Source organism: Paenibacillus sp. DMB5, from assembly GCF_001517085.1.
GTDB lineage: Bacteria > Bacillota > Bacilli > Paenibacillales > Paenibacillaceae > Paenibacillus_AQ.
Map to the genome: position 1 here is coordinate 56,703 of NZ_LRAC01000100.1, position 57,671 is coordinate 114,373.

General features: G+C 51.8%; 44 protein-coding genes, 1 tRNA gene and 2 riboswitches (2 of these 47 cut by a window edge). Of the genes, 31 read left to right on the top strand and 14 right to left on the bottom strand.

Translation table 11 applies throughout. From position 1 onward, the window contains the following. A protein-coding gene (locus AWJ19_RS34730) for an HNH endonuclease (RefSeq protein WP_128083571.1) crosses the window boundary here: on the bottom strand, nucleotides 1-681 show its 5' portion. Its footprint begins 225 nt before the window's first position; 681 of the gene's 906 nt are visible here — the first part of the coding sequence; the start codon lies at nucleotides 679-681; its stop codon lies off the left edge, out of view. A 208-nt stretch (nucleotides 682-889) separates the two neighbouring features. On the opposite strand from AWJ19_RS34730, the gene AWJ19_RS11035 reads away from it, so the two are divergent. The 12 genes from AWJ19_RS11035 to AWJ19_RS11090 all read left to right on the top strand — a co-directional run bounded on the left by AWJ19_RS11035 (nucleotide 890) and on the right by AWJ19_RS11090 (nucleotide 17,220). Next, on the top strand, nucleotides 890-1,372 hold the full coding sequence (locus AWJ19_RS11035) for a hypothetical protein (RefSeq protein WP_068723692.1): 483 nt from the start codon (nucleotides 890-892) through the stop codon (nucleotides 1,370-1,372). Between the two features lie 51 nt (nucleotides 1,373-1,423). Continuing rightward, entirely contained in the window at nucleotides 1,424-2,440 is a 1,017-nt protein-coding gene (locus AWJ19_RS11040) for a LacI family DNA-binding transcriptional regulator (protein ID WP_068723694.1), read from the top strand. A gap of 98 nt (nucleotides 2,441-2,538) precedes the next feature. Continuing rightward, the gene (locus AWJ19_RS11045) at nucleotides 2,539-3,876 is read left to right on the top strand and encodes a glycoside hydrolase family 30 protein (protein ID WP_068723696.1); all 1,338 of its coding nucleotides are present in this window, start codon (nucleotides 2,539-2,541) and stop codon (nucleotides 3,874-3,876) included. 31 nt (nucleotides 3,877-3,907) lie between these two features. Further along, a complete protein-coding gene (locus AWJ19_RS36460; protein ID WP_241781690.1) occupies nucleotides 3,908-7,093 on the top strand; it encodes a hypothetical protein in 3,186 nt (1,061 codons plus the stop codon). Then, complete coding sequence (locus AWJ19_RS35785) at nucleotides 7,066-7,359, top strand: hypothetical protein (RefSeq protein WP_068723697.1); 294 nt, start codon at nucleotides 7,066-7,068, stop codon at nucleotides 7,357-7,359. The genes AWJ19_RS36460 and AWJ19_RS35785 overlap by 28 nt, the downstream gene beginning before the upstream one ends. Before the next feature lie 991 nt (nucleotides 7,360-8,350). Then, a complete protein-coding gene (locus AWJ19_RS11060) occupies nucleotides 8,351-9,307 on the top strand; it encodes an ABC transporter permease subunit (RefSeq protein WP_068723789.1) in 957 nt (318 codons plus the stop codon). A 19-nt stretch (nucleotides 9,308-9,326) separates the two neighbouring features. After that, nucleotides 9,327-10,217: a carbohydrate ABC transporter permease gene (locus AWJ19_RS11065; RefSeq protein ID WP_068723699.1), complete on the top strand. Its 891-nt coding sequence runs from the start codon at nucleotides 9,327-9,329 to the stop codon at nucleotides 10,215-10,217. A gap of 112 nt (nucleotides 10,218-10,329) precedes the next feature. Next, complete coding sequence (locus AWJ19_RS11070) at nucleotides 10,330-12,030, top strand: extracellular solute-binding protein (protein ID WP_068723701.1); 1,701 nt, start codon at nucleotides 10,330-10,332, stop codon at nucleotides 12,028-12,030. A 90-nt stretch (nucleotides 12,031-12,120) separates the two neighbouring features. Continuing rightward, a complete protein-coding gene (locus AWJ19_RS11075; RefSeq protein WP_068723702.1) occupies nucleotides 12,121-14,013 on the top strand; it encodes a sensor histidine kinase in 1,893 nt (630 codons plus the stop codon). Beyond that, nucleotides 14,010-15,602: a response regulator gene (locus AWJ19_RS11080; RefSeq protein WP_347231102.1), complete on the top strand. Its 1,593-nt coding sequence runs from the start codon at nucleotides 14,010-14,012 to the stop codon at nucleotides 15,600-15,602. Before AWJ19_RS11075 ends, AWJ19_RS11080 begins: the two co-directional genes overlap by 4 nt. Nucleotides 15,603-15,627: 25 nt before the next feature. Then, nucleotides 15,628-16,371: an AAC(3) family N-acetyltransferase gene (locus tag AWJ19_RS11085; RefSeq protein ID WP_347231103.1), complete on the top strand. Its 744-nt coding sequence runs from the start codon at nucleotides 15,628-15,630 to the stop codon at nucleotides 16,369-16,371. Between the two features lie 210 nt (nucleotides 16,372-16,581). Beyond that, nucleotides 16,582-17,220 (top strand): histidine phosphatase family protein, encoded by a 639-nt coding sequence (locus AWJ19_RS11090; RefSeq protein WP_068723704.1) that lies wholly within the window; start codon nucleotides 16,582-16,584, stop codon nucleotides 17,218-17,220. A gap of 383 nt (nucleotides 17,221-17,603) precedes the next feature. Here the strand turns inward: AWJ19_RS11090 and AWJ19_RS11095 are convergent, their stop codons facing one another. The 5 genes from AWJ19_RS11095 to serS all read right to left on the bottom strand — a co-directional run bounded on the left by AWJ19_RS11095 (nucleotide 17,604) and on the right by serS (nucleotide 28,238). Continuing rightward, nucleotides 17,604-18,878 carry an MFS transporter gene (locus AWJ19_RS11095; protein ID WP_068723705.1) on the bottom strand — a complete coding sequence of 425 codons (1,275 nt, stop codon included), beginning with the start codon at nucleotides 18,876-18,878 and terminating at the stop codon, nucleotides 17,604-17,606. A 28-nt stretch (nucleotides 18,879-18,906) separates the two neighbouring features. Further along, on the bottom strand, nucleotides 18,907-19,812 hold the full coding sequence (locus AWJ19_RS11100) for a winged helix-turn-helix domain-containing protein (RefSeq protein ID WP_068723707.1): 906 nt from the start codon (nucleotides 19,810-19,812) through the stop codon (nucleotides 18,907-18,909). Between the two features lie 264 nt (nucleotides 19,813-20,076). Then, the gene (locus AWJ19_RS36465; RefSeq protein WP_241781696.1) at nucleotides 20,077-21,303 is read right to left on the bottom strand and encodes an S-layer homology domain-containing protein; all 1,227 of its coding nucleotides are present in this window, start codon (nucleotides 21,301-21,303) and stop codon (nucleotides 20,077-20,079) included. Between the two features lie 98 nt (nucleotides 21,304-21,401). Further along, a complete protein-coding gene (locus AWJ19_RS11105; protein ID WP_241781691.1) occupies nucleotides 21,402-26,366 on the bottom strand; it encodes a 5'-nucleotidase C-terminal domain-containing protein in 4,965 nt (1,654 codons plus the stop codon). A 585-nt stretch (nucleotides 26,367-26,951) separates the two neighbouring features. Beyond that, a complete protein-coding gene (serS, locus tag AWJ19_RS11110) occupies nucleotides 26,952-28,238 on the bottom strand; it encodes a serine--tRNA ligase (protein WP_068723709.1) in 1,287 nt (428 codons plus the stop codon). 434 nt (nucleotides 28,239-28,672) lie between these two features. Here serS and ssuE point away from each other — a divergent pair, with 434 nt between their 5' ends. Further along, on the top strand, nucleotides 28,673-29,224 hold the full coding sequence (ssuE, locus tag AWJ19_RS11115; protein WP_068723711.1) for an NADPH-dependent FMN reductase: 552 nt from the start codon (nucleotides 28,673-28,675) through the stop codon (nucleotides 29,222-29,224). A gap of 201 nt (nucleotides 29,225-29,425) precedes the next feature. On the opposite strand, the gene nrdG is transcribed toward ssuE, so the two are convergent. The 3 genes from nrdG to AWJ19_RS11130 form a co-directional block, all read right to left on the bottom strand. Beyond that, nucleotides 29,426-29,941, bottom strand: a complete 516-nt coding sequence (nrdG, locus tag AWJ19_RS11120; protein ID WP_068723712.1) for an anaerobic ribonucleoside-triphosphate reductase activating protein — start codon at nucleotides 29,939-29,941, stop codon at nucleotides 29,426-29,428. Continuing rightward, a complete protein-coding gene (locus AWJ19_RS11125) occupies nucleotides 29,938-31,923 on the bottom strand; it encodes an anaerobic ribonucleoside triphosphate reductase (RefSeq protein ID WP_068723714.1) in 1,986 nt (661 codons plus the stop codon). The genes nrdG and AWJ19_RS11125 overlap by 4 nt, the downstream gene beginning before the upstream one ends. Nucleotides 31,924-32,045: 122 nt before the next feature. Continuing rightward, the gene (locus tag AWJ19_RS11130; protein ID WP_068723716.1) at nucleotides 32,046-32,228 is read right to left on the bottom strand and encodes a hypothetical protein; all 183 of its coding nucleotides are present in this window, start codon (nucleotides 32,226-32,228) and stop codon (nucleotides 32,046-32,048) included. A 33-nt stretch (nucleotides 32,229-32,261) separates the two neighbouring features. Then, nucleotides 32,262-32,493, bottom strand: a riboswitch (cobalamin riboswitch). A 359-nt stretch (nucleotides 32,494-32,852) separates the two neighbouring features. Between AWJ19_RS11130 and AWJ19_RS11135 the strand changes: the two genes are divergently transcribed. Both AWJ19_RS11135 and AWJ19_RS11140 read left to right on the top strand, forming a co-directional pair. After that, the gene (locus tag AWJ19_RS11135; RefSeq protein ID WP_068723717.1) at nucleotides 32,853-33,167 is read left to right on the top strand and encodes an MTH1187 family thiamine-binding protein; all 315 of its coding nucleotides are present in this window, start codon (nucleotides 32,853-32,855) and stop codon (nucleotides 33,165-33,167) included. 78 nt (nucleotides 33,168-33,245) lie between these two features. Further along, nucleotides 33,246-33,317 (top strand) — tRNA-Thr (locus AWJ19_RS11140). Between the two features lie 106 nt (nucleotides 33,318-33,423). Here AWJ19_RS11140 and AWJ19_RS11145 read toward each other — a convergent pair. Then, nucleotides 33,424-34,449 (bottom strand): VanZ family protein, encoded by a 1,026-nt coding sequence (locus AWJ19_RS11145; RefSeq protein WP_068723719.1) that lies wholly within the window; start codon nucleotides 34,447-34,449, stop codon nucleotides 33,424-33,426. Between the two features lie 98 nt (nucleotides 34,450-34,547). On the opposite strand from AWJ19_RS11145, the gene AWJ19_RS36470 reads away from it, so the two are divergent. The 4 genes from AWJ19_RS36470 to AWJ19_RS11160 all read left to right on the top strand — a co-directional run bounded on the left by AWJ19_RS36470 (nucleotide 34,548) and on the right by AWJ19_RS11160 (nucleotide 39,415). Then, entirely contained in the window at nucleotides 34,548-34,826 is a 279-nt protein-coding gene (locus tag AWJ19_RS36470; RefSeq protein WP_241781692.1) for an RHS repeat domain-containing protein, read from the top strand. Between the two features lie 139 nt (nucleotides 34,827-34,965). Continuing rightward, a complete protein-coding gene (locus AWJ19_RS36475; protein WP_068723721.1) occupies nucleotides 34,966-37,419 on the top strand; it encodes a polymorphic toxin-type HINT domain-containing protein in 2,454 nt (817 codons plus the stop codon). Between the two features lie 15 nt (nucleotides 37,420-37,434). Continuing rightward, nucleotides 37,435-38,004 carry an Imm64 family immunity protein gene (locus AWJ19_RS11155; RefSeq protein ID WP_068723723.1) on the top strand — a complete coding sequence of 190 codons (570 nt, stop codon included), beginning with the start codon at nucleotides 37,435-37,437 and terminating at the stop codon, nucleotides 38,002-38,004. Nucleotides 38,005-38,563: 559 nt separating this feature from the next. Then, complete coding sequence (locus AWJ19_RS11160; protein ID WP_068723724.1) at nucleotides 38,564-39,415, top strand: hypothetical protein; 852 nt, start codon at nucleotides 38,564-38,566, stop codon at nucleotides 39,413-39,415. A gap of 2 nt (nucleotides 39,416-39,417) precedes the next feature. Here the strand turns inward: AWJ19_RS11160 and AWJ19_RS11165 are convergent, their stop codons facing one another. Further along, the gene (locus AWJ19_RS11165; RefSeq protein ID WP_068723726.1) at nucleotides 39,418-39,624 is read right to left on the bottom strand and encodes a helix-turn-helix transcriptional regulator; all 207 of its coding nucleotides are present in this window, start codon (nucleotides 39,622-39,624) and stop codon (nucleotides 39,418-39,420) included. A gap of 162 nt (nucleotides 39,625-39,786) precedes the next feature. Here AWJ19_RS11165 and AWJ19_RS11170 point away from each other — a divergent pair, with 162 nt between their 5' ends. The 4 genes from AWJ19_RS11170 to AWJ19_RS11185 all read left to right on the top strand — a co-directional run bounded on the left by AWJ19_RS11170 (nucleotide 39,787) and on the right by AWJ19_RS11185 (nucleotide 43,229). Beyond that, nucleotides 39,787-40,563 (top strand): recombinase family protein, encoded by a 777-nt coding sequence (locus AWJ19_RS11170; protein ID WP_068723728.1) that lies wholly within the window; start codon nucleotides 39,787-39,789, stop codon nucleotides 40,561-40,563. A gap of 122 nt (nucleotides 40,564-40,685) precedes the next feature. Then, entirely contained in the window at nucleotides 40,686-41,924 is a 1,239-nt protein-coding gene (locus AWJ19_RS11175) for an IS110 family transposase (protein ID WP_068723730.1), read from the top strand. Between the two features lie 49 nt (nucleotides 41,925-41,973). Continuing rightward, nucleotides 41,974-42,687 (top strand): polymorphic toxin-type HINT domain-containing protein, encoded by a 714-nt coding sequence (locus tag AWJ19_RS36480; RefSeq protein WP_082707829.1) that lies wholly within the window; start codon nucleotides 41,974-41,976, stop codon nucleotides 42,685-42,687. An 11-nt stretch (nucleotides 42,688-42,698) separates the two neighbouring features. Then, on the top strand, nucleotides 42,699-43,229 hold the full coding sequence (locus AWJ19_RS11185) for a hypothetical protein (protein ID WP_068723733.1): 531 nt from the start codon (nucleotides 42,699-42,701) through the stop codon (nucleotides 43,227-43,229). Between the two features lie 518 nt (nucleotides 43,230-43,747). Here AWJ19_RS11185 and nrdF read toward each other — a convergent pair. From nrdF to nrdI, 3 genes are read right to left on the bottom strand one after another with little or no spacing between them, the layout of a single operon-like run. Beyond that, entirely contained in the window at nucleotides 43,748-44,707 is a 960-nt protein-coding gene (gene nrdF / locus AWJ19_RS11190) for a class 1b ribonucleoside-diphosphate reductase subunit beta (protein ID WP_068723735.1), read from the bottom strand. 37 nt (nucleotides 44,708-44,744) lie between these two features. Continuing rightward, nucleotides 44,745-46,829: a class 1b ribonucleoside-diphosphate reductase subunit alpha gene (nrdE, locus tag AWJ19_RS11195; RefSeq protein ID WP_068723736.1), complete on the bottom strand. Its 2,085-nt coding sequence runs from the start codon at nucleotides 46,827-46,829 to the stop codon at nucleotides 44,745-44,747. Further along, entirely contained in the window at nucleotides 46,816-47,175 is a 360-nt protein-coding gene (gene nrdI, locus AWJ19_RS11200; RefSeq protein ID WP_068723738.1) for a class Ib ribonucleoside-diphosphate reductase assembly flavoprotein NrdI, read from the bottom strand. Before nrdI ends, nrdE begins: the two co-directional genes overlap by 14 nt. 400 nt (nucleotides 47,176-47,575) lie before the next feature. Here nrdI and AWJ19_RS34025 point away from each other — a divergent pair, with 400 nt between their 5' ends. The 8 genes from AWJ19_RS34025 to AWJ19_RS11240 form a co-directional block, all read left to right on the top strand. After that, nucleotides 47,576-49,177, top strand: a complete 1,602-nt coding sequence (locus AWJ19_RS34025) for an alpha/beta hydrolase-fold protein (RefSeq protein WP_082707830.1) — start codon at nucleotides 47,576-47,578, stop codon at nucleotides 49,175-49,177. Between the two features lie 1,131 nt (nucleotides 49,178-50,308). Further along, nucleotides 50,309-50,399: riboswitch (cyclic di-GMP riboswitch) on the top strand. An 89-nt stretch (nucleotides 50,400-50,488) separates the two neighbouring features. After that, entirely contained in the window at nucleotides 50,489-52,024 is a 1,536-nt protein-coding gene (locus AWJ19_RS11210) for a choice-of-anchor A family protein (protein ID WP_068723740.1), read from the top strand. Nucleotides 52,025-52,414: 390 nt separating this feature from the next. Further along, a complete protein-coding gene (locus AWJ19_RS11215; protein ID WP_241781693.1) occupies nucleotides 52,415-53,179 on the top strand; it encodes an alpha/beta hydrolase in 765 nt (254 codons plus the stop codon). Nucleotides 53,180-53,682: 503 nt separating this feature from the next. After that, entirely contained in the window at nucleotides 53,683-55,215 is a 1,533-nt protein-coding gene (locus AWJ19_RS11220) for an HD-GYP domain-containing protein (protein WP_068723741.1), read from the top strand. 209 nt (nucleotides 55,216-55,424) lie between these two features. Next, nucleotides 55,425-55,808 (top strand): NusG domain II-containing protein, encoded by a 384-nt coding sequence (locus AWJ19_RS11225; protein ID WP_068723743.1) that lies wholly within the window; start codon nucleotides 55,425-55,427, stop codon nucleotides 55,806-55,808. Next, nucleotides 55,792-56,355, top strand: a complete 564-nt coding sequence (locus AWJ19_RS11230; protein ID WP_068723745.1) for a Gx transporter family protein — start codon at nucleotides 55,792-55,794, stop codon at nucleotides 56,353-56,355. Before AWJ19_RS11225 ends, AWJ19_RS11230 begins: the two co-directional genes overlap by 17 nt. A gap of 19 nt (nucleotides 56,356-56,374) precedes the next feature. Beyond that, nucleotides 56,375-57,232, top strand: coding sequence for an ATP-binding cassette domain-containing protein (locus AWJ19_RS11235; protein ID WP_068723746.1), 858 nt, complete (start codon nucleotides 56,375-56,377; stop codon nucleotides 57,230-57,232). Beyond that, nucleotides 57,208-57,671, top strand: the 5' portion of a protein-coding gene (locus AWJ19_RS11240; RefSeq protein WP_068723748.1) for an energy-coupling factor transporter ATPase. 415 nt of this gene lie beyond the right edge of the window; 464 of the gene's 879 nt are visible here — the first part of the coding sequence; it begins with the start codon at nucleotides 57,208-57,210; its stop codon lies off the right edge, out of view. The genes AWJ19_RS11235 and AWJ19_RS11240 overlap by 25 nt, the downstream gene beginning before the upstream one ends.

Below are 57,671 nucleotides of genomic sequence, written 5' to 3' on the forward strand. Positions count from 1 at the left end.
GTTAACCACGACAGCAGCGTGCTCGCGGACCAGCGTAACGGCCAGCTCCAGATCAATCTCCTGGTGCCAGCGCCGCCCCTTGTCACTGTGGCCGCGCATCAGTATCATCCCTTTGGCCGAGGGTACGAGCGCGGAGTAATCATCAGGCTCCGGCTTTGGCCACCCGCCCAGCGGAGGCTTCCGCCGCTGCTCGACCGGGCGCGGGCGAGGTTTGGCCCGTTCACCTGCACTTGAGGCAGAGGATTTGCTATCCCTGGAGCGTACCGGCCGGGAGTGCGGCTTAGGCTGCGCTGTCTTGGGCTCGTGCGGTGCATCCCCTCTTGCAGGAACAGTCTTGATAGTCTGCCGGGCAGCAGACACTGTATGCTGTGCAGCACCTTGGTCCGCTAGAACCGCAACGGCCGCCTGGCGGGCAGAAGGTGCGGCTGTGTGGGCTGCTTGACCATTCTTCCCGGCCGAAGCAGATGCAGCAGGCTTCACAGGAGCTGAAAAAACTGCACCCGGCACCGGCGGGAGCCCGCTTACGTCTGCTTTGCCGCGGATCTTGCGGCACTCCCGGCACGCGCCCCGGCGGGATTGCCCTTTGGACCGTTTGCCCGTCCGTCTGCGGAATTCGGTAAGCGGCTTATGCTGCTGACAATATGCACATTGTTTGGAAACAGGCAGGCTGGTATCGGTCATAGGTATATTAGGAGAGACGCTCTGTCTGCGTCTGTCCGCTCCATTTATTTTTTAAAAGATAATCTGTAGTTCCAGTATAACGTAAAGCGCGCTCATTCACACGGCAGGGGGAAATAACAGGTCTTTCACCATTATGTGATATCTGTCTTGGCATCCCGCAGGGAAAAGCTGTAAACTCTATAAAAAATGCGGAAATGGGGAGCGGATCATGGGACAGCTGAAAAAGAGGCCTGGCACCGTTATTATTCTATATGTGCTGCAGGCTTTTCTGGGAATTGGGGCGATCGGCGGCGGGGGGATGCTGCTGGTTGATCCGAGCGGTGAAATGATGGGGATGCCGGTCTCTGTGCTGGAAAGATCGCCTTTTGACAGCTTTATGATTCCGGGCCTGCTGCTGCTGCTTATCTTCGGGGTCCTGCCGCTGGTTGTGCTCTACGGGCTGGTGAAGAAGCCGGACTGGCAGCGGTTTGCCGGATTGAATCCGTTCAAGGGTCTGCATCCTGCCTGGACCTTCTCGCTGTATCTTGGCTTCGGGCAGATCATCTGGATTCTGGTGCAGACGTACATGATGAATGCGGTCTCTGCGGTTCATGTATTCTATACCTGTCTTGGCCTGCTCATTCAGGCGGTTACCCTGCTGCCTGCGGTACAAAAATATTTTATGCTGGACGGCTCTGCTGAAAGAAGTTAGAATGGCAGTGAACAAAAAAGGGCTTTCATAAAACCCTGGAGGTGAACCGGATTGACTACCATTTATGATATCGCCAAAAAAACCGGTTACTCTCCGACTACGGTATCGAAGGCGTTCAATAACTATTCCGATGTGCGCGCAAAGACACGGGAGGAGATTCTGCGGACGGCCCGGGAGATGGGCTATCTGCCGAATGCGCATGCCCGTACGCTGACTACCAAGAAATCCTGGACGCTCGGCGTTCTTTTTGTGGAAGGAACAGGAGCGGGTATCCGCCATCCTTTTTTCGGAGCGGTAATTGAAAGCTTTAAGCAGATCGCTGTAGACAAGGGCTACGCCCTGATGTTCATCTCAAAGGATGTCGGCGGCAAGCAGAGCGGATATCTGGAGAATTGCCGGATTCATGGCGTGGACGGGGTTGTCGTGTTCCTATCCGATTATGAGGATCCTTATTTCCTCGAGCTTCTGGAGAGCAATATTCCTACGGTGATCCTGGACTATGAGACGCCAAAATCTCATACCGTCTGTTCGGATAATATGGCCGGAGCGATGATGGCGGTGGACTATCTGACCTCACTTGGACACAGCAGGATTGCGCATATCTCGGGCGGAGTGAATACGGTTCCCGGCAATCAGCGCCAGGAAGGCTATCTTGCGGCCATGAAGCGTCACGGCAATGAGCTGCGGGAGGAGTATATCGTCGAGGGTGAGTTCTATGTGCTTGAGAACGGCTACACTGCCATGCAAAAGCTGCTGGCTCTGCCGGAGCGGCCTACGGCTGTATTTGCTTCCGGCGACATGCTTGCGCTCGGTGCAATGATGGCGGCTAAGGACAGCGGCTTGTCTGTACCCGGAGACATCTCGGTTATGGGCTATGACGATATTGAGCTTGCCCGCTATGTGACGCCTGCGCTGACAACGGTCCGGCAGGATACGGCGAGTCTGGGAATCCGTGCTGCAGAGGTTTTGCTTGCATCGGTTGACCGCAAGGGGAACGGTATGGAGGCTATCGTACTGCCCGTGGAAGTGATTGAGCGGGAATCCTGTGCGCCTCCTGGTAAGAAATAGAGCGTTTCTTCCAGGACGCACTTTTTTTTCGCCACAATCAAACCGGTTTCGATTTTGTAGGTCTTGTTTTTATATTTTATTTAAGGAGATGGGTTCAGATGGTAACTGTACAAACGGTAGTGACGGCAAAAGAAACCGGGGAGCGCCTAAGCCGGCGGGAAGCTCTGGTGTTCGGGCAGAGGGGCAGCGGGCAGACAGCAGATATAGAGCTTCATCCGGAGCAGGAGTTCCAGCGCATCATTGGTTTTGGCGGCGCTTTCACTGAAGCTGCGGCCTATACGCTGTCGCGGATGAGTCCGGCCAGACGGGCGGAGGTGATCCGCAGCTATTTTCACCCGGAGGAGGGCCTGGGCTACAGCATGGGGCGCGTGCATATTCACAGCTGTGATTTTGCGCTCGGCAATTATACGTATGTGCAGGATCAGGATACGGAGCTGGCCACGTTCGATATATCACATGACCATCAGTGGGTGCTGCCGCTGATTAAGGATGCCATGGAGGTCAAAGGAGGTTCCTTTACGATGCTCGCTTCCCCCTGGAGCCCGCCGGCCTGGATGAAAACCAATGGGGAAATGAACAACGGCGGTTCGCTGAAGCCGGAATATGCCGCTGTCTGGGCGCGTTATTACACGAAGTTTATCGAGGCCTACCGCAAGGAGGGCATCCCGGTCTGGGCAGTATCAGTACAGAATGAGCCGGCGGCGGTGCAGACCTGGGATTCCTGTGTGTACAGCGCCGAGGAGGAGCGGGATTTTGTCAAAAACCATCTTGGGCCAGCCATGCACGAAGCCGGTATGGACGATGTGAACATCGTAATCTGGGATCACAACCGGGACATTATGATCGAGCGGGTTACGCCTATTTTGTCAGATCCGGAAGCGGCGAAGTATGTGTGGGGGACTGGCATCCACTGGTACGGCGGCGAGGAGTTTGAGAAGGTGGCAAAGGTGCATGAGCTTTTCCCGGATAAGCATGTGCTGTTCACGGAGGGCTGCCAGGAGGGCGGCGTGCGTCTGGGGGAATGGTTCACCGGGGAGCGCTACGGGCGGAATATGATCGGTGATCTGAACGCGTGGACAGAGGGCTATCTGGACTGGAATCTGGTGCTCGATGAGACCGGCGGGCCGAACCATGTGGGTAATTTCTGCGACGCGCCTGTGATTGCCGACACGGTTACGGATGAGGTGCATTACAACAGCTCTTATTATTACATCGGCCACTTCAGCAAGTATATCGCTCCCGGCGCTGTGCGGATCGGGCTGGAATCTGCGGTTGACGGCATTCTGTCCACGGCGTTCCGCAATCCTGACGGCAGCATCGCCGTTGTGCTGATGAACGAGAGCGATGAAGAGCGCAGGGCAACGCTTGGTCTTGGCAGTGAGCTGGCCGGTTGCCTTTTGCCGCCGCACTCTATTGCTACGCATGTGATTTCGTAAGGTGCACATCCAAATTTCAGGAGGTTATGATATGAGCCGCTATTATTTTGATTCGGGCCAATTTGTAATGGAGCAGTTTCATGAAAATAAACCGTTTGCCAGCTTCCTGCCGGGGCTTGCCGGACTTAAGGGTATTCCCATGTGGACGTTCTATGTAAACCGCGGTCAGGGGGTTTGCGGCTTCGGGGTGCGCGACAAAAACTCGCCGATCATGGAGTTCTCCCCGGCCAGCATCTCCTACAAGAACGTGGCATCGTCCGGGTTCCGCACCTTTATTAAGCTGGCGGAGCGTGCAGAGATTTATGAGCCGTTCCAGTCCTCGCATCCGGATCCGGCGGTGAAGCGGAAGATGACGATCCTGCCGAACGGGCTGACGATTGAGGAAGAGCATGCCGGACATGGACTGAAAACGACGGTTCATTATTTTAATCTGCCTAACGATGATTATGCAGCGCTGGTGCGGCGGGTGGAGATTGAGAATACAGGCGGTGCAGAGCTGTCTCTGGAGCTGCTGGACGGTCTGCCGGAGATTCTTCCTTACGGATCGGCGAACAGCGCCTACAAGGAAATGGGTAATCTGCTGCGCAGCTGGATGGAGGTTTACAATCTGGAGCATGGTATTCCGTTCTATAAGCTGCGGTCCAGCACAAACGATGATGCTGAGATCAGCGAGATTCAAAACGGCCATTTCTATCTGTCGTTTACGGCGGAAGGGGAGCTGCTGCGGCCGGTTGTTGATTTTGAGGTGATTTTCGGGGCTAATACATCGCTTGCTTATCCGGACCGCTTCGCCGGTCTCACGCTTGATGAGCTGCTTGCACAGCCGCAATATCCGGTAAATAAGGTGCCCTGCGGCTTCAGCGGTATTCAGCGGACATTGGCTCCGGGCGGGAAGCTGACACTGAACACCATTATCGGGCATGTCAGCGACATCGACAAAATCAACCGCAAGGCTGACCGGCTCTGCCGCGACGCATATATCACCGGCAAAATGCGGGAAGCGGCCGAGCTGACCGAGAATCTGACGGCGGATATCGCTACGCGCACCTCCTCCGCTATATTTGACGCGTACTGCCGTCAGTCCTATCTCGATAATTTTCTGCGCGGCGGGTACCCGTTTATTTTTGACAATGGAAAAGAAGGGTTTGTCGTGCATCTGTATTCACGCAAGCACGGTGATATGGAGCGGGATTATAACTTTTTCTCGCTTGCTCCCGAGTACTATTCGCAGGGCAACGGGAACTTCCGCGATATGAACCAGAACCGGCGTAATGATGTGTTTTATCATCCGCAGGTCGGCAGCTTTAACATCAAAATGTTCTACAGCCTGATCCAGGCGGACGGCTATAATCCCCTAAGCGTGCAGGGAACGAGCTTTGAGGTGCTGCCGGAGCATGCTGCGCAGCTTAAAGAGTGGGTTGAGAGCTCTGCGGCGGATCATCATGCTGAGCTTGCAGCGCTGTGTCTCGGCAAATTTACACCAGGCCAGCTGATTAATTACATCGCGGATCATCAGGTGCAGCTCAAGGCGGATGAGCAGGAATTCCTCAGCGGTGTGCTGGCCCTGTCCCGGCAAAATATCGAGGCCGCCTTCGGTGAAGGCTTCTGGAGCGATCACTGGACCTACAATCTGGATCTGGTTGAAGGCTATCTGGAGGTATTCCCGGATAAGCTGGCAGAGCTGCTGTTCGGTGACGAGTCCTATACGTTCTACGACAGCCCTGCCTACGTGCTGCCGCGCAGCGAGAAGTATGTGATCAGCGGCGGCAAGGTGCGGCAGTACGGCGCACTGCTCGAGGATGAGGAAAAGCTGCACCGGCTGCACCGCAAGGCCGGCGATACCCAGTGGCTGCGCACGGAAGGCGGCACCGGGGAGATTTACCGCACCAGCCTGTTCGTCAAAATGCTCTCGCTGGCGCTGAACAAGTTCGCTACGCTCGACCCATACGGCATGGGCGTGGAGATGGAGGGCAATAAGCCGGGCTGGAATGATGCGATGAACGGCCTGCCGGGCCTGTTCGGCTCCGGGATGAGTGAGACGTTTGAGCTCAAGCGGATGCTGGTGTTTATGCTGGAGGCGCTCGGGAGTTTAGTAGTGCCGGAAGTAGAGGCCGCGCGGGAGCTGGCAGGGGCACGGGAGCTGCAGGAGATGCAGGAAGCACAGGGATGGCCTGGAGTACAAGGTGCGCAGGATTTGCAGGGAGTAGAAGGATTGCAGGATTTGCAGGGATGGCAGGAAGGACAAGGAGCACAGGGATTGCAGGCAGCGCAGGAGTTGCAGGAGTCACAAGGGGCGCAGGAGCTGCTGACGGGCTTGGGGGCTGCCGGCGGCATAGTATCGCTGCCCGTAGAAATTGCGCTGCTGCTGGAACGGGTGCTGGGGGCAGTAACTAAGCTGTTGGCTGGCGGGCTGGATGACTTCGGCTATTGGGACACCGTTGCTTCAGCACGCGAGACTTACCGGGAGAGCATCCGCTTCGGTATTAACGGTGAGCAGGCGGAGGTAAGTCTGGCTGTAATCCGTGAAGCATTGGGCAAATTCCTGGATAAAGTAAATACAGGGATTGAGCGGGCGGTGACGCTTGGCGGCGGGCTGGTGCCGACGTACTTCCGCTTTGAGGCGGTGCGCTACCAGCCGGTAACGGATGAAGCGGGCAAGCCGGTGATCAGCGGCTATGGTCTGCCTAAGGCAATAGTAGAGGAATTCGAGGCTGCAGCTCTGCCGTACTTCCTGGAAGGGCCGGCCCGCTGGCTCAAAACGCTGGACAGTCATGAGCAGGCCAAAGAGATTTATAGCAGGGTTAAAGGCAGCGGCCTGTTCGATCCGGTAACCTCAATGTACCGCACCTCGGCATCGCTTGAGGCGGAATCACACGAGATCGGGCGCATCCGGGCCTTCACACCAGGCTGGCAGGAGCGGGAGTCGAATTTCCTGCATATGTCTTACAAGTATCTGCTGGCCCTTCTGAAGGGAGGGCTGTACGAGGAATTCTACAGTGAGATGCGAACCTCGCTGATTCCGTTCCTTGACCCGGCCGTATATGGCCGCAGCACGCTGGAGAATTCCTCCTTTATCAGCACGGGCGGGAATCCGGACCCGCTGACCCATGGCCGGGGCTTTGTGGCCAGACTCAGCGGCTCGACTGCAGAGTTCCTGAGCATGTGGAAAACAATGATGGCGGCAGCCGGATGTTTGCCTTTGAGGGCGGCGAGCTGACGCTGGAGCTGGCACCAGCGCTCCCTGGCTGGCTGTTCGATGAACAGAGCGAGCTGATGTTTACCTTCCTGGGCGGAACGGAAGTGACGTACCATAACCCGCGCCGGGCCGATACGTACGGAGTGGAGCGGGCGGTCATCAGGCAGCTTACGCTGACCTATGGCGACGGAAGCAGCCGGCAGGTTGACGGGGCGCTGCTGCGCGGTGCGGAGGCGGAAGCCCTGCGCCGGGGCGAGATCACCGCAATCCGGGCGGAGCTGGTGTAAGGTGTTTGAGGGGGGCCGCTGAGGCCCCCCTTTTTTTGCTGTTCAGGCGGCCGGGGAGGTGAAAATCGCCCCGGAATTCCGCTGCAAGCGTGGCCGGTGCGTAAATCAAAGGGAATAATCCCTTTGATTTCGCTGTCAGCGGGCAAAAGGGCTCGATCAAAGGGAAAAATCCCTTTGATTCTGCTGCCAGTGGGCAGAAGGGGCCGATCAAAGGGAAAAATCCCTTTGATTTCGCTGCCAGCGGGCGCAAGGGCCCAATCAAAGGGAAAAATCCCTTTGATTCCGCATTCAGCGTGCAGAAGGGCCAAATCAAAGGGAAAAATCCCTTTGATTCCGCTGTCAGCGTGCGAAATGGCTCGATCAAAGGGAAAAATCCCTTTGATTCTGCAGTCAGCGGGCGCAAGGGCCCAATCAAAGGGAAAAATCCCTTTGTTTGAGCCGCTAGCCGCAGCAACGAGCTGAATAGAGGGAAAAATCCCACTAACTTAACCAAAAGTAGCTCAATTAGCAGGCAATAGAGGGGAAAATCCCACTAACTTAACCAAAAGTAGCCCAATTAGCACCCAGTAGAGGGAAAAATCCCACTAACTCAGCCAAAAGCAGCTCAATCAGCAAGCAATAGAGGGAAAAGTCCCACTATTTCAGCCGAAGGTAGCTCAATTAGCACGCAATAGTGGAAAAAATCCCACTAACTCACCCAGAAGCAGCTCAATCGCCCACGAGTAGAGGGAAAAATCCCACTAAGTAAGAAGTAGGAGGCTGGTTAGCGAAGGGATAAAGGGACCCCTTACTCAGCGGCTAGCGGATCGACTAGCCTTTCCCCCACCCGAAATTTGCGACCCCAAACCGGAAATTCGCTACCTTCCCCCTTAGGGTGAATGCGGTTACAATAAGCACATAGAGTAACGCAAGCTTTTAACCACATTACAGAAAAAGATTTATCTTGGAGGTCCATACGATGGAGAACAAAACAAGCGGCGGGGTTAGCCGGATGAAAAAGCAGCCCGTTCCGGCTCTTATCGAAACCGGTTCAGGTCGCAAAAGATCACTCTGGAAAAGACTGGTGGCCCAAAAGCATCTGCAGACAATGGCGCTGCTCGGCGTGGCCTGGATGATTATTTTTAACTATATTCCGATGTACGGGATGATTATCGCCTTCAAGGAATACAACATCGTCAAATCGATTGCCGAGGCGCCTTGGGTGGGGCTTCAGCACTTCAGAGAATTATATGAGGACGAGGATCTGAGGTATGTTATCAAGAACACGCTGGGCATCAGTTTAATCAAGCTGCTGATCGGGTTCCCGCTTCCTATCATTTTTGCCCTGTTTCTCAATGAGGTACGTTCGATCCGCTACAAAAAAGCGATTCAGACGATCTCCTATCTTCCGCACTTTCTCTCCTGGGTCGTGCTTGGCGGTATCCTGGCAACCTGGCTTGCAGATGTAGGGATTGTCAACAATATTCTGCTGGCACTGAACCTTATTGATAAGCCGATTTCCTATCTGGCGGAACCAAGCTACTTCTGGACCATCGTGATCTCCTCTGATATCTGGAAAGAGCTCGGCTGGTCAGCGATTATTTATCTGGCGGCAATCGCCGGGGTATCCCCGGAAATGTATGAGGCCGCTACCATCGACGGTGCAGGACGTTTTCAGAAAATGTGGTACGTCACACTGCCGGCCATCCGCGGAACGATCAGCATTCTGTTCATTCTGGCGGTCAGCGGCGTGCTCAACTCCAATTTTGACCAGATTCTGGTCCTGCGCAACTCGCTTAACGAAACAGCCAGTAATGTAATTGACTATTACATCTACTATACAGGGATTGTCACCAGCCGCTTCTCCTATTCTATGGCGGTCACGTTGATCAAATCAGTCATAGCACTGATCCTGCTGCTGATTGCCAACCAGGTAACCAAAAAAGTCAACGATACGTCACTGTTCTAGAAGAAGGAGGATTTAAACCATGTTTTCTCTCAAACGCAAAACGATGGGCGAAGCCATATTCGATATCGCCAACAACCTGGTCATGCTGTGTATCTGCTTCGTTACTCTGTATCCAATATGGTACGTGCTGATTAATGCCTTTAATGATGGTAATGACGCCATGATGGGCGGAATCTACTGGTGGCCCCGGATGTTCAGTCTGGAAAACTTCGAAGCGGTATTTGCCAGCTCCGGCATTATGACGGCGATGGGCGTTACGGTGGCCAAGACGGTTATCGGAGTTGTCTTGCACGTATTCTTTACGGCAATGGTAGCTTATGCGCTGTCCCGCAAAAACCTGATCGGTGGAAAATTCTACATTCTGCTGGGTACCATCACCCTGTTCTTCAACGGGGGACTGATTCCGACCTTTCTGCTGAACCGGGATCTTCATCTGCTCGATAACTTCCTGGTCTATATTATTCCGGTCTTGTTCAGCTTCTTCGATCTGATTATCTTCATGACCTTCTTCCGGGAAATTCCCGAAGGACTTGAGGAAGCGGCGTGGATCGACGGTGCCAATGACTGGTCGATTCTGCTGCGGGTGGTACTGCCGGTATCCATGCCGGTTATCGCAACGATCGCGCTGTTCCACGGTGTGTATCAGTGGAATGATTATTTTGCAGGTATCATCTACATCAACAATCCGGACCTGCAGCCGATCCAGACGTATCTGTTCCGGGTGGTTGCCCAGTCCAGCTCCAATCAGATGATGGTTGCCCTGCAGGGCAGCAGCGTTACGAAGACCGTAACCTCACAGTCCATCAAGCTGGCGACAATGGTCGTCACCACGCTGCCGATCGTATTCGTCTACCCGTTCCTTCAGCGTTATTTTGTAAAAGGAATGATGATCGGTTCAATCAAGGGCTGATCAGCAGGCGTGTAAAATCAGGTAACTCCTCCAGAGGCTGCGCCAAGCAGATTCCGGGGTTGAGCTTATAAAGGTATTCATTCATAACATTTTAGAAAAGGGGTAAATAAGCATGGGCATGAAACGCAAGCCAAAATCAATGGTGCTGCTGCTCTTGGGACTGATGCTCGCAATGTCGGCGTCAGGCTGCTCAGGCAACAACAATGCCGGAGGCAATGCCAACGCAAATAAGGAGAACACCAATACGGCGGCGGCAACAACCGAGGCTTCGGCAGAACCTACGGCTGCTGCACCGTCGGGAGATGAGCCGGGCTGGCAAAGCGATACTTCACCGATCACCTTTGACTGGTATCTGAATTTCTCCTGGTTTCCAAATAAATGGGGTGTAGACCCGACCTCGCAATATGTAACGAAAAAGACCGGCGTCAACATTAACTTTATCGTGCCTGCCGGTAACGAAAATGAAAAGCTGAATACGATGATTGCTTCCGGCCAGCTGCCTGACTTCATTACCCTCGGCTTCTGGGAAGATGCAATCAAGAAAATGATCGAAGGCGATATGGTGCTGCCGCTCAACAAGCTGGCGGATGAATATGACCCTTACTTCTACAAGGTTTCCGATAAAGATAAGCTTGGCTGGTACACCCAGGAGGACGGCAATGTCTACGGTTATCCGAACTCTTCCTCCTCACCTGCCGACTATGAAAAGTACGGCGCAAACTATGTATCCAACCAGACCTTCGTAGTCCGTAAGGATATTTATGAAGCAATTGGCAGCCCGGATATGCGAACACCGGAAGGCTTCCTGAACGCCCTCAAAATGGCGCAGGAGAAATTCCCTGAAGTAAACGGCCAGCCGCTGATTCCACTCGGTCTGCATGAGTTTACGGAGAACGGCAACGACTCTCTGGAAGGTTACCTGCAGAACTTCCTGGCTATCCCTTGGGAAAAGGATGGCAAGGTGTATGAACGCGAGACCGATCCGGAGTATGTACGCTGGATGAAAACACTCCGTCAGGCTAATCAGGACGGACTGCTGGCTAAAGACATCTTCATTGACAAGCGCGCTCAAATGGAAGAAAAGATCGCACAGGGACGTTACTTTGCAATGCTGTACCAACGTACGGACTTCGCTTCCCAGCTCGGAACGATCTACCAGAAGAATCCTGAACAGACCTATATTGCTGTAGACGGACCTTCCAATACGGCTCTTGATCAGCCAACCCTGAACGGCCCTGGTATCTCCGGCTGGACAGTAACCCTGATCTCCAAGAATGTAAAAGACAAAGCACGCGCTATCAAATTCCTCAGCTACCTGAACAGTGAGGAAGGAAATAAAGATTTGTACCTGGGTGAAAAAGGCGTCAGCTATGATACAATTGATGGCAAAGACCAGTTCCTGCCTGAAGCATTCGCGCTGATGAACAGCGACCGTGCGGCATTCGACAAGCAATACGGCTCTTCCTTCACGTTCTGGATGATGCAGAACACGAACATTACCGACCAATGGGCTCCTAAATCGGTAGAACCGTTCAAGCAGCTGGAAGACTGGACCCGCGGTAAGGCCATCAACACTTCCGAGTTCCAGCTGATCGATCCTACCGGCAACTCGCCGGAAGGCATTATCGCTACCAAGCTCAAACAGCTCCGCGGCAAAACAATGCCGAAGCTGCTTATGGCTTCCTCCGATGCCGAATTCGATGAGATCTGGAATGATTACCTCGCGAAGAAGGAAAAGGAAGGCTTTGCGACCTTCGATGCCTACAGACAGACCAAGTATCAGGAGAACAAAAAGAAACTCGGTATGGAATAGTATAGAATAAGACCCAATTGCCCGCTGACTGCGGGCTTTTGGGTTGTTTGCTTCTATATATTGAGATGATGCGGTAACAGGAGAGTGCGTATGCGTAAACGGATTAGAGAGCTTTGGAGTTCCTTCAGCTACTGGTGGGGGCGCAGATCGCTGCAGAGCAGGCTGGTGGCCGCTTATATTTTCATTATCCTCGGCCCGAGTCTGCTTGTCTCCGTGTTTTCTTTTAGAACCATTAATAATACTTATGTCCGTGATGCCGTGGACAAGAACAATTACCTGCTGCAGATGGAGAAGCTTCACATCGTCAATCAGATTGAAGTGATGGAGCGGGCGGCACAGATTGCTTATTCCGACTCGGCTGTAAGGAGCTATCTCTCAAATGAGAGCGCTCTTACGTTAGGGGAGCTCGTTGATTTTAATAACACTACCTTTATTAATTTAAGCCGTATCCAGTTGAACAATCCGGGCATCGAGCATCTGCGTCTGTACTCAAACAACGAGAGTATGTATGAGATCTGGCCGATTATTTTACGTGAAGACCGGGTGTACGAGGAGCCGTGGTATCAGGAAGCACTGAAGCTTGAAGAAAGGGAGCTGTGGGTGTTTCAGAGCAATGATCCCGATGTCATGCAGCGGTACACCAATTTATTGACAGAGGGACAGCCCAAGGTCTCCCTGCTGCGGGCAATCAGTATACCGGCCGGCCATCATGTCGGGATGATTCAAGTGGATATGATGCTGAACAATTTCACGCCGAAGACGTATACGGACGTACGCGATAACCAGTCCCAGATGTTCATCGCGGATTCCGGAATGCGGCTGTTTACACGCAGTGACAACTCTTTTACAGAGAACTATACACAGCTGGAGCAGGCCATTACCGAGCGGCTGAAGCATTACGGGGAGACCGGGGAATGGGACATTCATTACAAGGAGAACGGCAGCTCGTTCATGCTGATTCATACTCCGCTTGAGCGGATCGGCGCTTCACTGATCAATGTGGTATCCATGGAAGATGTAATGAAGCATATCTCCCAGACCCGCAATCTGCTGATCGGCGCCAACATCGGGTTTATTTTTCTGGTTACGCTGATCGCGTATGTTATGAATGCCTTCATTCTCAAGAAGCTGCGGCTGCTGACCGAAACAATGAAAAAGGTGCGTAAAGGCGAGACCTATACGGGACTTTCAATCCGCGGAGGCGGGGAGGTCGGGGAGCTGGCGCATCACTTTAACAAGCTGATGAACACGATTAATACGCTGGTGGCCCAGGCCGTGCATAAGCAGGCGCTCACGAAGGAGGCCGAGCTGCGCACGCTGCATAATCAGATCGATGCCCATTTCCTCTACAACACGCTGGAAAATATAAAAATGCTGGCGGAAATCGAGGATCAGCGGATGATCTCCGATGCCTTGACCTGGCTGGGCGGCATGATGCGCTATAACTTTAAATGGACAGGCGAATATGTGAAGCTGCGCGATGAAATCCGCCATATTCAGAATTATATCGAGATTATGAATATCCGTTTTGAACACCCCATCCATCTGGAGTTGAATATAGATCAGGTTTATATGGAAGTCGAAGTGCTGAAAATGTCGCTGCAGCCGATTGTGGAGAACAGTGTGAAGCATGCCTGGAATACCGGCGGGGATGAGCCGGAAGGCCGCAGCATACGTATTGATGTGACGGAATCGGAGGGAGAGCTCTTTATCCTGATTGGCGACAACGGCTGCGGGCTTACGCCGGAGCGGCTGGCCGATCTCCATGAGAACATTTACGCCAAAGAAGAGCAGAGCACAGAGTTTTCGGGTAAAGGAACCGCAGGCTACAAGGCGGGAGGCATCGGTCTAAGAAATGTGCATCAGCGGCTGCAGCTGTTCTACGGCGAGGCCTACGGGCTGGAGCTGCAGAGTGAGCCGGGGCAGTGGACTACGGTGTTCATGACGCTGCCTAAAGTACTTTTGACGGGGGATAAGAGATGATGAAGAAACTGCTGATCGTCGATGATGAGAAAATGATCCGCCAGGGTCTTAAGGCAATGATTGAACGGGAATATCCGGCGGTTTATACGATTGGGCTGGCAGGCAACGGCCAGGAGGCGCTGGAGCTGTTCCGGCGGGAGCCGGCCGACATCATTATTACCGATATCCGTATGCCCGTAATGGACGGTATCACGCTCTTGGAGCATTTATCGGAGGAAGTATTGCCGGACCGGCGACCGGCTGTGATTATCCTGAGCGGCCATGATGATTTTGAATATGCCAAAAGCGCGATCCGCCACCGGGTGAAGGACTACCTGCTGAAGCCGATCCGCCGCGAGGAGCTGTTCGGTACCCTTGAGCAGATTCAGCAGGAACGAAAGGCGCAGGAGAGCGGTGCAATCCGGCAGGCGCTGGAAACCGAGAACTACCGCAAGGAGCTGCGTACCGCCCGCCTCCAGCGTCTGCTGCAGCAGCGGGATGTGCAGCCCGCCCCTGAGCAGCTGGAGGAGCTGGGAAGGCTGCAGCTTCCGTATATGGTAGGCGTTATAAATTATTACTACAGCGACGGCACGCGGATGAACTCCGGTGAGGTGCAGGGGCTGCTGGAACGGCTGGCGGGGCCGCTGGAGCAGCAGTTCAGCGAGATTCTGACCGACTGGGAAGGGAAGCTGATCCTTGCTGGCGGGAGAGCTGAAGCGTTCCTGAACCTGTACAGAATCGCGGAAACGAAGGAAATTAAAGGGCTGCTGATGGGTGTGAGCGAGACAACGGGCAACCCGGAGGATTTTCAGGAATGCTATAGACAGGCCTGCCGTGCGCTGCAGTATACTTTTCTGACCCCTCAGTCCGGCTTTATGGATTACGGGAGTATCCGTGCTGACCGGCGTAGCTTTCCTCTGCCGGAGGAGGAGCTGCGCAAGCTGCTGAATATGCTGGGAACCGAACGGGAAAAGGAGATTAAGAGCCTGATCGGGAATATTTTTCAGACGGAGCATTTGCAGCATCTGGATCTGGCTTACGTGGAGAATGTCGCCCGCAGCATCAACGAACGTGTGCTGGATGAGGTATTCCGGGTGCATGGTGAGGCTTCCGTTGAGGTGCTGAAGCTGTACCGTACAGTAGGCAATTTGTATAATTACCGCCATTTTCATGATTATTACCGCGCGCTGGAGCATTTGCTGCTTAGTGTGAACGATTATATTATAGGAATACGGTCTGCACATACCGAGCATGCCGATATGGAAGCGGCACTGGCTTATATTGAGGAGCATTACGCGCGTCCGCTGAATATGGCGATGGTTAGTAACCACGTATCGCTCAGCTATTCTTATTTCAGTGAGGCTTTTAAGGCCTATACCGGCGAGAGCTTTGTCATCTATCTCAAAAAAGTGCGTATCCGCCATGCCAAAGAGCTGCTGGCAGGCAGCCGGATGATGAAGCTGTCGGGAGTGTCGGAGGCAGTCGGATTTGAGAACAGCAAGCAGTTTACCCGTGTATTCAAGGAGCTGGAGGGCATCTCCCCCGGAGAATACCGGATCAAGCTGCTCGGCGCAGGCAGCATCCGCCCGGAGGATAAGGAGCTTTATTAAGAAATGCAGGCTTGGAGGTACGGAAATGGAAGAGATACAAGGCAATCTGATTACAGTAGAGTCGCTTGCGGCTGATTTCCGCAGGCTGGGTGTAGAGGAGGGCATGACCCTGCTGCTGCATTCCTCCTTTAAGTCACTGGGCCAGTGGGTAGCCGGCGGTCCGGTGGCCGTTATTCTTGCTCTGGAGGAGGTGCTCGGGACGGAGGGGACACTCGTCATGCCGTCGCAGTCCTCCGATCAGACCGATCCCGCAGGCTGGAGCAGGCCGCCCGTGCCGGAAGCGTGGTGGCAGACGATCCGTGAGCAGATGCCGGCCTATGATCCGGATCTGACCCCGCTGCGGGGTATGGGTGTTATCCCGGATACGTTCCGCAAGCAGTGCGGGGTTAAGCGGAGCAGTCATCCTATCGATTCCTTTGTAGCCTGGGGAAAGCACAGGGATTTCATCATTGACGGACACGCGCTGGAATACGCCTTCGGCGAGCATTCTCCGCTGGCCAGGATTTACGATCTGCACGGGAGCGTGCTGCTGCTGGGTGTAGACAGCCTGAATAACACCTCCCTGCACTTGTCGGAATACCGGGCAGAGTATGCCGGGAAGCAGGAGGTGACCCCCGGCACGCCGATGCTGGTAGACGGGAGCCGGCAATGGGTGCAGTTCAGGGATTTGAACTGGGAATCGGAGGATTTCAAGGCGCTTGGAGAGGATTTCGGCCGGGATATGGGCCTGATCCGTCACGGGCTTGTGGCGGCATCGGCGCCCAGCTGATGCCGCAGCGGGAGCTGGTGGACTACGGCGTGAAGTGGCTGGAGCGGAACCGGAAGTAGGCGGGCAGGAATTCCAGCTGGGATTGGGCAGCTTTGCCGCCTGTGGTGCGGGTGACCGGTGGGACTCGTTAGGTGGACTCGGGATAAGTGATCAGTTAGCACAATTTAGAGAGCGTATTAAGCTCAGGGCAGGTTCAAGGAGGAGTTACCAATGGGAACAACAACAATCTATTTAACACGGCACGGCCAGACAGAGTGGAATGTGCAGCAGCGGATGCAGGGGCATCAGGACTCGCCGCTTACTCCGCTTGGGGTACAGCAGGCCGAGTGGCTCGGCAAGGGGCTGCAGGAGGTGCACCTGGATGCGGTGTATGCCAGCTCCAGCCCGCGGACGCTGCGGACTGCAGAGATCATTCTGGGAGAACGCAAGATCCCCGTAACCGCCTGCGACGAGTTCAAGGAGCTGTGCATGGGAGGCTGGGAAGGCTGTGAGTCTCCGGCACTCAAGCTGTCCGAACCGGAGCAGTTCCGGTATTTCTGGGAAGACCCGGAGAAATTCGGCGTGGAGGGCAGTGAGACCTTCGCCCAGGTGCAGGAGCGGGCGCTGAACAAGCTGCAGGAGATTGTTAGCACCCATGAGGGGCAAACGGTGCTTATTGTGACGCACACAGTTGTAATCAAAGTGCTGATGGCATACTTTGAAGCCCGGCCGATGAACAAGCTGTGGGAGCTGCCTTATATTCATCCGACCTGCCTGTGCCGGATCGACATCAAGGATGGCGTACCGGAGATCCTGCTGCATGGCGACATCAGTCATTACGAGTCGGCTGATGCTGTTATGGAATCGTAGGGAAGCAGGCTGTAACCCCGGAGTTTAACTGGATCTGAGGTGCTTCATAGAGCTTAACTCCGAAGAAGCGGGCCTCCAGCAGTTAGTGGGATAATCGCCACTTAATTTGATGATTTTTATTGTTTTTCAGTGATTAGGTGGAAAACCGACACTTATTTCGGCCACAGTTGCTCCCTGAGTACGATAAACGCAGAATTAAGTGGCATTTTTCCAATTAGCAGCTCCGAGCAGGGGAGATTGCTCCTAAATAGGTGGTGAAAATCCACTTAGATAGATCAGGAAGGCCCCGGTAGGCTTATTTCATGAAGCTGAAAAGATTTGGAATGCATTAATAGCTGCAATAGCAGGCAGTGCCCGTAAGCGGCACTGCCTGTTTGTGCTGTTTATTTGGCAGGCTGCACCTGGCTTGGCGCCGGAATACCCAGCCGGGCTCCGGCCGCCAGCTCTGTCAGATCACCGTCCAGTGCCTTCAGGCCGGGGAGCAGTGCTGCGAGCCCGGCGCAGATCACCGGCAGCAGCCCGGCGGCTACGAACAGCGCCGGAACCCCGTAGAATTCGGCGGCCGCTCCACCGGCAAAAGCGCCCAGCGGCTGCAGTCCGCCGCCGATCAGGAAGCGGATGGAATTTACCCGGCCCTGGTGGCTTGCCGGGACCAGCTGCCCGTGAAGAGCGGAGCTCAGGGAGCCGAAGAACGGGCCGAAGACACCAGCCATGAATGCGGCGGCCAGGGCGAACGGATAGCTTGGAATGAGTCCCCACAAAGCGGTGACCAGCCCGATTCCGATCAGGCTGCCGAGCATGAAAGGCCGTCTGCGTCTGATCTCTCCGATCAGCGAGACGATACTGATTCCGCTCAGGTAGCCAAGCGCCGATGCCGTAGTCAGGGAGCCAAGCGCGGCCGCATCACGGTGCAGCACTTCACGGACATAAGGGACCATCATGGTCCAGATGGCAACCGAGCTGAGATTGCTGACGGAGACCAGGACCATAATAGTCAGCATGGCCGGGAATTGCCTGTAGAAGCTGAACCCCTCGGCGATTTCCCCCAGGTATTCCCTAAGGGAGAAGCGGCCTGCTGCTTCCCGGGGCCTGGCCAGCTTCGGCAGGCTGAACAGAGTGGCAATTGCGGCTGAATAGCACAGCGCATTGATGCCCAGAGCCGGCAGTGCCCCGCTGGATGCGGTCAGCACGCCCGCCAGCGCAGGTCCGAGCAGGGCGGCGGCGCCCTTGCAGCCTTCGATGACGGCAAATGCCCGCATCAGCTTGCGGTGGCCGGCCACGCCGGGAACGACGGCGGTTGCCGTCGGGAGGAACAGCGCAGAGCAGGCACCGCTAAGCATGGCTGCGGCGAAGAGATGCCAGAGCTGCAGCTGGCCGAGAAGCCCCATGCCGAGCGGCAGGAGGATGGCCAGCAGCCGGAGAAATCCGAGGAAGGCCATCAGGCGTACCCGGTTCAGCCGGTCGGAGAGCGGCGATCCCAGCAGGCGGATGAGGAGCTCGGGAATACCGGAGGCGAGTACAAGAGCACCCATGGCCAGCTTGGAGCCGGTCAGCTCATAGACCAGCCATTCCATGGCCAGGAGCCCGAAGGTATCCCCGAAGGTGCTCAAGGATATGGTGGATAAAAGCCCGTAATAACTGTTTTTTTGTTTGAACACACATAATCCCGTCCTTTATTCATCCGGATTAGCTCTCCAGATAAGATCCGATTTGCTGCGGCAGATCCCGCAGCGCCTCCAGCCGCAGGCTGTAGGCTGTGCTTTTGCCGCTGACGTGGGCGATGACCAGCCCTGCTGCGCGCAGGGCGATCAGATGGTAATGGATTGTGCTTTTGGACAGGCCCACCTGCTTGACGATTTCAGTGAAGCTCAGCTGCTGGCTCGTAAGCAACCGGAGAATGTACAGCCGCGTCTCATCGGACAGCGCCCGGGTAAGCCGCAGCAGCGCCGCAGCCGGACGTCCTTCCTCCGGAGGAAGGACGTCACAGGAGTAGCTGGTAAATACAAACTCATCATAAAAAGCTGTGGTAACGAGCGGCCGGGGGTGATACTGGGGAATAAGAATAACCTGCTTCAGCTGCTCTGCCGGATAGAGGCGCATCCCGGCAGTTGCCTGTTCATAAACCTCCATGTCATTCCCGCCTCCGAGCGTCTTTCTCCGGCTGTCTGCTTCGCTCTGCAGTCCCGCAAGAATCTGCGGATCAATACCTCTGAAATAGCCGGCATCCCATACGCGCAGCATCTCAGCCGCGCTGCTGCGCAGTTCGGGAAGATTGGCAGGGACGGACTGGCCGAAGCGTCCGGAAATCTCAAATAGCTCCCCTGTAGTCAGATCCTCGAACCAGCTTAGGAATCCGTGGACCGTCCGCTCACCCGGACAGCTCCAGATATAGGGATTCAGATTGAAATCCTCGGCCAGGGCGATAACCTCCCGCATCTTCTGAAGCTGCACCGGGGCGAACCGGTCCTGCACTTCACGGACCCACAGCTTACCGGCGTCCATGGCAGTATGATTCTGTTTGTAAAGAAATGCGTTAAGACTGGCGATACATTCATACATAGGTGCAAAATCAACTTCAACACTGTAGCTCATAGCGTGGCCCTCATTTCAAAAGTAGAATTTCTGGCTCAGTTAGAATAAGTTCTATAAATATAGAACAACTTATTTGTTTTAGTATAAGCGAACTAATTGGATGTTTCAAGTAATAATATGCTTGCCCGCACCAGGATGGCATGACGAAATCCGAAATGCGCAGCACGGCGGCTGAATAATACTTTTGCGTCAAAAAAAAGAGGCGGCTCCTCCCGGATGCTATTCACATCCGGGGGAACCGCCTCTTTTGTGGTTACGCAGCTTTTAGTTGATAAAGCCAAGCGCCAGCAGGGTCTTCTCCAGCATCGTAGCAGCTTCCGCGCGGGTAGCTGATTTCTCCGGAGCAAACGAGCCGTCCGGCAGTCCCTGGATAATGCCTTCAGCAGCCATTTCGGCTACTGCCGCCTGAGACCAGGCAGGAAGGGAAGCGGCATCGCTGAATTTGGCCAGCGCCGCAGGGTCACTGTTCAGTGACTTGCCGGTGTATTTCATGGCTTTGGACAGAATCGCAGCCATCTCCTGACGGGTGATTGGGCTATTCGGCTTAAAGCTGCCGTCTGTGTACCCGGTGATCAGTCCCGCAGCCGCTGCGGTGTGTACAGCATCCGCATACCATGCGCCTGCATTGACATCACTGAAGTTGGTACCGCTGCTTACTGTTGCCAGACCGAGCGAGCGGGTAATCAGGGCAGCGAATTCTGCACGGGTCACCGATTGTGAAGGTGAGAAGGCCGTATCGCTTGTTCCGGTGATAATCAGCTTGGATGCAAGGAGATCAATAGCCGATTTGGCCCAATGGCTGGTGATATCTCCGAACGTCTTGCTGGACTGGACAACGGTGTAATAGCTGTTGCTGTTCCGTTTGATCGTAACCGCGGTAGTTCCGTCAGCCTGGGTAGTGAATACGGAAGGCACGAACGAAAGCTTACCGGTTGCCGGATCAAAGGAGACAGCAGTCGCATTGTCCGGATTCAATGATTGTGTTGCCTTGATAGTGCGGCTTACGTAGGTGCTGCCGAAGCTGTTCAGCGGCACGCTGCTATTGCCGGCCTGAGCGGAAATGGAGAACTCAATTACCGGCGCTGCCAGGGTAACTGAACCTGCTTGTGCAGCAAGGGCCTGATTCACACTGCTCAGCGTAGCTGTGCCGGCTGGCAGAATGGATACAGTGATCGTAAAGTTACTCGTGCCAAGCTGCGCGGCAAGTGCTGTTCCATTCACAAGACGGAGCGGAAGCGAATAAGAGGTTCCGTCTGTCGTACTGAAGGTAAGCACTGACGCTGGTTTGGCTGCAGCCTGCTGGATCAGCACGCTGGCCGGAAGTACCGCCTGGGCTCCGCCTGTTGTAGAGGTCAGCGGGATAACCAGCTCATTGCTGCCTGCAGGCAGTGCGGCGAACTGGGCAGTCAGTGACTCGGCAGTAAGGGTTGTCACCTGCGGTGCTGCCGTTGGTGCTGGTGTAGCTGTCGCAGTAGGTGACGGTGTTGCCACTGGTCCGCCGCCATTAGAAGGGTTGCCCGGATCAGTTGAAGGTGCTGGCGTTGGCGTTGCACCCTTCAAATCTTTGATGCGTCCTTCTGTAGCATTGTTTACAGTTCCGACCTGTGCCAGATAGTCTGTAAAGACCTCATAGTCCGGCAGATACAGCTCATAGTAACGTCCGTCTGCCTTGGCAGCTGCCAGGGAACGGTAGAAGTCACCGCCGCCGGCCATAAAGGAGTTGGTGGACAGGATGTAGTAAGCTTTAGGATCAATGGCAGTGTAGCTGCGTCGGCCTGTTTGATTTCTACAGAGACGATACGCTCGCCGACCTGTTCAACCACATTGGTTGTAGCATTGACGATTTCCGGTTTCTTGGTGGAATCGTAGGTGTAGCGCATGCCTGAGACTTGGGCAAAACGGCCTTGATCACTTTCCAGTCCGCTGACGCCGTTCTCCAGGGCAGCGATGATTTCCTGTCCGGTCACCTTCAGGGCAACCAGACTGTTCGAGAATGGCATCACTGTCAGCACTTCACCGAGGGTGATGTCGCCTTGATCAATCCCGGCGCGGATCCCGCCGCCGTTCTGGATCGCTACGTAACCCTTGATCGTGGACTGCTCAGCTTCAGGAATCAGCTTGCTCACTAGTTCTTTGGCTTTTACATTGATACCGTCAGCAATCAGGTTTCCGAGGTTGGTCTCTTCACTCCGGACGACCCGGGTTAGCTTGCCGTTGATCATCCGGTCGTAAACGAGCGGAACGTCGGTTTTGCCGACTACAGTCTGACGGATTGCCGCCAGCTCAGCGTCGTATTTCACGAGCATCGCTTTGGCAGTCGCATCTTCCGCATATTTTGTCGTGTCGATCAGCTTGCCGTTGTACGTTGTGATGACGCCCGCGTCGTCGAAGTTCACATCGAGCTCGCCGAGGTACGTGCCGTATTCACCGGTCTGTACAATTAGAGTTGGCTCAGTGTCTTTGTTGAAGATAACCGGAGCGTCCAGCTTGGTGTGGGTGTGTCCGCCGACGATAACGTCGATGCCCGGAACCTCAACAGCCAGCTTCTGATCCACATTGTAGCCCAGGTGGGATACGGCAATGATTTTGTTAATGCCCAGTGCCTGCAGAGCTTTGACTGTGTTCTCGGCGCTGGTCTTGTAATCCTTGAAGGCGATGTTGTCGCCCGGTGAGGATAGGCCTACAGTATCTTCAGTGGTGAGGCCGAAGATCCCGACTTTTTCACCATAAACTTCTTTAATAACGGATGGATAGATATGGCCGTTCTCTACCGGAGTAGCAGAATCTGAACCGCCAACCTTGTTAACGAAAATATCCTTCAGCTCATTTTCCTTCGTAGTGAAGTCGATATTGGAGCTGATGAAAGGGAACTTCGCTTTGTCGATGAAGGCTCTGAGTGTCGGCAGGCCTTTATCAAACTCATGGTTCCCGAAGATCATGGCATCGTAGCCGATGTAGTTCATGAACTCCAGGTCAGCCAGTCCTTCAAACTTGGTGAAGTACAGGGTGCCGGAGAATACATCCCCTGCATCGAGCAGGATGGAGTTGCCGGTGCGTTCCTGCTTGATTGCTGTCATCCGTTTAACGACTGTTTCCAGATGGCTGTGCGTGTCGTTCGTGTGCAGTACTCTCAGGGAGAAGTCTGCATTCAGATCGAGCTGTGCCAGAACCGGATCATGGTCGGAGACTCTTCCGCGTGATTCCGGGAAGTCGGCATTGAGGTGCACGACATCAATCTCGGCGGAGGCTGTAAGATTTTTGCTTACCAGCAGGTGGTCAAGCACCTGGGAGTTTCCGTCATAGGTATAAGTGTAACGTTCATTCAGCGGCAGCTTGTCAATCAGGTTATCGAGCTCTTTGCCTTTTAGAATCGTTGCCGTCTGAGTGAACTGGAAATCGTTAAGGTCACCAAGCGCGACGATGTTCGCAGAAGGGTTGGCTGTCAGAACTTCTTTGACAAAACCGTTCACCACTGCAGCTATTTTGTGACGCTGGACCTCACTGGAAAGCACCGGCGGCTGCACGTTTCCGAATGGACCATTATCGCCGGATTTGGAGTTGAAATGGTTGGCGATGACGATCACTTTTTCACCATTAAATTCAAACTGGGCCGCAAGCGGCTTACGCGAGCTGGCAAAAGCAGCAGTATTATTCGGGTCGATTCTTCCCGGATTGTAGGTAAGCTCATCAGCGGCTGCATCGTAGCCGACAGCCTGGGTTGCAGAGCCCTTTTGACCATTGATGCTGTCAGACAGCTTGACTCTCGCTGCATTGTAAAGGAAGCCGACACGGATATTTCCGCCCGGTGCTCCGCCGTCTGCATTATTAACCGGAGCAATATCAACGTATGTGTACGCCGGGCCTCCAGCTGCCTGTATCGCCTGAATCAGCTCGGCTGCACTGGCCTCAACGTTACCGTTATCGCCTTCGCCGTCGCTGTCCTGCATTTCAACAACGCTGATGATATCCGGTTTTTTCATATTTAGAGTGATGGACTCGGCCAGCTTCTGAATCTTTGCTGCTCCAACTCCAGGGAAGTAGTTCTCAATGTTGTAGGAAGCAATCAGCAGCTTGTCCTCATCGACAGTAATCGTTGAAGTTTCCTGCTTGAAGGTGCTTGGTGTAATGCCTGGAAGGCTTCCGTTGTCTGGGATAACCTTGTAATTGCCGTTGTTGTAGCCGATCACACCTGTAACATTACCGTTAAACTTGTCACCTGTACCTACTTGCTGTCCGGGATCGCCGTAAGCGACCAGGAGGCGCTGGGGATTAAGGTTATCTGATCCCTTCAGGACAAGTCCTCCGGCAGATGTAATTACATCCTGGGTTGTATTTTCTACTCTTACAGGAATGTTGTAAACCATTGAATTACCGCCGCCACTTGTCCAGTAAGGGCTGATAATGGTCGGGGTTGGCAGGGTAACCCGCATGCCTTCAAGGGATTCGTAGAAATCTGCAGCATCTTCAGAAGGCTGGAAAAGAGTCAGACCATCGTTGTCGATGATGGAGTCCGGAATAATCCGTCCGCCTTTGCCCAGCACTACAGCTGCAGGCAGTTCTACATTCTTGGCAATCGTCTTAATCGAGCTGAGTGTAATCTGGGTGGAAGTCAGATTGCTGCTGCTTCCTTCATTGTACTCGGACACAAGACCCGTAACGGCCACATGATCCCCGATAGCGGGCTTCAGGCTGGCGTTGGTGCTGTATACGAAAATCCCTTCCGAGGTGTTGATGTTATTGTCAGGCTTAGGATCATGGATGAAAAAGCCTTTATAATTGCCGTTGGCAAACGTATATCCAAGCTCCGTAACGATACCTTCCACATCCGTAACCGTTTGTCCGACAAAGCTGGAGGTATGGGATTCGCCCTGAATATCATGGATACGCGGCTGTTCTGAAGCTTTGTATTCAAACGTATAGACCTTGCTGGTCTGGCCGCCCAACACAGCAACTGCCTTAATCACAATGTCTTTGCCGACAGTGATGGGTGCTGAATAGAGCGGGCTTGAAGCTGTCGGCGTAGTGCCATCAGTGGTGTAGTGTACTGCTGCTCCGGCAGTAGGACTGGAAAGAGTGACTTGTCCGCCGGTGATGATTGGACCCGCACCCGGGCTGGCAATGACGGAGAACAGCTCCTCTACCAGACTTTCTGCACCCAGCGGAATGAACTGATAAGTCGAGTTGAATTGCTCAATTACACCTGTAATCTGGTCAAAATGTTTACCTGCCGCCAGCTGGGAGAGACCGGAGTAAATAGTGAATGTCTGATTGCCCTGGCTGGCAATGACAGTGCTTCCGTCTTTACTGTTGATGGTTACATCCTTGAGCGTGACGAGCTGAGCTTCATGAGCTTCGCCGTTAGCGGATGAAAGATCAGCAGCGGTGATCAGCTTGGGAGCCGGAACGCCTGCGTTCTCGGCAGTCACCTTGTAAGTAAGGCCGGTAACTGTCTTAAGCTCCTGCAGGTTACTATAGATATCCATTGCGCCTTGAACCTCTACACGGTCACCAACCTGTGCAAAAGCCGGGAACCCGTAGAGCACAATTGCTGCTGTGTTATCCTGAATGTACGTTTTCGCACCGTCGATACGGGTTACAACGCCTTCAGTCCATACATTGTCGCCTTTTTCCGCAGGTCTGACAGCGGCGATACTCTGTTTTGTCAGGATAGAATAGTCAAAAGTCGATACCGTGCTGTATACCTCATCCGAGACAGAGGCATATGCCTTAATTGTAGTCGGCGCGTTCAGCTGGATAGGTCCGCTGTACGGGGTGTATGCGGCTGAGGCGCCGTCTATGTAAACTGTTGCATAGACTGTTGCGCCTACTGTAGCTGTGTTAAGGATAATTGCTGTGCCTTGCGGCCAGGCACCCGATGCCGGTGAAGCGGTTACGGCTTCTACAGCTTGCTTGATGCCGTAGCTGCTGTTGCGCGGGTCGGGAGTTTGGACTACAAAGTCGTTAGCGTTGTTGTCCGTGTCCAGGCCGCGGCTGTCAGCCGGAGCGTTGTCGGCAGCTTGCCGGATAGCGGCAAGTACTGCGCTAGTCGGTTCAGTAGGACCGCTGCCCTCATATGCAGTAGATGCACCAAAACCTACCATATCAACGCTTACACCTGCGCTGTTAACGAGGTCAACTTTACCGCCGGCAGCGCCCAGGGCTAAAGAGCCTGTTGCATCCGGAGTGGGGAGTTCCTTGGTACCGCCGGTTCCTGCTGCCTGTTGGATCAGGAAGTAGCCGTTAGCGGGAATTGTTCCCTTCAAGTCGGTGATGTTTTTCGTTGTAGCAAGATCGCCGCTCGCGCTGGCACTTGCATAACGCACCTTCCAGTTGTCGAGGCTCACCGCCTTGTCAGTAGGATTATATAATTCAATAAAATCGTTCTTGAGTTCAGCGCCACTGTTGCCTCCGCCGCCATAAACCTGTGAGATTACAATATTACTGTTATCTGTTGCTGCCTGTGCAACTTGTCCGGCAGGGACTACGATGCCAATCAGCATCAGCATTGCCAGTCCTGCGGACAGCCATTTCTGCATCCTGTGAGAAATAACCATTATTCTAAACCCACTTCCTCTCAAACTATGATTTACAACCTAGTAAGTGTAACATCTGTTTGTAAAATGAAAGGTTGTCTCACATGAATATATATTAATTTTATATTAAATAAAATTAAAATTAAGAAAGTTTATATAGAATGCACAAAATCATAGAGAAATGTAGTGGAAATCTATGAATGATCAGCTGTTTTCTGTACTAATTTAAAATGAAGCCAGTAATTGTGTGAAAGTAATGTTATGTATACGTAAAATATATAAAGCAGCATGTGATGTTTGTTTGGCCTTTGTGTTTAGGGGACGATCGAACATTCCGCTCCGGGCTCGGTGGCTGGGCCGGATAACTGTATTATGTACAGCTAAAAGCATGAGAAATCTGCTTCGGCATCAAAGTGCAGCTAAATTAAGAAGTGAAGGGGGCACAGGTTTTTTAAATGTACAAAGTGCAGTTATGTCTGCTAAAGGGGAAAAGCAGCAGGGTAGCGTAATATGGAACGCTCTCTGCTGCTTTTGTATGGGTAACTGAAGGTATTGTGCTGTGTGCCAGAGCGGCTATAAGCCAGCTTATAACGCTGCTACAAGCTGCTACACCTGAGGTGCTTCCAGCCGTTCCAGCCCGTTCATATATTTCCGCAATGCCACCGGAATATAGATCGACCCGTCCTCCTGTTGGTGGTTCTCCAGCAGCGGGATCAATATACGCGGTGTAGCTACGGCAGTGTTATTCAGCGTATGGCAGTATTGCAGGCGGCCGTGCTCATCGCGGTAGCGGATGTTCGAGCGCCGGGCCTGGAAGTCATGCAGGTTCGAGGCCGAGTGGGTCTCGCCGAAGGCATCCCGGCTGGGCATCCAGGTCTCCACATCGTATTGCTTGTGCGTCTTGAGCGCCATGTCACCGCTGCAGACCGCGACGATACGGTAAGGCAGCTCCAGCAGCTGCAGAATATGCTCGGCGTTGGCTAGAATCTCCTGAAGCATCTGCTCCGAAACCTCCGGTTCGTTTCGGCAGAATACAACCTGCTCAATCTTCGAGAACTGATGAACCCGATACAGGCCGCGCACATCGCGTCCAGCCGAACCGACCTCGCGGCGGAAGCAGGTTGACATACCGGCCAGCCGCATGGGCTCGTCAAGCTCCACGGTCTCATCGCTGTACAGCGAGACCAGCGATACCTCTGAGGTGCCGGCCAGCCAGCGGTTTTCGCCGTTCAGCTCATAGGTCTGATCCCGGCCGCCGGGGAAAAACCCGGTTCGCTCCAGCGCCTCCGGACGGACAATAACCGGCACATCCATCGCCGTGAAGCCGCGCCCGGTCAGTACATCCAGGGCCAGCCGCTGCACGGCGAGATGGAGATCGAGCCCCGCGCCTTTCAGCACATAGCTGCGCGGACCGCCGGCTTTGACGCCGCGCGGAATGTCGAGGATGCCGTGCAGCTCGCCCAGCTCTACATGATCGCGCGGGGCGAAGCCGAACTCCGGCAGCGTTCCGCTGCGGCGCAGCTCCACATTCTCGCTGTCGTCCTTGCCGATCGGCGTGTCGGCCGATACGGGATTGGGGACGAGCAGCTGCAGTTCACCGCAGCGGCGCTCGGCCTCCGCCAGGTCCGCTTCCAGTGTTCCGAGCAGGCTATTAATCGCCCGAACCTGCTCCTTGATCTGCTCACCGGCAGCATGCTCGCCCCGGCGCAGCAGCTGTTCGATCTCCTTGGTCAGCGTGTTGCGCTCCGCACGGTGCTGCTCGGTATCACGGCGCAGCACACGCCGCTTGTCGTCCCATTCCAGCAATTCATCCAGCGCGAGATCGACTCTTTTCCAAAGTGCCGTATTTCTCACAAGCTCTTGATTTTCCCTGATCCAGTTCATGTCCAGCATACCGCATTCGCTCCTTTTGTCTTAAAAAAATACAAAAAACGCCCTCATCCATGGGACGAGGAGCGTCAGCTCGCGGTGCCACCCAGGTTGACCGAACTTGCGGAAATACAGGCTTGCAGGAGGTTCGGTCCTCTTTGGTCTTCGCGGTAACGGGCGAAACCCGGTAAACTTAGGGAACAAGGAAACTGCTCCGGTCGCAGACGCCTCACGGTTGGATGCCGGTCATTGGCAGGATTGCAATATAGGTTTGCCGCTCATTATATCCCAGAAAACAGGCACACGCAAGCGATAGGATGAAAAACGGGCTTTTTGAAGCGTACTTTGAGGTTTGACAATATTCCGTCCTTTTTGATAGGATTATTAATAATTTAAAGTATTTTAGACCGCGCTGAGCGGCATATATTCTTATAAACCATAGCGGAAGAGGTGCAGATGTGGCCAAAATAGTTGTAATTAACGGAACGCCTTCCCTGGTATCGCGGATTAACGCGGTCATTGAATATGCAGAGGCGGATCTGCGCAGGCGCGGTTTTGAAGTGGAACGGATTAATGTTGCCGAGCTTCCGGCAGAGGACCTGATTCATACGAAGTTCGAGAGTGAAGCCATTGTCAAAGCCAACGGGCTCGTAGCCGAAGCGGATGCCGTTATTGTTGTCAGTCCGGTATATAAAGCTTCCTACACAGGTGTGCTAAAAACCTTTCTTGATCTGGTCCCGCAAAAAGGCCTGGCCGGCAAAATCGCACTCCCGCTCTTTATGGGCGGCAGCCTTGCGCATCTGCTGGCGATTGACTATGCGCTCAAGCCTGTACTGTCGGTATTGGGTGCCCGCCATATTCTGGGCGGCGTCTATGCTGTTGATTCCCAGGCGGTGCGCAACGACCAGGGTGTCGTCGAGCTGGCCGACGAGCTCAAGCTGCGCCTCAACAGTGTGCTTGAAGAGCTGGCTGAAGAGACTGCGGCGAAGGCTGCGCGTAAAACCGTTTAGTTATTGAAGCTGCTGAGATACAGCTGCTGCTACAGCAAAGCCCCGCACTGCCGGAAATCCGGCGGTACGGGGCTTTTGAGCTTTTTGTATGTGTACAAAATACAACAGAGTGCTTATCCTGCCAGCAAAATGCTGCGGCCAAAGTGAGAAGATTAACCTTCCCAAGCTCCGGTTTGAATAGGGATCAGCCTCTTATGAAGCTTACAGCACTGCTGGCTGCCAATGTACAACCTCGCTGCCCGCAAGGCTGGCCGGGATATCAATGATCCGCTGGTTGCTGCTGCCCCGGTAAGGGAGCGTGGTGTCCTTAAGCTCTTCGACGAAGCGGCCGTCGATGACAACCTGGCACATGGCCAGCAGGTTCCACTCCGGTGAGCCGGGGGCAGCGGTGAGCTCCTCATAGGTGTAGCCGGTATAAATCCATACCGGGAAGTCGGGCAGCACGGTCCGGAGCTCACGGAGAAAGCCGCAGGCCTCATCAGCCGAGAAAAAAGGATCGCCGCCCGCCAGTGTCAATCCGTCCAGCAGCGGGTTGGCAGCCATTTCGGCAATAATCTCATGCTGCCGCTCCAGTGTGAACGGTTCGCCAAAATTGAAGTTCCAGGTCTTCGGGTTGAAGCAGCCCGGGCAGCGGTGACGGCAGCCGCTTAAGAAAATGACCGCCCGCATGCCTTCTCCTTCATTAATAGACTCCGGGTAGTAGCCGCAGATATTCATAGGTGCTTGATGCGGTCTCTCACTTCAGCCTGCTTGGCGGCATTGAAGCGGGTCTGGTAATCGCCGGTCAGATATCCGGTTACCCGGCGCAGCCGGCGGATATGGGTGTCATGCTCATGGGCACCGCAGGACGGGCAGTTGGTGCCGATTACCCCTTCATAGCCGCAGCCGGAGCAGCGGTCAATCGGGTGGTTGATGCTGAAATAGCTGATTTGCTGCTCCAGCGCGTATTTGATGATTTTGACAAAAGCCGCCGGGTTGCTCCGTGCATTCCCGTTCAGCTCCACATAGGAGATGGCACCGGCGTTGCAGTATTCATGGAACGGGGCTTCCAGACTGATCTTCTGGGCTGCGCCAAGCTCATGGTATACAGGGATATGGAACGAGTTCGTATAGTATTCACGGTCCGTTACGCCCGGGATAGAGCCGAGTACCTTGCGGTCCACCTTCGTGAACTTGCCGGACAGGCCTTCAGCCGGTGTAGCAAACAGTGTAATGTTCAGATCCAGCTCTTCGCTCTTGCGGTCGCAGTATTCACGCATGTGACGGACGATGGCCAGCGCTTTGGCATGAACCTCCATGTCCTCACCGTGATGCTTGCCATACATCGCCTTCATGCATTCTGCCATCCCAATGAAGCCGATGGACAGGCTGCCGTGCTTCAGCAGGTCACCGACGAGCTCGTCAGGACCGAGTGCCTCGCCGCCTTCCCACACACCCTCACGCATCATGAAATCGGAGGCTTTGGCCTTCTGGGCAGCCTGGATGCGGAAACGGTGCAGCAGGCCCTCCAGCGCAATGTCCATATAGTGGTTAAGGTCATCGTAAAAGCCTTCTTCATCAGCAGCCAGTCGGCGTCCGGTAATCGTGCCGTGGGCCAGCCCGAGGCGGACCAGGTTCAGTGTGTTAAAGGACAGGTTGCCCTTGCCGGAGCAGTGATTGCGTCCAAAACGGTCACCGAGCACCCGCGTGCGGCAGCCCATGGTTGCGAATTCTGTATCCGGATCAGCCGGATCATAGTACTGCAGATTGAGCGGTGCATCCAGGTTGGCGAAGTTCGGATACAGTCTGCGGGCCGAGCATTCTGCCGCCTTCAGGAACAGCTCATAGTTCGGATCACCCTGCTGCTGGTTAACGCCCTGCTTGCATTTGAATATCTGGATCGGGAACACCGGTGTTTCACCGCTGCCCAGCCCGTTCATCGTTGCGGTCAGCAGGGAGCTGATAACCAATTGGCCTTCCGGTGAAGTGCAGGTGCCGTAGTTGATGCTGGTAAAAGGAATCTGTCCGCCCGAGCGGCTGGACATCGTATTCAGGTTGTGGATCATGCTCTCTGCAGCCTGCAGCGTTTCGATCTCGGTCTCTTTCTGTGCGAAACGGAAGGAGCGCGGATACTGCTCAGCCAGATCACTGCGGCTCATCGTGATGTCTCCGGCGATTTCGCTTGCCTCACCTTCCTCAAAGTAGCCAAGACCCTTACGGAACAGCTTGGCGAAGGATTTGGTCACATATGGCGCGAGGTCGAAGTCGATTTTGTTGGCGGATACGCCGCCGTACTGGGCATTCTGCTGGGACTGGAAGATAATCGCCACCAGCGACATTGCCGTCATAATCGAGTTAGGAGGACGGACGCTGCCGTTGCCGGTGTTAAAGCCCTCGCGCAGCAGGCGCTCGAACGGAATGAAGATGCAGTTGGTTGTTCCGATAGCGTATTGGTCCAGGTCATGGACATAAACGACATTATCGAGCGTTGCCTGTACGAGCTGCGGCGGCATGGTGAAATTGCGGGCATACCATTTGGAATATTCACTGCCGAATTTACTCATTTTGCCGGAAAAGCTTTCTCCGTTCAGGTTCGCATTCTCACGCAGCAGATCCAGATCGGCGCTGTCGATAATGTCCCGGCCTAAATGTATTAATTCATTCAGAAGAACCTCCTGTGCAGCTTGTCCGCTATTGTGCCGTTTCTCCAGCAGCGTCATATGTAACTCTCTCCTCTCGGTATAGTGGTCCGTTAAATCTATTTAATCCTCAATATGTAGTCTGTCTGAGCCCAGTAAAAAGGCACCTCCCGCCTTGGAGGCGGAAAATGCCCGGATGCGTTCTAAATACCCGTATAAAGCGGATATTTGCCAGAGGTCTGGGTGTCAGGAGAAGGGGCATGATCTGCCTTCTTATCCTTTGCAGAAGCCGATACCTGAAGGCAATAGGGACTATCGTCCTCAGGTATCGGCAGCCTGATGTCCCGGTCATCCGGGTAGGCTGATTCTGCTGCTGCAGGCCGCATACGGACACCTCTCCTGTTCCTCGCAGGGGTCAATAATGGTGCCCGGAAACAGGCAGGTCTCCTGGCTCCCGGTTCATCCAGCGGCTCCTTCCCGGGGGCTTGTCCGCCCTCCAGTGGCCTATGCCGTGGGTGTGCCTGACAGGGTGTGTTCTCCCGGCCGGCAATCCGGTTACAGTGGCGGGACCGCAGCGGATTTGCACCGCGCTTCCCTATTAAGCTTCTACTCTTCTAAGAAGAGTAAAGCACCTGCTTCCACTATATTTGGTTGATGAATATAAAAATACCCCAATATATTGTGTTTGTAAACCATTATTTACAAAGCCGCGCGGGGAGCGGCTTCAGCCCATTTACTCACAGGCGATCCACAACTAGTCCACAGGTAATCCACAGCCTGAGGTTAAAATAGGGCCCGCAGGATTCATAAATTGTCCGAAAAGCTGCCACAAAGACTCCATAAATCTAGTGATTCTGACACTAGATTTACAGAGACCGGCTTAGCGGTGGACAGGGTTTATATAGAGGGAGAATGATGAATTTTTTGTGGCTAAATTTGTGGCAGAACTGTGGAGTTGCTACAATGAAGGTAGTTAAAGGCCACAATTTTTTGTCAGGAGGGATCTAACGATGGCAATTGGCGAAGTTACAGTCATTCCGATCGGCACAGGCAGTACCAGTCTGAGCAGCTATGTGGCTGACATGCAGCGCGTGCTGCAGACGGTGGAGGGAATTACCTTTGAGCTGACCTCCATGGGAACGATTATCGAGGGTCCGGTATCCAGGATTTTGGCGGCTGTAGAGGCGCTGCACGAGTCTCCGTTCAATGCCGGGGCACAGCGCGTATCCACTTCGCTCAAGATTGATGACCGCCGTGACAAGCTTTCCACAAGCCGCAGCAAGCTGCAGTCGGTCGAGCAGAAGCTGCAGGACGGTCAGGTGTAGCGCAGGATAAAAGAGTCTTGGCGATTTAAGCCAAAAGTTGTATAATATTTTTTGTTTGACGGGTATCCCAAGCTTCAGGCTGGTGTAGCTCAGGGGTAGAGCAACGCACTCGTAATGCGTAGGCCGGGGGTTCAATTCCCTTCACCAGCATGTTTACAAATTCGATTATGGCGCGGTTTCCGGGTTCCGGGGGCTGCGCTTTTTATTATTCTACTATCGCTCTATCCTTTATTTCAGTAAAGTGTGTGCTGGAGCCTTAACCTTCACCCTTGCCCGCCGCGCTATCCCCCGCCAGCAACCGATGAATCCGGGCCATCAGCTTTTGGCCGGCATTGGCTTCTATAAGCGTGAGATCCCAGAGTACCGCATTGGTTTCAGGGTCGGCTGCATCGTTGAAGACGGCAATCGTCAACTCCTGCTTGCCTTCAAGCGGCACCCGGAAGGATAACGGCTGATTCTCACCCGGTACTATATTCACATCCATGGAGTAAATCTCTTCTCCGTCGGCGCTGATAATGACACGGCTGCTGCCGCTGCTCGCCGCATTTATAACGTCGTCAGGGACGGCCAGATTACCGGAAAACTCTTTGAACTGTCCACCAAGGCGCACTGAGAACTCGTGGCTTCTCGGATTATCACGGCTGTATAGATTGACCGCCGGTTCGATCCGCTCCTGCGCTGCAGTGAAACCGTTGAGTGTTGATTCCCACCTCACTTCGCCGTGCTCAAGGGGGAGTTGGTCCAGTGCCATGATCTCACCGCGGCCATAATCCAGATAATGATTGAGACCACTCACTGCGGAATAGACGGCCGCAGTCAAGACTGCTCCGGAGAACAGGAGCTTGAGTAAACCTCTTGGCGTCGTACGATCGCGGCGGACCAGCCGCTGAGCGCCATAGCCGACAGTCGCACCCAGCGTATTAATGACGATATCATTGATATCAAACGAGCCCAAATGGGTCACCATCTGGATCAGCTCAACCCCGGTAATGGCCGCTAAGAAGACCAAGAGAAACGGCAGGAACCGGCAGCGGAGCAGTAGCGGAATCACTAGCCCGAACGGTACGAATGCCAGATAGTTACCCAGGTTGAATAACCAAAGATTCGAGAAACCATCGCCCGGAAACCTCAGCGAAATCCCGTCAAATGCCAAATGATACCGCAAGCCCGTCTCCGGCAGAGCCGATGAGCGGTTGAAGCCAACAAATAAGAAAAATAGAGTAAGGATTGTGTATAGCACGAAACCAGCCCAAGCAATGGTCCTTGTTTTCCCTTGAAACATGATGTATGACCTCTCTTTATAGCTCAATTTTGTGTCCCTTGCAGGGACAGACGCATAGTCGAGTATAAGCCCTCCCCATCGGTCCAACAAGCCGGGCAATGACCGTACCGCCCCGGTTAACTGGACTGCCTGATTCTACTGTGCACAGATACACTGCCTGGGGTAATAAAATATCAGCCTCAACCTATAAGGACTGGCCGACAAACACCAAAAAAATCACCGAATATTATCAATATAATCTTTATGGAAATGTAACAGGATACACAGATCCTAATCAAAAACTTAATGATGATGGGGTTACTACCAGCTATGCTTATGATGCTTTAGGCCGGCTAAACACTGTAAAGGACGCATTAAATTTAAACAACCAGATATAGCTATGACGGCAACGGAAAGATATCACAGGTTACCATCCAGGCAAAGAATGGATCGCCCCAAACACTCAATACCAAAAAATATAATGAACTTGGCTTGTTAACAACAAAGCAGGATAGTGCTTCAAAGAGTGAAAGCTATATGTACAACAACTTAGGGCAATTGAAAGTTAAGACAGACCGCAATGGAAGTTCTTTTACTTATACCTATGACGAATACGGTCAACCAAAAAAGAGTGTTATTAGTGGTAAAATCAATAATGTAGCGCAAACTCAAGAAATCAGTATGATATTCGGAGATGGAACTCCACGAAAGCAGACAGTACAGGCGCGTACCAATAATGCAGTTACAGCGACGCAAACACTCACGGTAGATAGTCTGGGGCAAGTGCGTGCGAATTACTCCGTGGCCGGAGGACATTCCGCACTTATGGAAAATCAGGTAGATGTGGTTGGAAGGCTGAAGCAGGTCAGCGACCGCTATATGCTTTTCTACACTAACTATCAGTACAACAATCAGAGACTGGAAAAAGTACAAACTGACGGATCATCAACAATAAATGGTTCTGCATCATCCAACGTACAATATGAGTATCTGGCAAATAATCAGGTGAAATCCATAACCTATCCTACGCTCGCGGGCGGCAGTATACTCAAGACAGAGTATACTCGAAATATGGCTATGGGATGGACAGAAAGCTTGAGCAATAAAAGAGGAAGCTACGTCCTTTCGAGCTTTACCTATAGTTATGATAACAATGGCAATCAGCTTTCGGTAAGTGAGTCGCGAAATGGCGGTACCAAGAAAACGACAAACTATACCTATGATGCGTTGAATCGCTTACTGTCTATCTCCAGGCCTGATGGCAGTGTGACTACGTATTCTTACGATTTACAAGGAAATCGGCAGACTATGTCCAATACCGGTGGAATCATCCTGGACAACACAGAGATAACCTATAACTATGATTTACAGAATACGCTAACCTCTGTGACCAAAGGTGGGGTTGCAACCAGCTTCCAGTATTATGCCGATGGTTTGCGATTTATGAAGACGAATGGTAATACACAGACTCAAGTTAATTATAATTTTCAGGGAGAGGTTATTTCCGAAGAGAAGATCGTAAGCGGTGAATTTGTAGAACAGGCTAACTTTGTCCGCGGTGATCGGATTTTGGTGAAAAAGGACAGAAAGAAGACCAAGGATTATTACTACTTGTACAATGGGCACGGTGACGTTATACAGATCGTTGATACAAGCGGAAATATCGTTAATAACTATGTCTATGATGAGTGGGGGACTATCATTTCCCAAACAGAGGGAATAACGAACTCCTTTAAGTATGCCGGAGAATCCTATGATTCTGAAACCGGATTATACTACCAGCGTGCCAGATATTATGATCCAAGTATGGGACGGTTTATAAATGAGGATACGTATGAGGGACAGATTGATAATCCGCTAAGTCAGAATGTGTATACGTATGTGCATAATAATCCGTTAATTTATACTGACCCATCTGGGAATTATTGCGTATCTGCGGATGGTAATAATACACATGCTGGTTCTTGTTCAAGCACTTCACAAAAATATGAAATGTCAGATGCAATTATTCAGGATATGCCATATATAAAAAATGGAGTTTTGCGTGGTTATTATCGAGCAGATGGTTCTATAATATGGCTATCAAATGATGAAACGACTAAACAATCTTTTTGGCAGTTTATGACCAAGTCACAATATCAAGAATATGTAGAAGCTGTGCCATTGGGAAATATGATTGTGACGGGAGGAGTTTCGGCCGTTGTCTCATTAGGACAAACTTTTTCAAGTTTGACGAGCTCGAATTCAAATAAAGGAGGTTGCAACTGCTTCGTTAAGGGAACCAAAGTTTTGACAGACGAAGGGGAGAAAAATATCGAAGACATTGAAGTCGGAGATAAGGTTCTTTCCAAGAATGAAGTAACAGGCGAACAGGATTATAAGGAAGTTACTACCCTTCATCGTAATGAGAAAGACACTACCTATAAGTTATCGGTGGGTAATCAAATTATTGAGACTACTGACAATCATCCATTTTGGGTAGATGGCAAGGGTTGGGTACTTGCTGTTGATTTGACGGTGGGAGATGAGTTAGTACAAAGTAACGGAAATCATCTAAAAATTGACAACATTGAAATTGTACATCACGATGAGAAAGTAAAGGTCTATAACTTTACTGTTGCCGATTTCCATACGTATTTTGTAAGCAGTTTAGGGATTTGGGTTCATAATATTGAATGCCTTCCGGTAACTTCATTTACGACTCAAAAGTTACAGCATGAGTGGAAACATGCTAAAGACTTTGGAATTAACGGAAACTCTAACAAAGCCGGGTGGGCGTCATATCAACAAGCAATAGAAAAACATATTCAAGGTGCATCAAATGTTTGGAAATCCAAATATAGAGGAAATGATGTATATGTCTATTATGATAAGAATACTGGACTAGGGGCATATACTGATTTGGATGGTAACTATGTTGGCGGTTGGAAGTTTAGCGATGCTCAAGTTGAATTCCATACGAACAACGGTCAGGTTTTATTTACAAAATAATGAGGAGGGTGACACTTGGGAAGTAACATAAACATTGGATTAGTTTATAGTGATTCATCGAACATTGAGGACAGGATTAAGAAGTTACTCGATTTATTGAAAGAAAGAAATAGTCAAATTGAATTTGTAAAATATTGCGAGGATGCGGATGGTGATAATTGGACTGAATTGAATAATCCACTAATTAATGACATAATGCTTGGGGAAATAAGTATGTCTTATTACGGACAAATTCAACTATGTTTTGATTTGTTTCAGTACGCACGTTTAAGTGCGGAAATAAAGATAGATAAACATGAGGATTATTGGGGACTTCTTTTATCATTAGACGAAGAAACATTGTTGCCAAATTATTCAATGCAAACTTTGGAAAAAGCAACTAACAGTATAATCGATTTCATTGAGGAAATTTACCCGATACTGAAATTTGATTATGCTATTTGTGACCATGAAGCCGAAATTGAGTTATCTCCTAATGAATTTAAGCCGGAAAATTATTCACTTTCATTTTTACCTGATTTGTCGAAAGCTAGTTTGAGCATAAGAAAGAGTAATTGGCATATCAATGGACTGACTGAACGATAACATTAACCAATTCAATGACCTTGAGGGGATGCTCCTTCAAGGTCTTTCTTTAACCCCCACCCAGTGCCGAATGAATCGGGTGGCAAAGTCCCCAAGAACTTAACCCTCATCGCCCCCGTATGATATTCCTCTAATATGCCTGTACGCACAGAAATGCTTGAATTTTATTACCTAAATAGCACTATTCCGTTTCATTTATTAGGTTGATTATGGTCAGATGCCACCATGATTAACCTGTTTTTAGTTATCCTCGCTTTCTTGCGTTTTTTCTAATATGAGCCGCAACTGTATAATACCCTGTCCCGATAGAGAGGGCGAAAGGGTCAGATACCGTATCTTCTAGGAAGGATTACACGACAATTTATAGTGAGGGCGGCAAACATGAAGTAATTTTGATTCTCTTTGCAACTGAACTGACCTTTACAGCGATTGTTACATCGAATGAAAGGAATCTGCTGACGAGCAGTTGACATATACAGGTAAGGCAACGTGAAGGCTAGCCACCTTGCCCTCTAATTATAGACGGAAATTCGTTAAAAAATTTCGGTGGGGGCTGAACATGGAAGGTGTGAAGGTTTCAATTGACCGCATAGTAGTGGACTTTACGAATGTGTACTGGACATTCTTCAATCCTCTTCGTCAGAGGCTATGTGAATACTACAATGCCTCATATTACTTGAAGGACAAAGGATTCAAGTATCGTGTAAGTGTAAGAGAGGGCAAGCACTGGGCATATCTTTCGTATCAACTCTTTTATGCTCGCCCTTCAAAGAAACATACACTTCGGCTAGAATGCCCGCCCGAATCATTAGTTCATTTCCAGTCTTGGATTTCAATGATTGGAGATAACGCAACGGACATTCTTCATGTTCGTTCCGAAGTGGCATTTGACATCCCCCTGCCTTTATCTGAATTGTTCGTTCTTTCGTTAACTGGGCGGAACATGAAGAAAAGAAAGGGAACGTTTTACTCCAACAAGCGACATCAACGGCAAGTAGCAGGATATTGCCGAGTGTATGACAAGAGGTTAGAACTGTTACAAAAGCGTGGGCTGATTATTGAAGGCGAATTATCGAGGTTTGAAATCGTGTATAAGCCGGATGAAAAAATCCCAATGAGTGTGTTGGTTCAGCATCCGCCGCTTTTCAACAGGCTTTACCTTTGCGCTCAAGCTATTTCGCTTGAACTACTGAAGCCGAAACTGCAACAAAGGGTGCATGGGTTGATGCGCGGCGAGCTGGAACAGCAGGAAGTGACGGCTTATTACCGTAGGAAAATCGTGGAGCAGATGCGGCAACGACCGACATTGGACTTCGACCGACTTGCGGAAGAACAGTGGGTGGAAGCCATCACTATTCCTTGTGCCATACTGGGCGGCTTGATTAGTAAAGTCCCAGTCCCAGTTGCTTAGTTCTACTCATCTTCCAAAACAATCAGTTCATGAAGCGGGATATCGAGCGTCTTGCAAATTTGCTCCAATGTATCAAAGTAAGCCGCATTAACCTTGTCGGAACAAAGGTGACTAACGGTGCTAGAACGGATATTCATCCTTCGTGCAAGTTCACGTTGACTGATACCCCGCTCCTCTAGGATTTCTCTTAGGCGTAAACGGACGGGCATGGTAAACCTCCAAGTAACGCTATACCGTTACAAAATTGTGATTTCCTCCATCATATCACTGAAAAACTATTGTCTGCAACGGTGTACCGTTCTATAATAGAGAGATGATACGGAATACCGTTACATAAATTCTGATTATCGTAACGGAGGGGAGGAAACAGCATGAATGTCATCGGTTACGTTCGAGTTTCAACAAGCGGACAAGCCAAAGATGGTTACAGTTTAGCGTACCAACAGGATGAAATCCGCTCTTATTGTCAGGAGCAAGGTTGGAACTTGCAGGACATCTTTACGGATGAAGGTATCAGTGGAGCGAAGGTGGATGAGGATGCGCTTGAGGTGGACAGAATTGGCTTTCAGAGCATGTTAGCCGCCCTTGCCACCCGAGACTATGACGCTGTTGTTGTCCTCAATACAAGCCGTTTATGGCAGTCTGACATCGTGAAAGTCTTGGTTCATCGGGAGTTCAAGAAGTACGGAGTCGATGTAAAAAGCATCGAACAGCCGACTTATTCCATCCACAAGAAAGACCCAAGCGATTTCCTCATTAATGGTCTGATGGAATTACTTGACCAGTACCAAAGGCTAGAAATCGCCCTCAAGCTAGGCAGGGGGCGCAACAAGAAAGCCCAACAGGGCGGTTACGCAGGAGGTCGGGCGGCATTTGGCTACAAAGCCCGAAAAGGACAGAAGGCAATTGAAGTCAACGACAAGCAAGCCCAAGCAGTAAAGCGGCTCTTTGACATACGGGAACAGAACTCGAATTGGTCTTTATCGGAAATCGCATTTCAACTGAACCAAGAAGGCTTTACGACACAACAAGGCAAGCAGTTCACGAAAGTACAAGTCAAACGGATACTTGACCGTAAAGCACTTTACGAAGGTCAGTATCAGTATGGCGGCATTACCGCAACAGGACTACATCAAGCCATCTTATAGCGATTAAAGAGGAAGAATGGACACGCTTACCCTTCAATGTATCCCTTCGGGAGAATACTAAACAGACGATGCGGCTATTCTTTTTCCCTAATCGCTATAAGCGGCCAAGGGGGATACTCACCATGAGACATCGCAAGGAACAGTTTATTTATGTCGGCGTTGATTTACATAAGCGGACGCATACCGCTGTTGTCATCAACTGTTGGAACGAGTTGCTAGAGGTCATTGAGTTTGAAAACAAGCCATCGGCTTTCCCTGCGGTGGTAAGCAAGGTCAAGAAGCATGTGCAGGAAGACATGACGGTTGTATTTGGGCTTGAGGATGTGGGCGGCTATGGAAGGTCATTAGCCGTTTATCTAGTCGAGAATCATTTCCTTGTCAAAGAGGTCAATGCCGCCCTTTCCAACTGGAAACGTAAAAGCTATGCCATGACGGAGAAGCATGATAGTTGGGATGCAGAGAACATCGCCAAGCTGTTACTGGATGAACTGGACAGATTGCCGAACGCCCACCCACAAGACGATTATTGGATTCTCAAACAGCTAGTCATGCGGCGGTATAGCTTACGGGATACGCTTGTCATGCTCAAGAATCAGCTTCATACGCAGTTAAGCTACAACTATCCAAGTTACAGCAAGTTTTTCTCCGAAGTGGACGGAAGAACGGCTCTAGCCTTTTGGCATGAGTATCCTTCCCCGTATTTGCTTGAGGGGGTCACGCTAGAAGACCTAACGATGTTCCTTCGGAAGAACAGCAATAACGTCTGCTCTACCAAGAAAGCAACTCTCATCCTAGAAGGCGTTCAGACTGACGGGAACACGAAGCGGAACGGTCAGGAGCATCGAGATTTCCTAGTTCGAAGCCATGTGAACCAAATACGTGATGTTCATCGTGAAATGAGCGATGTGGAGAATCACATCCGAGACATCAAGCAGAAGCTAAACTTCAAGCTGAACACGTTCACGGGCATTGATGACGTTACCGCTTCGGCTATCGTGGCAGAAATCGGGGACATTACCCGATTTAAGAACGCTGACAAGCTAGCCAAGTATGCAGGGCTAACGCCAAGCCAAATGAGTAGCGGCGGCAGGGGCAAAGACCGCAACCAAAGGCAAGGAAACCGAGCGTTGAACAAGATTCTATGGGGATTAGCAGTCAGACAAGTTCAGACCGCTAGAACGTCCAAGAAGCCGCTCAATCCTTTATTCCATGCTTACTATGAAAAGCGGCTCAACGAAGGCAAAAAGAAGAAGCAAGCAATCATCTGCATTATGCGTAAGCTAGTGAATATCCTTTACAGCATGATAAAGAACAAAACCGAATACCGTCTTACCGCTTTACCTGAACGGGCGGCAAGCTAATGATACAATGGTGGTAGCTGATACAGTTGCCACCTTCTTTAGTCCCTGAATCAAGTTTCTAACTAACGAAGGGGAGAAACCTATCGAAGAAATTGAGGTAGGTGACAAGGTCCTTGCTAAGTCTGAATATGATGCTAATGGTGAGTTGGCATACAAAGAAGTAACGGCTTTATATCGCAACCAACGTGATGATATTATTAAGTTGCATGTTGGGGAGCAAGTTATTGAGACAACAGATAACCACCCGTTTTGGGTTGAAGGCAAAGGGTGGGTCTTCGCGGATGAACTTCAAGTGGGGGATAAACTCCAAAAAGCTAATGGAATCAACCTTACGATTGATAAGGTTGAGTTCATTAAACTGGATGAGAAGGTGACGGTATATAACTTTACTGTTGCTGACTTCCATACGTATTATGTAACCGATTTGGGTATTTGGGTGCATAATACAGATGGATGTCTTCGTCCTGAAGCGAAGTATCTTGGTTCCGGAAAACATGGTGTAAATTGGAAAGAGGGTCCTGCAACAGCCAAAATGAGCATTAATGGGAGGGCTCCGACACCACAAGGTCAATGGAGTAAAGCCGATTTGGAATATGCTGCAACGAAGGCCAGTACCTTAGAGAAGGGCCAAGCTGCGTGGTTTGATCTTCCTCCTGGTTCGACTTCAGTTGTTCATATGCCTGACGGAACTACAGTACCCGCTACGAAAATGTGGCTTAGAAATAATGGCACAGGGACTTTTCATGGATATCCTGCACCATAAGGAGGATTGTAATGTCATTTTTCATACAAGCAAGTTGTCCAAAAAATTCAGACAATGTCAGTTTTGAAGCTGAAACTTTATCGGATGCTGTAGAAAACTCATTCCCACTTTTAACAGAGTCTGCTATTATCTTTTGGAATAATATTCCTCTATTTCTTAGTTATAAATATGACTTATGTTTAATGATTGATGATATTTTGGATGTACTAGAAGCATTAAGAATTAAAGAATTTGGCAGCAAAGATGTTCATTGGGTTTCAAATACTTTTGCCCATATATGGCATTTTAAATGGATTTCAGGGCAACTGGGGATAAGTGCTGAATGGGGAGTTATAAATGAAAGCACTGAACACATTTTGAGAGATAGTGGAAGTGTCAATATTTCAATACAATCATTTGGATTCGAATGGAAAAGAGTTATCTATAACATTATTGTTACGTTAAAGAAGGCAGGCTTTGAAGAAAGTAGGATAGAAGGTATGAGTCGTCTAATCCAAGAATACAACTTAATTAGAAATGAAGGGTATTTGTATCAATCCTAATTTATGAAGCAAAGAAAGACCTTGGGGCGTTCTCAAGGTCTTTCTTTTTACCCTACCCAGTGCTGAATGAAACTGGCGGCAAGCCTTACTTCCCCCGTATGATATTCCTCAAATATGCTGTACGCATATGCAACGCTTGAAAATATAACCCTTTATTTTAACTCCCAATCTCATCCGCTTCGTTAGAGGTTATGTGAATAATACAATGCGCAATTTCTTGAAGGACAAAGGATTCCAATATCGTGTAAGAGTGACCGATGACAAGCACTTGGTATATCTTTCATATCAAATCTTTTATGCCCGACCTTCAAAGAAGCATATGCTTCGGCTTGAATGTCTGCCTGAATCATTAGTTCACATCCAGTCTTGGATTTCAACGATTGGATTTAGAGAAAAGTTTTAAATCAATACATGAGCATGAATTAGTAGAGCAGCTGTTTTTGTTGAAAAATAAAATAAAACCGCCGGGAAACCCCGGCGGTTTTAAAAGGGGGGCGATAACGCCCCTTTTTCTATGCTTAGAAACTAAAGTCCTCATCACGCAGCGGCTCCACGTTCAGCGCACGGACGTAGCCGTTGCCTTTTTTGGAGAAAAAGTCATGCTGCTTGGTGTGGGTACTGATCCCGTTCTGGACGATCGGGTTGATCTCTTCCTCGTCGAACAGCGGATCGTGACCCAGGTTCATCATTGCCTTGTTGGCGTTGTAGCGCAGGAAGGCCTTAACTTCCTCGACAAGCCCGATTGGCGCGTAGATCTGCTCGGTGTACTGTTCCTCGTTCGCATGCAGCAGGCGCAGAAGGCCTACGAGTGTCTGGTACACGTCACGCTGGTCGTCCTCGGACAGCTCCTCGAAAATCTCCTGAGCCAGCACACCGACGTAAACGCCGTGGATGCTCTCGTCGCGCAGGATCAGGTCGATGATCTCGCCGCTGCAGGTCATTTTGCCCTGGCCGGCCAGGTAGAGCGGGTAGAAGAACCCGCTGTAGAACAGGTAGCTCTCCAGCAGGACGGAAGCCGCCATTGCCAGATAGAGATCCTTGGGGGTTTCGATTTTTTTGTAATATTCAGAGATGGTCTGGGCCTTGAACTGCAGGAACGTGTTGTCCTCCACCCAGCGGAAGATCCCGTCGATCTCCTCAGTGGAAGCCAGCGTCGTAAAAATACTGCTGTAGGACTTCGCATGAATCTGCTCCATCATCCCCATGAAGCCGAGCACCGCCTTGCGCTGCAGGCCATCCACATGCTCCATGATCTGCGGCATCCCTACGCCGCCTTGCACGGTGTCGAGCAGGGTGAGCCCGCCCAGCACCTTCATATAAGAGTCCTTTTCGGTGTCGCTCAGCGTCAGCCAGGACATTTTGTCATCGGATAATGGAATTTCGTCGTCGGTCCAGAACTGCATAATATTCTGGTTCCAGAACATCAGCGAGAAGTCGTCGTCGGGACGGTTCCAGTTCACGGCTTGAATTGCGCTCATAATGGTCTAATCTCCCTTTCTGTAGCCGTACGGCCCTTTAAATCGAGCAGGTCAGGCATTCCTCGACGGACAGCTTTTTGGTGCGTGTGTAATACAGCGACTTCAGGCCTTTGTGTGCCGCATACAGGTAGCAGCGGGCCAGCTCACGGGTCGTTACATCACTGTTCACGTGCAGGACGGTCGAGATCCCCTGGTCGATATGGGGCTGGATTTCCGCAATCAGATCAATCACCTTGAACTGGTCCATCTGATAAGCGGATTTATAGTAGAACACATTGTCCGGCTGCAGATAAGGCATCGGATAATAGGTGGTCGAGTTGGCATAGGTACGGGTCTCGATCTGCTCCACAATCGGCATTACGCTGGATGTGGCATTCTGGATGTACGAAATGCTCGCAGTCGGCGCAATCGCGAGACGGTAGGCATGATACAGGCCGTTTTTCATAACAGCCTCACGCAGCTGCTTCCAGTCCTCCTGAGTAGGAATGTAGATGCCTGCGAATAGCTCCTGCACTCTTGCCGTAACCGGCTGATAATTGGTAGACACGTAACGGTCAAAATAAACACCCGTCGCATAATCGGACTCTGCGAAGCCGTAGAACGTCTCGCCGGTTTCGGCGGCGATTTCCATACTCTTTTCAATCGAGTGGTAGTTCATCGTCATGAAGAATGTGCGGGCAAAATCGCGGGCCTGCTCGCTTTCATAAGCGATCTTGTTCTTGGCCAGGTAACCGTGCAGGTTCATGACGCCAAGGCCGACGGAGTGCATCTCCTTGTTCGCTTTGGCTACGCCCGGAGCGTTGGAAACGGTGGTCATGTCGCTGACTGCGGTCAAGGCGAGCATGCCCTCATGGACGGATTCACGGATTTTGCCGTGCTGCATCACGTTCACAATGTTCAGGGAAGCCAGGTTGCAGCTGATATCGCGGCGGATCGCATCCTCCTGGCCGTAGTCGTTAATCTCGGAAGTCTCCTGAAGCTGGAAAATCTCGGTGCACAGGTTGGACATTTTGACCTGGCCGACGTTCTTCAGGGCATGAGCGTTATTGGCATTGCTCTTGTTCATAATATAGGGATAGCCCGATTCGAGCTGGATCATGGCAATTTTGGTCAGCATGTCGCGTGCGCTCATGGCAACCTTTTTCTTCACACGCGGATCAGCGAGCAGGGTGTCGTACATTTCGTCGAGATCCATGTCATCCAGATGAGTGCCGTAGGCCTGGAAAACCGTATAAGGTGCAAACACATACAGCGGCTGATTATCCTGTGCCAGCTTGTAGAAGCGGTTCGGCACAATCAGACCGATGGACAACGTCTTCAGGCGTGTCCGTTCGTCGGCATTGATCTTTTTGCTGTCGAGGAATTCAAGCACGTCCCAGCCGAAAATATTATAGTAAGCCGCACCGGAGCCCTTGCGCTGGCCCATCTGGTCAGCATAGGAGAACCCGTCTTCCATCAGCTTCAGGACAGGCATGATGCCTTTGGCTGCATCCTCAACGCCTTTGATCGTCTCACCGCGCGAACGCAGCTTGGACAGATTTACAGCAACGCCGCCGCCGATTTTGGACAGCTGCATGCAGGTGTTCAGCACATAGTTGATGGAGTTGAGCGAGTCATCCATCTCGAGCAGGAAGCAGGAAACCATCTCACCGCGGCGGCTTTTACCGGCATTGAGGAAGGTTGGTGTGGCCGGCTGCAGGCGCTGCTCCATCATCGAACGTGCCAAAGTGCGGGCAGTCTCAACGTTTCCGCGTCCCAGGTGCAATGCTACTACTGCTACACGGTCCGGATAATGCTCGAGGTACTGCTTGCGGTCATTGGTTTTGACGGCATAGTCTGTATAGAACTTGGAGGCCGCCATATAGGAAGGAAAACGGAAATCATATTCATGGGCGATCCGGTAGACATCCTCCATCTCAGCTGCGCTGTAACGGTCATACAGATCCTCGTAATAGTCATTGGCAATCATATAATCAATCTTGGCTTTGGTGCTTGTAAAAGTCAGGCTGCGGCGCTCCACATCACGCATGAACTCCGCTACGGCCTCCTGGTCTTTATCGAGCTGGAAAAATCCGGTCTCGTCTCTCTTCATCAACATGTTATTCAATTCAATATGCCGCAACCCGGTTCACCTCCTGTTTAATTCGCTCCACATCGCCAAATGTTCCTGACAGCTCGAATTTGCCGACTACCGGCACATTATAGCGTTCTGCAATCAGGTCTGCGCTGTGGGCGTACAACTCACCCCAATTTTTGTTGCCGCTGGCGGCAATGCCCTTCAGCCTGGAATGGTTCCTCTCCAAAAAAGAGGACACCTTCTCTGGGATCTGTCCAAATCCGGTGGTGTATGTAACAAGCACATAAGGCTCGTCGATCGTCATATGCTCTTCGATTTGTACAGCAGGCAGCTTCAGCTTGTTGATAAAACGTCTGACATTGCCGGTTTTGGAATCGTAAGCAATCAGCATAGTCGCTCTAACCTCCTATAACAATGGTTCTATTTATACTTCGCTAATTGTACTCGGGTGTTCCGCTAGGTATATGAGTTTAACTACTATATACACTACATTTAGGTGACTTCAATCATATTAAACACTATATGTTGGAAAGTCAATAGATCAGAAAGCCCTTTGCGGCCCTCTGAAAGCCCTTCAGAAACGGTCAGGCCAGGCCCCGCCTGCAATCTGTTCTCTTAAAATTTTATTCTAATTTTTAATATAGTCTGAGCCGTGCCGAAAAGAGGCATTACGTACCCGGCATCCAAAAATCCATGCCTGTTCCGGCCTCCGTCTATGGTACAAGTAATTAAAAGCTTTCATAATAACGAAAGAAACCGCCAGAGATAAAGGATGAGAGGATGAAGGCCCGATGTTTGAAGTGGAAGAGCTGGACTGGCAGGGGCGCCGGCTGACGGTGTTCCTGCCCCCTTCCTATGCGTTATCCCAAAAGCGTTATCCTGCAGTATATCTGCATGACGGCGCAACCTTAATGATGAATACCTTAAATTATATGTACAGGCTGTTCCGGGAGGGGCTGCTGGCCGAGCTGATCGTCGTCGGGATCAGCACCTCTTCCCGAAATGATGATTATACACCCTGGCCGGAGTCTGCTGCAACAGAAGGCAGGCAGGCCTTCGGCGGCCGCGGGTCTGCCTATCTCGATGAAATCGCCGATGGTATCAAGCCTTACATCGATTCTGTCCTGAGGACGGCCCCGGAACCGGACAACACCGGGCTGATCGGCTATTCGCTGGGCGGGCTGGTGACGCTGCTGGCCGCTTACCGCCGGCCCGATGCCTTCGGGAGGTTCGGGATGCTGTCACCTTCCATATGGTATGAAGGGATGCTTAGCTACACAGAAGCTAACCCGCTGCCTGACCGGGGGCAGAGGCTGTATTTCTCTGTAGGCAACCGTGAGGGCGTGTATAAGCAGAATATCCAGCGGCATGCCGTGCCCAGCACATTGCAGCTGTACCGCAAACTGAGGGGGCAGCTGGCCGATGAGCAGCGGCTGCGGCTCTCGATTGCCGACGGGGCTGCCCATGACCTTGCCTCTATGTCAGCGCAGTTTCCCGAGGCGCTACAGTGGCTGTACGGGGCGGCTGACGGACAGGAGGCGGGGGCGCAGCGGGCCGGGATGGAGCCTGAGCTGATGTCACCGGTCAGCGCCTGCATGCTGCCGGGAACCGAGGTGTGGGACATGACCTCCCTGTATAACGGCTTGACTTACCGGATCTTTGTCCATATCCCGTTAAAGCCCCCGCCGCCGGAGGGTTACCCGGTGCTGTACACCGTCGACGGCAATGCCTATTTCGCTTCCCTGAACGATGCGATGCGGCTGCAGACCCGGCATCCGCGTGGGCTTCCGTCCGGTATGGTAATTTCCATCGGTTATCCGGCAGACGGGCCGTTTGTGGCCGAGCGGCGCTTCCGGGATCTTACAGTGCCGGATGTACAGCAGGGTCTGCGCCCGGACGGCTCACCCTGGCCGGTGAACGGCGGGGCAGATGCCTTTCTTGATTTTATGGAGCTGGAGCTGATGCCGCTGATCGGGCGCAGGTACAGTGTCGATCATTCCCGGGCGGCGCTGTTCGGGCATTCGCTGGGCGGCTTCTTCGCCCTGTATACGCTGATCCGCCGCAGCCGGCTGTTCAGCTCTTATATCGCAGGCAGCCCGTCCCTCTGGTGGAAGGGCAGGGTGCTGTTCGATATGCTGCCGGAGCTGGAGGACAAGCTGCGCAGCGGGGAGCTTGCCTGCTCGCTGATGATCGGCATCGGCTCGGAGGAAACCGGTATGCTGGAGAATGCCAGGGCCTTCCATGAGCGGCTGGTCCCATATAATGGCAGCGGGCTCAGCCGGCTGTCCTATAAGGAATTCCAGGGCGAAGGGCATATGTCTGTACTGCAGCCGCTGTTCAGTCCGATGCTGCGTTTTGTTTTTGCAGCAGAAGGTGCTGAGCTCTGTATCTGAGAGTCTCCGGGAAGCTGTTCCATTTGACAAATCAGCAGTTTGCTTTATATTAGTAAGGGAGCGAGAGACCGTACTTATGCAAGCACAGGCTGGAACTACAACAATTGATGCCGCGCGGTGTTCCGGATTTTACCGGTTGCCGCGCTTTTCTTCTATATATAGGAGAAAAATTTTTGCCGTATAAATTGGTATGTATGGGGTGCCCTGCGGGTATCTTCTTAATATAGATCAGAGGTCAGGAAGGAGCGAATGCATAGGAAATGGGCAGTCTCCTAATTGCGTGGCTTTGTATGCTTTGTCTGTTTTTTGCCTTCAGAGATAAGGTGAGCCGGAAAATTCTTTATCCTGTTGCGCTGGTCGTAGTGATCAGTACTTTGGGCTGCTGGACCATTTTAATGTAATTTTTAGCTTGCTATCAGCTTATTTTCAGGTAGATCCTTTATAGTGAATATACCAGACACCCCCCAGTGTTATATGGTACCCTGCAGGTCTTGCCAACTCCCATGGCAAGGCCTTTTTGTTTGCTGCATAATATTTTTAAATTCCGGTAATAATGTGATATTTTTCACAATAAAATATTTAGAATTGTTTTATATTGAATTTGAAATACTAAAGATAAGAATAATGCAGTTTAAAAAGGAGAATGATGATGAATCACGAAGGAAGTCTCCGCCGCGGTCTGGTGTTCGGCCTGTTTTTAAGTATTCCGCTCTGGATGTCAATGATCGGCTGGCTGCAGCTGTTATAATATTAAACCCGTGCCAAGAACGAAGACTGTCTGCGGAGTGATCCGCGGGGAGTCTTTTTTCCTTGAACCGGGAATATAATAATTTCAATAATTAGTAGTTCAAAACTGCTAGAAGGAAAATATTTTAAATACAATAATTTTAAGTGAATGAATACGGGTATTCCTGAGTATAAGAGAGAATTAGTTGGAGAATAGATAGAATTATAGGGCTCTTCTGCATATAATCCGCCGTACAGGCTCTTTTATTAAATAATCCCAATGTTATTGGCAAAATATTATAAGGAATAGATTGACAATACAGAGGATCAGGGAATACACTGAGTTTAGTTCTAAAGTAACAAATGTCATAGACTATTGTCTCTATTACCAATTACATACCTTCTCATGTATAATCGCAAACCGCGCGAAAGTGCGGGACGCAAAGTCAGGAGTCTACAGCCTTTGAGAGAGGGCTACGATCGTCCGGCCGCCATGGAGCTTGTCTTCCTGGCGGCTTTTTTATTTTTCAGGTGAAGGTGCTGCTATAACCAAGGTTTATATCGCATCTTGCGGGGGGATTATTAATGAAACGTAAATCTGTATTGAAATTATCTTTTGCACTGGCTATGTCTGCAGTCCTGCTGGTCGGCGGCTGGCTGGCTTCGGCCGGTCAGGGTGAAGTGAGAGCCGACAGCACCCCCCTTCCGGGCGTTGCGGGTAAATATAACGTGTTTGTCCTTGGTGATCTCAAAGGCTACCATAGTGATTCTGAAGGCAGAATGGCTGCAGGCGGCAATATTACCCTTACACAGGGCGGATATTCGGTAGGCCACAGCCTGAGTGCAGCAGAAATCTCAGAAATGGACTCGCTGGTGGCCGGCGGCAATCTGAGCTATGAGATGGGGGAAGTTAACGGTAACGCCGTGTACGGCGGCACTTATACAGGTTCAGGTAAACCGCGGGGCGGGACAGGAACCCTGCGGAAAGAAACGAACGTTATTAACTTTGTCTCGGAGTTTGCCTTGCTCCGCGCTAAATCCCAGGAGCTTGCAGCTTTGACGGTGAACGGGAAGACTGAGGATAACTATGGAAATATTAAATTGACCGGTACTGATCCTGTGCTGAATGTGTTCTCGGTTTCAGGAAGCACGCTGACTGCCGCCAATGAGCTGCGGATTACTGCACCGGAGGGATCTACCGCTATCGTTAATATTGACGGGACTTCGGTCACGTTCAAGAACGGAAACGGGCTGACTGGCGTAAGCCAGAATAAAGTGCTCTATAACTTCCCGCAGGCAACGGCTCTGCGGCTGGAGAGTATCGGTGTAATGGGAACCGTGCTGGCACCAAATGCAGCGATTACCTTTAATAACGGGCAAATCAACGGCAGTATGATCGGTGCTTCCCTGGAAGGAAGCGGGGAATTCCACCATAAGCCATATACCGGCCGTGACAACGGAACCCCGGTAACACCGACAGCAACGCCAACGCCGGTTCCGACAAGCACAGCGACACCGGAGCCGACAACAGCACCAACATCGACACCGACGGCAGCACCGACAAGCACGCCGACGCCGGTACCGACAACTGCGGCTACGCCGACACCGACCTCAGGTACTCCGGCTACTGAACCGCCGGCAGCAACACCGACTTCAGACACCTCTACAGCAGCACCAACAAGCGGTGTAACGCCTGCTCCAACAGTACCGGCAACGGCCCTGCCGACGAGTGTAGTCGCTATTCCGGGCGGAACGCCGTTAACCCCGGCCGGTCCGACGGTCATTGGAACGATAGTGACAGATGACGAGCTGGCCATCGACGATAATCCTGTTCCGCTTGGTCCAGGCGCAAGCGCAACGGCAGCCGCAGCTGGAGTGACAGTACCGCAGGCAACACCGGTGCCAAGTCCGACAGCCGGGCCGGGACCGGATGATGAAATTATTCTTGATGATGAAATTCCGCTGGGTGGTGTCACAGATCCCGGCACTACAGCAGCGGCAGCCGCTACATTGCCGCAGACCGGGGAATCGAGCCCTGCTCCGTATTACATTACAGGTCTGACGCTGGCCGCTTTGGGGCTGCTGCTAAGCAGAACCAGAACCGGCAAACGCAAAAGCTAGAAACAGTAAAGCCTGGCGGATGAACTAGGAGTTCCGCCAGGAAGGCTTAAAGGCTGCTGCCGGAAGGGGTATAGCTCCGGGCAGCCTTTTTTATGCTGCTTTTCGCAAATGCCTGTATGGCATGCTATACTTTGCAGACATTAGCAGCCATAGGATATTAGAGCATGGGCCGGGCGGCTAACAAGCAGATGCTTATTGTAAGGAGGCAATACAGATGTGGATGATCATCATAGCAGCAATCATTATCATTGCAGCCGCCGCGCTGCTGTATGCCGGCTTTTTTTTCTACGGGGTGGCAATCCACCGTGCACCTAAGGAGTTTTTGGCCACCAGTCCGGATCTGAAGCTCGATCCGCCTGTTGCCGGGGCCTCCTGGGGTGAGGGAGCCGAGTGGGTTGCCGCCAGCATTTCCGGGAGGTCCAGCTGGTTTCAGATGACGGCCTGCAGCTTAAGGGTTATTTTCTTCCTTCTGAACGGGCAGAAGGCCGTACGGCCATCATCGCCCATGGTTATTCCGGAAAGGGAAAGGACATGGGGGCAGTTGCCAAAATGTATTACGAGCGTCTGGGCTATAATGTACTGCTGCCGGATGCGAGGGGGCACGGTCAAAGCGAAGGCCATTATATCGGATTCGGCTGGCCGGAACGCCGGGATATGGTGAAATGGATTACTTATATCCTGGAAGAGACCGGACCAGAGGCCCGGATTGTGCTGCATGGGGTATCCATGGGCGGGGCGACGGTGCTGATGACTTCGGGAGAAGAGCTTCCGGTGCAGGTCAAGGCCATCGTGGAAGACTGCGGTTACAGCTCGGTGAAGGCGCAGCTGTCCTATCAGCTCCGGCGGATGTACCGCCTCCCGGGCTTTCCGTTCGTGCAGTGTGCCAGCCTGGTTACCCGAATCAAAGCAGGCTACTTCTTCGGGGATGCCTCCGCGCTCAGGCAGGTGCGTAAGGCCAAGGTGCCGATTCTGTTCATTCATGGAGATGCGGACAGATTCGTACCCTTTTACATGATGGAGGAGCTGTACCAGGCCTGCAGTGCGCCGAAAGAAAAGCTGATCGTGCACGGGGCGGGACATGGTCTGGCTTACGATACGGATAAGACGGGGTATATCGCCAGGGTAAGCGGCTTTGTGCAGCGGTATGTACATTGATTCCGGAAAAATCCCCTGAAAAGTAGACGTGCCCGGTATCCGCTTGGCGCGGTTACCGGGCACTAATATGTTCCACACATGGCCTGCTTCCTGCAACGTATAAGCAGCTAAACCATGTCTTATAGGTATATTCATCCCCCGCCGTCAGTGAGCGTAACGGGTGTCAAAAGTTCCTTGTTATTTCCAGCAGCCGTATGGCGAGAATAATCCTTCCAAAACGACAAGAGCCCTACCTCTCTCTTGTCCTTGCGGCTCCGTGGCCGCGCCAGTGTGAATCGGAATACTATGTTCGAATTTAATCTCATAAAAAGGAAGAGTCATGCAAGAAAACGTAAGATTTTGTGTCCGGATTGCCGATATTAAAAAGAAGTAAAACAATCGGCCTGACATCTTCTTGAAGGGGATACATATACACCTAAACAAATATTCCTATATTATATCACGAAATATATACAATTGCAAACATAAGTAGTAGCTGGGTAAGACCGGGGATGGGAGAGCTAATGAATATATACGGGGCATTTTTAAAAAAGCAGATTAGCAATTATTTATTCGGCTCCGTCGTTGCGGTTATGGCGGTAGGCAGCCTGATCCTGCTTACTTCTCTGGAGATCAGCATTGTGGAATACGGCAGGCTGCTGATTGTACTGCTGCTCTCATTTATTATAATGGCAGTTACGGAAATCAGTGTATTCTTAAGGCAGATCAAGCCGATCCGGACAGCCCTGCTCGACCCGGAGCCTGCACTGGATGTGCTGGAGGCGGCCTATCTGCACACCCACCAGCTGCCCAGACATGCGGTTATGCGCATTCTCGGCCCGCATCTTCTGGGGTTATCGCTGCCGGCGGCCCTGATGACCTTCTGGATGATTCACACCGGTCTGCTTACTATACCCTATGTTTACCTGGTAATGGCCGTTGTCGGAGCCGTACTTGTGGCCAGCATGCATGCATTGATTGAATTTTATCTGACCTGTTCAGCTATCATCCCGCTGATCAAGGAGTTCAGAAACCGGGCAATGGAGCTGCACAATGTTGATTTTTCGCTGGAGGGTCATGTCTTTGTGCCCATCCGCCCGAAATTCCTGATCAGCTGTATGCTGATAGGCACGTTCCCGCTGTTTCTTTTTATTATGGCGACCCATATACGCATGAACAATACCGGAACCGGCCTGCTGGTCGGAGTCCAGAATTACTGGGTCTGGGCAGGAATGGTGCTGCTGATCGGCACCCTGTTCTCCTCAGTGGCAGCCCTCCTCCTGACCAACAGTGTGCAGCATCCGATTAACGAGCTGTATAAGGCCATGAACAATATCAAAGACGGACGCCTCCTGCAGGTGCAGGATGAATATTCCGATGAATTCTCCAAGCTGGTCGCCGGATTTAATATGATGGTGCGCGGACTGCAGGACCGTGAGCAGCAGAGCCGGCAGCTGCTGGACAGCTATTTTACGACGCTCGCCGTTGCTCTGGATGCCCGGGACTCTTATACTGCAGGCCACTCGCTGAGGGTGGCGGAATACTCGGTTATTATCGGACAACTGGCCGGTCTGACCGGTCAAAGCCTGGACGATCTGCGCAAGTCGGCGCTGCTGCATGACATCGGCAAAATTGGCGTACCCGATAACGTCCTGTTCAAGGAAGGCAATCTGACGGACGAGGAGTTCGATCAAATTAAGAGCCATCCGGTGCTCGGGGAAAATATACTGCGCCAGATTGAGCCGGTGGAGAAAATGGCTCCGTACCTGGGCGGCGTGCGCTCACACCATGAGCGTTACGACGGGAAGGGATATCCCGACGGTCTGGGCGGTATGGACATTCCGCTGCACGGCAGGATTATTGCAGTGGCGGATGCCTATGATGCGATGACCTCGGACCGGCCTTACCGCAAGGGCATGGACCATGAGCAGGCGCTGGCTATTCTGGAGAAGGGGCGGGGCAGCCAGTGGGATCCGCAGTTCGCCGGATTATTCCTGGCCTACTTCGGCAAAAATATACACAAGGACGAACGGGAATATCCGGGGTGTACAGGATAGCAAGCACAGCGCCTGTGTTCCCGGACCCATGCTTTTCAGGAGAAAGCGGATACCATCCAGATTATGGGGGTGTCCGCTTCTGCTTGCGTGCCTATTTTGTGAAACAGCTCTGTAAAACCGACAATTAACGACTACATTCATTGAAGGATTAAGGGCAGACCGTTATAATTATGAAGTCTGGTTTTTAATTAAAAAATAAGGAGAATTCTATGAAACGCGCAGATGTGCTGCTTATTTCCATCGTGCTGATTGCTGCGCTTGCCTTTCTCGTGCCAAGATGGCTGGGCGATGATAAAGGCGGGCCGGGCAAGAATCTCGTGGCCAATATAACAGTGGACGGCAAGCTGTTTAAAACTGTGCAGCTTACAAAGGAAGAACAGAGTATCGAAATCCGCACAGAACGGGGCTATAACCTTTTAAAAGTGCATGACTACGGAATTGAAATGTATGAAGCGGATTGCCCCGATCAGGTATGTCTCGGCTTCGGCCGGATTACCCAGCCCAAACAGACCATCGTCTGTCTGCCGCACCGGGTGCTGGTAGAGATTGCAGGGACTTCGGGAGGAGATGAAATCGATGGCTATGTCCAGTAAAGAATCGGCAACCGCGCTGAAAAGAACGGTCATTATTGCGATATTTGCAGCCGTTGCAGTAGTGCTTAGTATAGTGGAAGCCCAGATTCCGCTCGCCGGAATGGGACTGATGCCCGGCGCCAAGCTGGGCTTTGCCAACATCATGATTCTGACTTGTATTTACTTTTTACGCGGGCGCGACGCTTTTGTACTGGTAATCCTGAAGACCCTGCTTACTGCATTCCTGCTCGGTACGTTCTCAAGCCTGCTCTTCAGCCTGTTCGGCTCCCTGCTCAGCTTTGTGGTCATGTTCCTGCTTGTCCGCTTCACCGGCAAAAGACTGAGTGTAATCGGAATCAGCATCGCCGGCGGACTTGCCCATAATACAGGACAGCTGCTTGCTGCCTCCATGGTATTTAATTCTGCAAGTATTCTGTACTACCTGCCAATCCTGCTGATTACCGGGATTGTAACCGGAATTCTGGTCGGCTTTGCAGTGCGTTATCTGGTGGCTTCACTGTCAAAGATTTCGCTGTTTGAAGAGTTTTTGGACGGACGGAGCCACTAGCTGCGGAAGGATGACGAACATGAAGGAAACTAACATTGACAATGAAGCGGGAGAGGCAGTCATCTCTCTAGAAGGGGTGGCCTTCGGTTATGATCCGGAGCATCCTATTCTGCATGATATTACGCTGTCGGTTCCCCGGGGGCAGTGGGTAAGCATTGTCGGCCCGAACGGCTGCGGCAAATCAACGCTCGTTAAGCTACTGAATGCCCTGCTTCCCAAAAGCGCAGGGGAAATTGTAGTCTGCGGGCAGCCCCTGGAGGAAGAAACCATCGGATCAATCCGCGGAAGCATCGGTATGGTTTTTCAGAATCCCGACAATCAGTTTATCGGGGCTACCGTAGAGGAGGATATCCTGTTCGGTCTGGAAGGACTGTGTTTATCCTATGAAGAGATGGACGAACGCCTGAAGCTGTATACAGAGAAGCTGGGAATCAGCCATCTGCTGTCCAAACATCCGGGTGAGCTGTCCGGCGGCCAGAAGCAGCGGGTGGCAATTGCCTCCATTCTAGCCATGAAGCCAGGCATCGTCATCTTTGACGAGGCCTCTTCCATGTTGGACGAGGGCAGCCGCAATGAACTGCTGGTTATTCTGCAGGGGATGCGGGACGAAGGCTATACCATTCTGATGATTACGCATGATGCTGATGAGATTCTGGCATCCGACCGGGTGCTCGCCCTTCACGGGGGCAGCCTGGCGGCAGATCTCACACCGGAGGAGCTGTTCCGGGATCAGGGGCTGCTTGCCAAATGTCATCTGCGTGAGCCTTATCCCTGGCAGCTTGCCCGTGAATTACAGCGCTTAGGCATCAGGACGGATGTTCCCGCCAGTGAAAAGGAGCTTATAGATACGTTATGGCCATACAACTACAGCAAGTAAGCTATACCTACGCTGACCGGAGCCTGTGGAGGCAGACGGCGCTGCATGATATTAATCTCAGTATTGCCAAAGGATCCATGGTCGGAATCGCCGGGGCAACCGGCTCCGGCAAGTCTACGCTGCTGCAGCTGTTCAACGGGATTCTGAAGCCTTCCCAGGGGACGGTTCAGGTGCTGGATGTGACGATACAGGCGGGTGAAAAAGCGCCTAGGCTGCTGCCGCTGCGCCGCAGGGTCGGACTGGTTTTTCAGTTCCCGGAGCAGCAGATGTTTGAAGAGACGGTCGAGAAGGATCTGATCTTCGGGCCGCTTAATTTCGGAATGAGCCCGGAGGAGGCCAAAGCACGGGCCCGTCAGGCTATGACCGATATGGGACTGGACCTTGCGCTGCTGGAACGCAACCCGTTCCGTTTAAGCGGAGGACAGATGCGCAAGGCGGC

What these genes read in the sequence shown, in the direction of transcription:
- nrdI (WP_068723738.1), bottom strand. Translation starts at nt 47,175, where the DNA reads ATGCTGATTGCTTACGATTCCAAAACCGGCAATGTCAGACGTTTTATC.
- AWJ19_RS11225 (WP_068723743.1), top strand. Translation starts at nt 55,425, where the DNA reads ATGAAACGCGCAGATGTGCTGCTTATTTCCATCGTGCTGATTGCTGCG.
- AWJ19_RS35785 (WP_068723697.1), top strand. Translation starts at nt 7,066, where the DNA reads ATGTTTGCCTTTGAGGGCGGCGAGCTGACGCTGGAGCTGGCACCAGCG.
- AWJ19_RS11220 (WP_068723741.1), top strand. Translation starts at nt 53,683, where the DNA reads ATGAATATATACGGGGCATTTTTAAAAAAGCAGATTAGCAATTATTTA.
- AWJ19_RS11210 (WP_068723740.1), top strand. Translation starts at nt 50,489, where the DNA reads ATGAAACGTAAATCTGTATTGAAATTATCTTTTGCACTGGCTATGTCT.
- AWJ19_RS11035 (WP_068723692.1), top strand. Translation starts at nt 890, where the DNA reads ATGGGACAGCTGAAAAAGAGGCCTGGCACCGTTATTATTCTATATGTG.
- AWJ19_RS11175 (WP_068723730.1), top strand. Translation starts at nt 40,686, where the DNA reads ATGAGACATCGCAAGGAACAGTTTATTTATGTCGGCGTTGATTTACAT.
- AWJ19_RS11065 (WP_068723699.1), top strand. Translation starts at nt 9,327, where the DNA reads ATGTTTTCTCTCAAACGCAAAACGATGGGCGAAGCCATATTCGATATC.
- AWJ19_RS11230 (WP_068723745.1), top strand. Translation starts at nt 55,792, where the DNA reads ATGGCTATGTCCAGTAAAGAATCGGCAACCGCGCTGAAAAGAACGGTC.
- AWJ19_RS11135 (WP_068723717.1), top strand. Translation starts at nt 32,853, where the DNA reads ATGGCAATTGGCGAAGTTACAGTCATTCCGATCGGCACAGGCAGTACC.
- AWJ19_RS36470 (WP_241781692.1), top strand. Translation starts at nt 34,548, where the DNA reads ATGACCGTACCGCCCCGGTTAACTGGACTGCCTGATTCTACTGTGCAC.
- AWJ19_RS11170 (WP_068723728.1), top strand. Translation starts at nt 39,787, where the DNA reads ATGAATGTCATCGGTTACGTTCGAGTTTCAACAAGCGGACAAGCCAAA.
- AWJ19_RS11165 (WP_068723726.1), bottom strand. Translation starts at nt 39,624, where the DNA reads ATGCCCGTCCGTTTACGCCTAAGAGAAATCCTAGAGGAGCGGGGTATC.
- AWJ19_RS11080 (WP_347231102.1), top strand. Translation starts at nt 14,010, where the DNA reads ATGATGAAGAAACTGCTGATCGTCGATGATGAGAAAATGATCCGCCAG.
- AWJ19_RS11090 (WP_068723704.1), top strand. Translation starts at nt 16,582, where the DNA reads ATGGGAACAACAACAATCTATTTAACACGGCACGGCCAGACAGAGTGG.
- AWJ19_RS11130 (WP_068723716.1), bottom strand. Translation starts at nt 32,228, where the DNA reads ATGCGGCCTGCAGCAGCAGAATCAGCCTACCCGGATGACCGGGACATC.
- AWJ19_RS36460 (WP_241781690.1), top strand. Translation starts at nt 3,908, where the DNA reads ATGAGCCGCTATTATTTTGATTCGGGCCAATTTGTAATGGAGCAGTTT.
- AWJ19_RS11045 (WP_068723696.1), top strand. Translation starts at nt 2,539, where the DNA reads ATGGTAACTGTACAAACGGTAGTGACGGCAAAAGAAACCGGGGAGCGC.
- nrdF (WP_068723735.1), bottom strand. Translation starts at nt 44,707, where the DNA reads ATGAGCGCAATTCAAGCCGTGAACTGGAACCGTCCCGACGACGACTTC.
- AWJ19_RS11060 (WP_068723789.1), top strand. Translation starts at nt 8,351, where the DNA reads ATGAAAAAGCAGCCCGTTCCGGCTCTTATCGAAACCGGTTCAGGTCGC.
- AWJ19_RS11185 (WP_068723733.1), top strand. Translation starts at nt 42,699, where the DNA reads ATGTCATTTTTCATACAAGCAAGTTGTCCAAAAAATTCAGACAATGTC.
- serS (WP_068723709.1), bottom strand. Translation starts at nt 28,238, where the DNA reads ATGCTGGACATGAACTGGATCAGGGAAAATCAAGAGCTTGTGAGAAAT.
- AWJ19_RS11160 (WP_068723724.1), top strand. Translation starts at nt 38,564, where the DNA reads ATGGAAGGTGTGAAGGTTTCAATTGACCGCATAGTAGTGGACTTTACG.
- AWJ19_RS11125 (WP_068723714.1), bottom strand. Translation starts at nt 31,923, where the DNA reads ATGACGCTGCTGGAGAAACGGCACAATAGCGGACAAGCTGCACAGGAG.
- nrdG (WP_068723712.1), bottom strand. Translation starts at nt 29,941, where the DNA reads ATGAATATCTGCGGCTACTACCCGGAGTCTATTAATGAAGGAGAAGGC.
- AWJ19_RS11070 (WP_068723701.1), top strand. Translation starts at nt 10,330, where the DNA reads ATGGGCATGAAACGCAAGCCAAAATCAATGGTGCTGCTGCTCTTGGGA.
- AWJ19_RS11235 (WP_068723746.1), top strand. Translation starts at nt 56,375, where the DNA reads ATGAAGGAAACTAACATTGACAATGAAGCGGGAGAGGCAGTCATCTCT.
- AWJ19_RS11100 (WP_068723707.1), bottom strand. Translation starts at nt 19,812, where the DNA reads ATGAGCTACAGTGTTGAAGTTGATTTTGCACCTATGTATGAATGTATC.
- AWJ19_RS11145 (WP_068723719.1), bottom strand. Translation starts at nt 34,449, where the DNA reads ATGTTTCAAGGGAAAACAAGGACCATTGCTTGGGCTGGTTTCGTGCTA.
- AWJ19_RS11075 (WP_068723702.1), top strand. Translation starts at nt 12,121, where the DNA reads ATGCGTAAACGGATTAGAGAGCTTTGGAGTTCCTTCAGCTACTGGTGG.
- AWJ19_RS36475 (WP_068723721.1), top strand. Translation starts at nt 34,966, where the DNA reads ATGTACAACAACTTAGGGCAATTGAAAGTTAAGACAGACCGCAATGGA.
- AWJ19_RS11085 (WP_347231103.1), top strand. Translation starts at nt 15,628, where the DNA reads ATGGAAGAGATACAAGGCAATCTGATTACAGTAGAGTCGCTTGCGGCT.
- AWJ19_RS11105 (WP_241781691.1), bottom strand. Translation starts at nt 26,366, where the DNA reads ATGGTTATTTCTCACAGGATGCAGAAATGGCTGTCCGCAGGACTGGCA.
- AWJ19_RS34025 (WP_082707830.1), top strand. Translation starts at nt 47,576, where the DNA reads ATGTTTGAAGTGGAAGAGCTGGACTGGCAGGGGCGCCGGCTGACGGTG.